This is a genomic window from Serratia sp. SA088, from assembly GCF_049065515.1.
In the GTDB taxonomy this organism is placed as follows: domain Bacteria; phylum Pseudomonadota; class Gammaproteobacteria; order Enterobacterales; family Enterobacteriaceae; genus Serratia; species Serratia nematodiphila.
In genome coordinates this window covers 225698-282582 of sequence record NZ_JBAKGW010000003.1, presented here as the reverse complement: position 1 = coordinate 282582, position 56885 = coordinate 225698, and the positions used below count along the sequence as shown (strand labels likewise).

Below are 56885 nucleotides of genomic sequence, written 5' to 3'. Positions count from 1 at the left end.
CGCCACACCTCGGCGGTGTTGCGCAGGTCGTCGGCCTGCAGCGCAGTTTCTACCGGTGCGGTATACACCAGCTCATAACCGGGAATCGCAAAACGCGCCGCAGCGCTCTGGCTCAACATCAACAAACAACCGCCCCACAATGCCGTATAAAGGCGGCCGAACGGCCGCCGTGTTGGATGGCCATTAGGCATAGCGCGGCGCCCCGCTGTCAACCCATTGTTCACCGCTGCCGCTCTCCGGGCGGCTGGCCGGTTGACCGGCGCGGATCAGCAGCACCTTCAGCAGCTCGTTGATGCGCTCCATGCGGCTCTGCAGGAAGTTGTTGGCCACCAGGCACAGCAGCGCGATGGCGATGCCGAGGCCAGTGGCGTACAGCGCGGTGCCCATCCCGGCCGACACCAGGCTCGGCTCGGAGACGCCCGAGGCGGCCAGCGCCTTGAAGGTTTCGATGATCCCCATCACCGTGCCCAGCAGCCCCAGCAACGGCGCGGCGGTGACCACGGTTTCCAGCAGCCACAGGCCGCGCGCCATCGGCGGCTTGCTCAGCAGATACTGGGCGTCGATCAGATCGCCGATCGCCTCGCGATCGCCGGCGCGGTGTTTCTGCGCCAGCACCGGCGCGATCACCGCCATCGGCAGGCTGTTGCGCTGGGTCAGCTCGTCCGGCAGATCGGACGCGCGGCGCACGTCCGGCGTCAGCGCCTGCTCCAGCCGGCGCGCCTGGCGCTGGGTATAGGCGAAGTACAGCGTGCGTTCGATGATGATCACCAGCGCGATCGCCAGCGCGGCGTACATCACGTAGAAAATAATGTCGTGCAACAGATTGGCGTCCATACAGGGCTCCTCTTCCCCGCCGCCCGGCAGGCAGCGGGGCATTCAGTTAAAAGGTGGCTTCCAGCGAGACGCTGAAGGTGCGTTCTTCGCCGACGTTGTAATACGGGGTGCTGGCCTTCACGCCGCCGTAGGGCGCCGCGTTGAAGGTGGTGGTGCGCACCGAGGTCAGGTATTCCTTGTCAAACAGGTTGCTGATGCCAAAACGCAGCGCGGCGCTTTTGACGATTTTCTTGTCCACCGGCAGATGCACCCCCGCCGCCAGATCGAACACCGTGCGCCCGCCGATCTTCTCGTCGTTGGTCAGATCGCCATAGAACGCGCTGACGTACTTGCCGCTGACGCTGCCGTAGTACAGGCCGTCGTCATAACCCAACGTCATGTTCAGCAGGTTTTTCGGCACGTTCGGCACCTCTTTGCCGGAGGTCGGCAGCGGCTGCCCGCCGTTGCTGACGATGTCGTTCTTCTGCTTCGATTGGGTATAGGTATAGGAAGTGTAGTAATTGAAGTTATGCGGCAGTTGGCCGCTCCACTCCAGCTCCAGCCCTTTGTTCTCCACGTTGCCGATGTTCATCATCTCGTAGTCGCCGGCCGCGTTGGTGGTGGAGATCTGGCGATCGCTGTAGCGCATGTAGAACAGCGTGGCGCTCAGCAGCATGTCCTCTTGCTGGAAACGCCAGCCCAGTTCGTGGTTCCAGCTCAGCTCCGGCTTGGTGCTGAGCGAATCGCCGACGTTGTACAGCACGTAGTTGGGCGGCGTGCGCATGTTGCGCGTCAGGTTGTAAAACACCTGGTTTTCCTGGTTCACCTTATAGCTGGCGCTGAAGTTCGGCAGGAATTCGTGATAGGTGGCTTTGCGCTTCTCCGGCACGTTGTACAGGCTGCCGCGGTTGTCCCCTTTACGCTCCACGTACTGATAGGCCAGGCCGCCGACGAAGGTCCAGTCCGGCGTGGCGAACCAGGTGTCCTGCAGCCACACTTTCTGCGCCGGGGTGATGGTGTACTGGTTGCGCCCCTGCACGGTGTTGCCGTTGGCGTCCTTCACCTGATCGGAACCGCCGGGTTTCCCCCAAATCTGTGACGGGTTGCCGTCGCCCTTGATGCTGATGAACGGCTGGGTCTGCAGCTGGCGCGCGCGTTCATACCAGTAACCGATATCCAGACTGTGCTGATCGTTGATGTCCCACTTCAGCTTGGTGGTGATGCCCGGCCGCCAGGTCTGCGTCCACGACGGGCGGTAGTAGGTGTTGGATTTCAGGTTGCTGAGATCGTACTGCCCGGCTCTGTCCGACGTGCTGGACAATACCGACGCCGTCTGGCCGTTGAAGCTGCCGCCGTTGCCCCAGTAGTAATACGGCTGCAGGGTCAGCGACAGGTTGTCGCGCAGCTGCAGTTTCTGGGTGAACGACAGCGTAAAGTTCTCGAACGGGTTGCGTTCAATCTTGTAATACTTGTTCAACTGCCCTTTGCTGTTGTACTCCGGCGAGGTGACATAATCGGTGTCACGGCCGTCGTTTTGGAACTGCGCCTTGCTCAGGGTGTTGTAGTTGGTGTTGTTCTGGCGGTTGTACTTCATCACCAGATTGCTGCTGTTGCCGTTGCCGTCTTCATACAGCGAGTTCATCTCGAACTTGTCGGAGTACAGCCGCCCCTCGCCGCGCCATTTCTTCGCCTCGGTGTGCGAATAGGAGAGCCAGTTGCTGAAGCCGTTGTACTCGCCGGTCTCCAGGCGGGCGAAGGTTTTGCTCAGGCTGTTGCTGCCCAGCGTCTGCTTGACGAAACCGCCGAAGTCTTTCGCCGGGCGGCGCGTCACCAGGCCGATGTTGCCGCCGCTGGAGCCGATGTGCGGGCCGTCCGCTTCGGAAGACCCCTGGGTGACGAACACCTCCTCCAGGTTTTCCGCGTCGCCCAGCAGGTTCGGGTAGACCGCGTAGTTGCCGGAGTCGTTGATCGGGATGCCGTCCATCGACAGGCCGATCTGATCCGAGTTCATGCCGCGCATGGTGTAGTCCACGCCGCTCAGGCCGCTGGCGTCGTTGCTGTTGACGTTCAGGCCCGGCGTGTATTTCAGTTTATCGATGGCGTTGGCCGCCGACGGCATTTTGTTCATCGCCTCTTTGGTGACGGTGGAGCGCGCCTTGGCGCTGTCATCCTGCACCATCATGCCGCCGCCGAGCGACTGCCCCTTGACGCTGATGGTGCCGACATCGGTGGCGTCGGCCGCCAGCGCGGCACCCGGCAGCATCGCCGACATCACCGCCAGATAGATCCCAGAACGATTAAACGATTTCATTGTGTGCATCCCATAAAAATCAAACGATTAACCCTTGCGCTAAGGCGCCTGATAATTGAACGTCGCGGTAAATCTTTTGGTTGTTTGCCCGGCGAACGCCTCGCTCGGGAACGGCTTTACTGAACTGATGCTTTGCAGGCTGCTCATCGCCGCGCGATTCAGCAGCATGCTGGCGGCCTTGCTGGCGATGCCGGAAGAGAGCACCCGCCCGCTGCGATCGACCTCCAGCCACACCTCGACGTTGCCCTGCGGGCGCTCAAGCGAGGCCTGCCGCCCGCTCGGGTAGCGCTTGCGCTGTTCCAGCTCACGGCGCAAGGCCAGCAGGTAGCCGTTTTCTATCGCCTGCGCGTTCACCTTCGGCGCCGCGGGGGCGGCCGGTGCGGGCTGCGCCGCCGGTTTGCTGACCAGCGCGCGCGGTGCGGCGGGCGCCGGCGTCGGTTTAGGTTTCTCTACCGGTTTGGCTTTCTCTTTCACCGGTTTGGGTTTGGGCTTCGGCTGTGGCTTCGGCACCGGCTTGGCTTCCACGATCGGTTCCGGCGCCGGCACCACCGGTTCGGGGATCGGCTCCGGCTCCGACTCGGGCGGCGGCGGTTCGGGCTGAGGCTCCGGCGGCGTTTCCGGTTGGGGTTCCGGCGCCGGTTCAGGTTCCACCAGCGCCAGTTCAATGGCGGTTTCGTCGTAGCGCGGCTGGATCTTCAGCGCCGCCTGTTGGCTGGCGAACAGCAGGCAACCGGCGACAATCAGCGCCGGCAACCAGCTGAAAAGATGACGTGAGCGATAGAGCAGATACATGTCACAGCTTCCGTGTCGCGATGGAGACGGAGAAGAAGCCGCCCTGGCGCAGGTTGTCCATGACCGCCACCAGCCGCTCGACCGCCACGCCTTTATCGCTGTTGACGATGATGGTGGTGGTCTGGTTGGCCTGCTGCTGTTGCTTCAGCGTGTTGACCAACGCGTCGAGCGCGATCGGCTGGCCATCCAGTTGCAGCTGTTCGTCGGCCCCCAGCGTGATGATCGCTTTCTTCTGCGGTTTCAGCTGTTGCGCGCTGCCGGCGGACGGCAACTGCGTTTTCAGCCCGAGCGCCGGAATGACGTTCAGGCTGATCAAGACGAAAAACACCAATAAAAACATCATCACGTCGATCATCGGGATCAATTCGATGTGCGCTTTGTTCTTTTTCGGTTCGTTCCAGTTACGCATGACACTCCCTCCAAAAGCGAAGCAGCCAATATAGGAGGGGTTTGTTTACCTTTTGTTACGCTTGTGTGATCTTATTTTCACAGCGGAGATTTTTTGCGAGAATTTTTTCAATGGTTGACGACAACAAGGGCTATATAACCCATTAATTAGCGATAGTTTTTATTGGAATAATTGCAATGTGGGCCTAACGCCGTGCGGATGACGAGACAATAAATGTGAAAATAGTGACAAGCTGCGCCAACCGGTGGCGGCTTTGCCTCTCACCTCCCAGCGACATCTGCTATTTTTCCCAAGAAAATTCCCAATCCCCCTCTTTAAAACACTCGCCAAAAATAAATGCGACTATATTTAACCAAATAACATCCTTCATTGAATCGAATATTGCCAATCAAATGGCAGCCGTTATATTTTTAAAGCGAAATAGCGCTACGGCATTATTTTAGAATTTAATTAAACCCACTAAGTCACCCTTTTATTTATAAGGATTGTATATGAAAGTACTTAGTCAATATGAAGAACAGTACGTTAGCGGTGGCGATCTGAACGCGGCCTGGGATGGGCTGTTGGACGGCGCCATGACCGGCGCGCTGATTGCAGGTAAATCCGCAGGCGCAGGCGGCTTTATTGCCGGTGCGGTCGGCCAATTGGTCGGCACCATCATCGGCGGCGTTGCAGGCGGTGTGGGGCTGGGTCTTTATGGCCTGACGCATACGCAGCAGGAAGTGGCCGACTACGCGAAACATTTCCGCGAGACTATCGGCTCCACCTCGACCTCGGTCGGCGGCAGCCTGTAAACATGAATGAATGAATAAATAGTCACCCTTGCGGTGGCTATTTATTTTATTACAGCACCGTCCCTAATGTCGCGCGCTGCGCTCTTTATGGTTATGGCATCCCTGTATTTTTTCAAACCTGATGTTATCGCACCGGTATTCAATTGAGAAACCATCCACGGGCTGAAAGCGAATGGCGTTAATTTTACCGCCGCCATTAAGTTATTGAGATCGATCCACGCATAATCCGCCACTTCATCCGGATTAGCGCAGAGAGCGCCTTTACAATACGCGGCAAATACCGGGCAAACCTCATTCTCCATAATGCCGGACACGTCGGTCGCCTGATAACTGAAGGCGTCGCTCAGCAGCGTTATCTGCTCGACTTCCGTGCCCAATTCAACCTGAGCGCGACGTATAACGGCCTGCGCCAGCGCCTCTTGCGGCAGGGGATGCCCACAAAAAGAATTGGTCCAGCCCCCCGGCCAGGCGGTTTTGCTCAACGCGCGCCGGGTGACCAGCACTGCACCCTCGACAGTAAACAGGTAGCATGAAAAAGCCAGATGCAGCGGCGTATGCCGCGTGTGGACCTGATCTTTGGGCATCGTCCCGCAGGGCTGCCAGGCGGCGTCAAGCAAAACGACGTCTTCATTTCTCATCATTGTTATTTCCATGAAAAGGCGGGCCTTTCCCCGCCTGCGGTTTCATTTCCTCAGAAGAGGGGGAATGGTCGGCACTTCCGGCGCATTATCGATATCCTGCTGAGTCATGCGAAACTCGGGCGGATAATGCTCCCGTTCCGTTCTGCGAGCAGGCTCGGTATTACGCCAGGTATAAAGGCAGTGTTGACACTGGTATACCGTCCACACGCCCTTGACCGGTGAATACGCCATGACGTCTATCTGTTTATCGGCACAACGAGGACAAATCATAGGAACTCCTTAATGACGGTTAGCCAGCATGGCGGTTAATTTATCCACCCACAGGGCGGTTTCGGGTAAATCCTTGACCGGCTGGCTGTAGTGGCCGCGCGTATCCGGAGCCACCGGCGTGGTCGCGTCAATGATGAGTTTGTCCGTGATCCCCGCCGGGCTGGAGCCGGGATCCAACTCCAGCACCGACATATTCGGCAATTGCACCAAATCGCCGGCCGGATTGACCTTGGCGGACAGCGCCCACATAACCTGCGGCAGGTTGAAGGGATCGACATCCTCATCGACCATGATCACCATTTTCACATAGCCCAGCCCATGCGGCGTGGTCATCGCCCGCATCCCCACCGCGCGCGCGAAACCGCCGTAACGCTTTTTAGTGGAAATGATGACGAGCAACCCGTGGGTATACATCGCATTAACCGCCTGCACTTCCGGAAACTCGGCTTTCAACTGCTGATACAGCGGCACACAGGTGGCCGGCCCCATCAGGTAGTCGATTTCTGTCCAGGGCATGCCCAGATACAGGGATTCGAAAATCGGCCGCGAGCGGTAAGAAACCTTATCGATGCGCACCACCGTCATGTTGCGGCCGCCGGAATAGTGCCCCGTAAATTCGCCGAACGGGCCTTCAATCTCGCGCTTGCGGCCTTCAATCACTCCTTCAATGATGACTTCGGAACCCCAGGGCACATCAAAGCCGGTCAAGGGGGCCGTCGCTATCGGGTACGGGCTTTCACGCAGGGCGCCGGCCATTTCATACTCCGACTGATCGTATTTGAGCGGCGTCGCCCCCATCAGCGTAATGATCGGGTCATTACCCAACGTAATGGCGATAGGCAGATCCTCGCCGCGCTCTTCTGCTTTATGCAGATGCAGCGCGATGTCGTGCATCGGCACGGGCTGCAGGCCCAGCTTACGCTTGCCCTTCACCTCCATGCGATAAATGCCGACGTTTTGCTTGCCGAAGTGGGTCGGATCTTCAGGATCGCGGGAAACCACGCAGGCTTTATCCAGGTAGAATCCACCGTCGCCGTCGTTTAAGCGAAACAGCGGCAGGATCTCAAACAGATTAATCTCCTCACCGTTGACCTCATTCTCGGCCCAGGGCGGATTATCGCGACGTTCCGCAGAGACGGGGAAATGATCCCAGCGGCGAATATACTCATCGATTTGCTGCTTCACCGGCGTGGCCGGCGGGAGCCCCAGGGCTATGGCGTGATTCTGCCATGACCCGATGGTGTTCATGACCACATGCGCGTGTTCAAAGCCTTTAATGTTCCTGAATGCAATGGCGGGGGCGCCCTCACCCATTCTGCCTGTGGCGTTGGCTGCCGCGGCGATATCCGGTTCCGCCTGAACCTCCTCGGTAATATCGAGTAATTGTCCGGCCTCATCCAGCGCCGCTAAATAACTTCGCAGATCGTCATAAGCCATATTTAACCTTCCTCGGTGTCAGTGGTTTTTTTGCTATTTTCTTTTAGTCCTGCCCAGCGCTTTGCCCGGCGATGATCAAAACCAAATTGATCCAGCACGCGTGCGACAATATGATCGGTAACGTCATCAATATGAGTGGGGTGGTTATAATAAGCGGGCATGGGGGGAACCAATGACACCCCCAATTTCGAGAGCGCGAGCATATTTTCCAAGTGAATAGTGCTCAACGGCGTTTCTCTGGGAACCAACACCAACTTCCGCCCTTCTTTGATAATCACATCCGCCGCTCTGCCAATAAGCCCTTCTGCATAACCGGCTCGAATACCCGCTAACGTTTTCATACTGCAGGGAATAATGATCATGCCGTCCGTATGAAAAGAACCTGAAGAGATCGTGGCGGCCTGATCGGCAGAACCGTGCGTCACGTCGGCCATCGCCATCACGTCATGCACGGTGAAATTTGTTTCGAGTTCAATGGTCGTTTTGGCCCACTTACTCAAGATCAAATGCGTCTCTATGCCCTCCATGTCTTTTAGCGCCTGAAGCAGCGCCGTACCCAGCGGCGCCCCGGTCGCGCCCGTCATCGCGATCACTAATTTCATGCAACATCCCACAAAGTTCGTATGCGAACGATTTATCAAATCTAGTCCTGAGATAGCGATAAAACAAGTGGGCAATATGTAACCGTTCGTAAACGAACAACTTTCCGGGCAGGTATCCCTTATCGGCTTATTTTGTTATATTGATATTATTGTTAGCTTTTTTCCTTTCAGGGAATAATGTATGAACAGAACGCTGGCCAATACTTTTTTCCACCTCATTCGCGAACTGCTTCAGGATCATAGTGCTCAATGGCAAAAATCGCTTCCTGAACTCAGCAAACAACAATATTCCATTCTGGCCACCGTTTCAGAAACGCCGGGCATTGAACAAATCGAATTAATGGAAGCGGCGATCAGCAGTAAAGCCGCGCTGGCCGAATTGCTAGGCCGCATGGAAGGAAAAGGTCTATTAAAACGGGAAGCCGGCGAGCATGATAAGCGCCGCCGATTTATTTACCTGACGCCTGCTGGGCAGGCGCTGTTCGAAGCCAGCCGCCCCATCGCCGACGCGATTGATAATATGTATCTCGAACGAGTCAATAAAGACCAACATGAGTCGGCGCTTTTCGTTTTAAAGACGATGATAGGGAAGCAATAAAGTCACCGCGCCAACAGCGGAAGCTGAAAGCATAAAAAAAGACGCCCGCAGGCGTCTTTTTTATCGCGTTAACTGAAGCTCTGGGCAATCAGTTCACTTTCACCGGCATGCCGGAACGGGCCTTGATCGCCGCGTCCACTTCGCTCTGGTTGACGCCGGCGTCCATCAGCACTTTGCCGACCGGCGCAGAGATGGTCAACGGCACCGGATCCTTGGATTGCAGCTGCTCTTCGTTGGCCGACAGCGGGTTGTGCACTTCCACGTAGCGCGAGCCGTCCGGTTCGACGGTGGCCTTCATCGGTTCGTTGATGAACTGCACGCGGGTGCCGACCGGCACGTTCTGGAACAGGTACTTGATGTCGTCGGCGCGCAGACGCACGCAGCCGTGGCTCACGCGCAGGCCGATGCCGAAGTTGGCGTTGGTGCCGTGAATGGCATACAGACGGCCGACATACAGCGCATACAGCCCCATCGGGTTATCCGGGCCGGCCGGGAACACCGCAGGCAGGATCTCGCCGTCTGCCGCGTATTCGGCGCGCATCTTGGCGGTCGGCGTCCAGGTTGGGCCGTCTTTCTTGCGCTGCACGGTGGTGGTCCAGTTCAGCGGGGTGTCTTTACCCAGCTGGCCGATGCCGATCGGCAGCACCACCACGGTGTTGGAACCTTTCGGGTAGTAGTACAGACGCATTTCGGCGCTGTTGATGATGATGCCTTCACGCGGCGCGTCCGGCAGGATCAGCTGTTGCGGGATGGTCAGGGTGCTGCCGGCCTTCGGCAGGAACGGATCCACGCCCGGGTTGGCCTCCAGCATGTTGCTCAGCCCCATCTGATACTGGGCGGCGAAGCTTTCCAGCGGCAGTTTGCTGTCTTCCGGTACGGTAATTTGGATATTTTCGCCCACCAAACGGCTGTCTTTTGGCGGCAGCGGGTAGACGACGGCGAAGGCAGCCTGGCTGAATGCAACCAGTGCCGTAAACAGGGTTAATAACGCGCGAATGCTCATTTTCATCTTCGTGTTGGTCAAGGCCACTGGCGATTATGGGTATTGGTTTCTACGGCCACTTTGCCCCGTTGAATTTCAGCCGGCAGCCAACGGCGCTGCGGCCTGAAAAACCAGGGGGATTTGACCGGATGCGCATTATATGTGCACATCAATCAAAGTGTGAACCATTACCGATGTAATATCGCAATTTTTTGTAACCTGACGCGCCACGAAGGCGATTTTTTGCGAGAACCGCCGCCTAGCTGGCGGCGGCCAACGCCTCCTCCCGCCGTATCGGAATCAGATATTCACAGCGGATCGCCGCGCCGCCGAGCGGGCAACTGCCCTCCTGCGCCGGGTAGAAACGCTCGATATCCTGCCCTGGCCGGCGAATGGCGTTCATCTGCGGCATGGCGGTGTCATACAGCCGGACAATAAAGTTTTGTAACCCTTCCGCCTGTCCCTGGTAGGTGAAACGGGCATACTCGCCCTGCTCGATAGTCACCCGTTCTCCCGGCGCCCCTTCGTCCGGCAGAGCGGCGGTGTAGGCCATGCGCGGGCTGCCCCGGCGGCGCCGGTCAACTTCCAGACTGGTGAGACCGTATACCACCTCCGGCAGCGCCTGCGGCTGCAGCAACTGCCGCCAGGCGTGGCGGCGCAGCTCGCACTTGGAGGCCGCCAGCTGCCCCAGCGTGCAGTGGCGGCGTTGAGTGTGCCCCACCAGCTGCATCGCGGGCAGCGTCACGATATCGGCCTGCGGCAATGGCGCTTCGGTCAGGCGCAGCGGCGGCTGCAGCCCATAGCTCGACCAATCCTGGCTGCGACGATAGCTGGCCGGCGGCAGACCGAACTGCTTGCGGAAGCAACGGGTGAAGGTCTGCTGCGAATCGAACTGGTAAGTATCGGCGATGCAGGCCACGCTGGTGCCGGTCAGGCGCAGTTCACGCGCGGCGGCGGTCAGCCTTCTGCGGCGCGCGTAGGTGCCGAGAATATGGCCGGTATGCTGCTTGAACATCCGCTGCAAATGCCATTTGGAGTAGCCGGACTTGGCGGCGATGTCGTCCAGCGTCAGCGGCTGATCCAGGCTCTGCTCGATCCAGGCCAGCAGTTGTTCAATCACCTGTTGCTGGTGCATGGTGTTCCCCTTATTTTAACAATAACGTCTGCGCCAATACCCGGCCTGCGGCTTCATCGGCGGCCACCAGTACCGGATAGCCCCAGAATTTGGCGCCGTATTCGGCGAATTCTTCCGCCGCCGCGCGTTTGGCGTCGTCCGGCTCCAGCATGATCATGCCTTTCACCCACCGCTTCAGCGCCTCGCGGTTATCACGTTTCCACAGCGCCACCTGGGTGCGAGCATCGCGGTCATGTTCTTGTTCTTCATCGCCGACGCTGCGGTCGGTGAGCAGAACAAAAGGCTCGGCGCGCGCCAGCAGCGCGCTGAATTCGGCCAGCTCGGCCTGGGTATCGCGCCCGTTTCGGCGCATCCACACCAGCGGAAAGTCGGCGGTATCCAATGACATAATCAGTTTCCTCGCGAAAGGGTTTAGAACTGGCGCTTACTTTATCGGCACCAGCGCTAGACCGCATTGCGCAATCAGGACATAATACTTTTCAATTCCGCCAAATTGAGAACTATTCTCATGAAAGTACAGATCCCCCGCCACTGTCTGGATATCGATCAGGTGCCGCGCCCGCTGTTTGCCCTGCAAGGTTCGACTCTCGAGCAGGATTGGGAAGTCGAGCCGCACCGCCACCGGAAGGCGCAACTGATCTACACCGTGCGCGGCATGATCCGCTGCGAAGTGGAAAACGGGCTGTGGCTGGTGCCGCCGCAGTGCGCGCTGTGGATGCCGGGCAACGTGTTGCACAACGCCCAGGGCGCCGGCTCCACCGAGGCCTACTGCCTGTTCGTCGATCAACATGCCGCCGTCGGCCTGCCGCAAAGCTGCTGCACGCTGTCGGTCTCGCCGCTGCTGCGCGAGCTGCTGCTGCAGGCCAGCACCTTTGAGCCGCTTTACGACGAACAGGGCGCCGAGGGGCGTCTGACGGCGGTATTGCTGGATCAGTTGGCGGCCGCGCCGATCGAGAATCTGCATCTGCCGGTGTCCGACGACGCGCGCATCCGGCAGTTGACCGAAGGCATGCTGAGCAGCCCGGCGGACAAATCCACCCTCGGGCAGTGGGCGCAGCGCATCGGCATGAGCGAACGCTCCCTCAGCCGCACCTTGCAACAGCAGATGGGCATGAGCTTCGGCCACTGGCGGCGCCAGCTGCACGTGATGCTGGCGCTGCAGCGCTTGACGCAGGGCGAGAGCGTACAGACGGTGGCGCTGGATTTGGGCTACGAGAGCGCCAGCGGCTTCGTCACCATGTTCAGAAAGGCGGTGGGCAAACCGCCGGCGCGCTACCTGGCGGAGCGCAACGCCTCTGGAGAGACCCTGGGCGGCGCAATTACCATGTGAAAAAGCCGGCGCAGGCGCCGGCTTGGAGCAGGTGAAAATCAGAAGTCGTAGAACACCGTTATCCAGGTGGAATCCGGCTCGTTGTCGCTGCTGTTGGCCAGCGTGCGCTCCACATACACCGACAGACCGTAACCGATGGTGGTGCCCGCGCCAAGATAGACGTGGTTGGCGTGATACGCCTCGTCTCCCTTCAGCCGCAGCGAGTCCGCCGCCACATAAGGCTGGACGGATTTGAGAAACGGCTTGTCGATATTGAAGGTGTAACCGACGAAGCCTTCCAGCCCGTAGCCGTCACCGGCGAAGAAGTGCGACAGCGTGCGCTGGCGGGTGCTCGGCACATAATCTTTGTAGTAGCTGGCGGTGCCGACGATATACCAGTTGTTCGGCTGCCAGGTTAACGCGGTGCCGGACAACTGCTGGTGATAATCCTGTTCGTGGTACAGATTGTCTTTGATCTTCGCATCGGTATAACTGTAGGCGGCGCTGAAGGTGAAGTCTTTCGTCACCTTATAATCGAAGCCCAGCCCGCCACCGCCCTTGCGGCGGTAAATCAGGTTATCCGCGGTGTGCAGATCGTCTTCCGGCAATAAGTAGTTGGCGTACAGCGTGACCGGCCCGAAATCATTGGTGTATTTGATGCTGTTTTTCGGTTTATTGCCGCCGTCATAGTCGCCGGAAATACCGATGCCGGTGCCGCCCGCATGGCCATCGTTATCCCAGACGTCGCTTTTGATGCCGACCACCGAATAATAGATGCCGTATTGATGGCCATAGGTCAGGGTGCCGTAACGATCGTCTTTGAAGCCGGCGTACAGCTGGCGCTGATAGTCGCGCTTGCCGTCTTCGTTATAGTGCCCGTCCCAGCTGAGCGCGTGCGCCAGATCGACGCCCCACTCGTAATAGCCGATGATCGAGGTGTCCTGCGTCAGCGCATAATCGCCGCTGAAGCGAAAACGCGTGCCGCCGTCGTGGCCGTTTTTGTCATAGCCCGGCTCCGGGCCGTTATTGAAGATCCACTCGGGGCGAATGCTGCCGCCCACCTTTAAACTGAGCGGCGCCAGCAACACATTGCTCTGCGGGTTTTTATCCAGAATGGTGATCTCGGCCTGCGCGCCGGCGGAAATCGCCGACAGCAAGACGCCGCCAATGAATATTGGCGTTGTATTTTTTCTCATTATTACCCCTGCCCGAAAAAATTATTGTTATAAACGCGGTGGTCTTAAGCCACGCAGAAATAATTAACCGATGTGAACAGCGCACGCAAGATATAAAAATTCACGCCATAACCTGCCATTATTTTAGGTTGGATTTAATTTCAGCAAAAACGTGTTCACCTGTAACACGGAGAAAAACAATGTAATAACCGCAGCACGAAATAAACCAATCCGCACGTTTCACCCAAAATAACTCTTCGTGATTATCTGGGAATAATGATAGCAAATAACAAAAAAATATTATTGCCGCAGGTAAACCGTCACGCGATGGAATTAATTAAAGGCGGGAAATAACGACGGAGCGCATTGCGCGCTCCGGGGAAAATCTCACTACTGCGCCAGCCAGCCGCCGTCCATGTTCCAGGCGGCGCCACGCACCTGCGCCGCCGCATCGCTGCATAGGAACAGCGCCAGCTCACCGAGCTGCTCTGGCGTGACGAACGCTTGCGAAGGCTGCTTCTCCGCCAACAGCTCATCGCGCGCCCGCTGCGGATCGGTACCGGCGGCGATGCGTTTGTCGATCTGCTGCTGCACCAGCGGCGTCAGCACCCAGCCGGGGCAGATGGCGTTGCAGGTGACGGGCGTGCGGGCGGTTTCCAGCGCCAGCGTCTTGGTCAGCCCCACCACGCCGTGCTTGGCCGCCACATAGGCCGACTTGTCTTTCGACGCCACCAGCCCGTGCACCGACGCCACGTTGATGATGCGTCCCCAGTTGCGCTCGCGCATACCCGGCAGCGCCAACCGGCAGGTGTGGAACACCGCCGACAGGTTAATGGCGAGGATGGCGTTCCATTTCTCCACCGGGAACTGATCCAGCGGCGCCACGTGCTGAATGCCGGCGTTGTTCACCAGAATGTCCACGCCGCCGAACTCACGCTCGGCATAGTGCATCATGTCCGCTATCTGGGCCGCATCGCCGAGATCGGCGCCGTGATACCCCGGCGCGGCGCCCAGCCGGGCAACCTGCGCTTTCGCCGCTTCCACATCGCCAAAGCCGTTGAGGATCACGCGCACGCCGGCGGCGGCCAGCACGGACGCTATCCCGAGGCCGATGCCGCTGGTCGAGCCGGTCACCAGCGCGGTCTTGCCTTGTACACTCATGGTATCGCTCCTTTAAACAATGCCGGTCAGGTAGAACACGCCGATCACGAACAGCACCGCGGCGCTCTTGATCAGGGTGATGGCGAAGATGCCGCCATAGGCCTGCCGGTGGCTGAGGCCGGTGATCGCCAGCAGGGTGATCACCGCGCCGTTGTGCGGCAAGGTATCCATGCCGCCGCTGGCCATCGAGGCCACCCGGTGCAGCACTTCCAGCGGGATATGCGCGGCGTGGGCGGCGGCCACGAAGTTATCGGCCATCGCCGCCAGCGCGATGCTCATGCCGCCGGAGGCCGAGCCGGTGATGCCGGCCAGCAGGGTGACGCTGATCGCTTCGTTCAGCAGCGGATTGGGGATCGCCGACAGCGCCTGCGACAGCACCAAAAAGCCCGGCAGCGCGGCGATCACCGCGCCGAAGCCGTATTCGGAGGCGGTGTTCATCGCCGCCAGAATTGCGCCGCCGACCGCCGTCTTGCTGCCTTCCGCCAGCCGGCCGCGAATATTGCCAAAGCCGAACGCCACCACCAGTAGAATACCCGACACCAGCGCCGCTTCCACCGCCCAGATGGCGGTGATCTTCGCCACGTCGGTGGTGATGGGCTTGGCCAGCCCCGGCAGCGTCAGATCGTGGCTTGCGCCGTACCACTGCGGGATCCAATGGGTGAAGCCAAGGTTGAATACCCCGACCAGAATCAACGGCAGGATGGCGATCAGCGGATTAGGCAGGTTGATATCGTCCGGGGTTTCCGGTTCGTTCAGCAGCTCGGTGCCGTACCCTTCGCCTTTCAGCTGCGCCTTGCGCCGCTGGCGTTCAAGATACAGCAGGCCGACCGCGATGATGAACAGCGAGCCGATCAGCCCCAGCCAGGGCGCGGCCCAGGCGTTGGTGCCGAAGAAGCTGGTCGGGATGATGTTTTGGATCTGCGGCGTGCCGGGCAAGGCGTCCATGGTGAAGGAGAAGGCGCCGAGCGCCACGGTGGCCGGGATCAGCCGCTTGGGGATGCCGCTCTGGCGGAACAGCTCGGCGGCGAACGGATAAACCGCGAACGCCACCACGAACAACGACACCCCGCCGTAGGTCAGCAGCGCGCACACCAGCACGATCACCGGAATGGCGTGGCGCCGGCCGAGAATGCGGATCGCCGCCGCGACGATCGAACGGGAAAAACCGGACAGTTCGATCAGCTTGCCGAATACCGCCCCCAGCAGGAACACCGGGAAATAAAGCTTCACGAAGCCGACCATCTTCTCCATAAACAACCCGGTGAAGGTCGGCGCCACCGCGCCGGGGTCGGTCAACAGCACCGCGCCCAGCGCGGCGATCGGAGCGAACAAAATCACGCTGTAGCCGCGGTAGGCGGCCAGCATCAGTAATCCCAGTGCTGCCAGGGCAATCAAAACGCTCATCGGACACCTCGCTATCGTTGTTATTGTCAGGTACGGAGTGCGAAATTAAGGTTTCAGCGCAAAGCGCAGCTGATGCGCCCGGCGCCGATGAATGCGTTCCCTGCGCTCTTCATCCCACAGATAAAATCCCCGGCCGCTGCGTTGGCCGCTATCGCCGCGCTGCAGCCGCTGTTCAACCAGCGCCATCATCTCGTCGCCGGTCGCCAGTTCCGGGAACAGGTGGCGGGCGATGTCCGCCACCGTCGCCAGCCCGGTCATGTCGGCGGCTTCGAGCGGGCCGACCATGGCGTAGCGCCGCCCCAGCGAGGCGCGCATCACCTGATCCACCACCTCGGCGCTGGCGATGCCGCTGTGGACGATGTGCAGCGCCTCGCGCAGCACCGCAAACTGCAGCCGGTTGCCGACAAACCCCGGCGCGGCGCGCTCCAGCAGCACCGCCTCAAGATCCATCTCGCCGAGCAGCGCCTGCACCGCCGCCAGATGACGCGGTTCGGTGGCGCTGCCGGGCACGATCTCCACCAGCGGGATCAGGTGCGGCGGGTGCCAGAAATGGGCGATCAGCAGGCGCTGCGGATGGGTCATGCGCGCCGCCAGCTCGTCCGGCGGCAGGCCGCTGGTATTGCTGGCGATCACCGCGTCGTCGGCGATCAGCCCTTCCAACTGCTCATACAGCGCATGCTTCAGCTCGAGCCGTTCCGGGATCGCCTCAATAAGCAGCCGGGCGCGCGCCACCGCGTTCAGATCGCCGGTCACGCGCAGCCGCACCAGCGCCGCGTCGCGCTCATCGTTATCAAACTGCCCGACGTCGCTCAGCTCGGCCAGAATGCCGCTCGCCACCGCCGGCGCTTCCGCCAGGCGCTGCGGATCCGGGTCATACAGCAGCACCTCATGGCCGTGGCGAATAAAGTGGGTGGCGATGCCCACCCCCATCAGCCCGGCGCCCAGTACCGCATAGTCAGATGACTGCATGGTGCCCTCCTCGGTTGTTTACGGGCGCTCTACCGCCAGCGCCACCCCCTGCCCGCCGCCGATGCACAGCATCGCCAGCCCCTTGTTCACCCCGCGGCGCTGCATTTCGAACAGCAGCGACACCAAAATGCGACAGCCGGACGCGCCGATCGGATGCCCCAGCGCGATCGCTCCGCCGTTGACGTTGACCCGTTCCGCCTCCCAGCCCAGTTCTTTACCCACCGCCAGCGCCTGCGCGGCGAAGGCTTCGTTGGCTTCGATCAGATCGACCTCCTCCAACCGCCAACCGGCTTTTTCCAGGCAGCGGCGCGCGGCCGGCGCCGGGCCGATGCCCATGATCGCCGGTTCGACGCCCGACGAGGCGTAACCGGCGATGCGCGCCAGCACCGGCAAACGCAGCGCGGCGGCTTTTTCCGCGCTCATCAGCAGCACCACGGCGGCGCCGTCGTTGAGTGACGAGGCGTTGCCGGCGGTCACCGTGCCCTCTTTGCGAAACGCCGGGCGCAGCCGCGCCAGCGCCTCCAGGCTGGTGTCGCGCGGCTGTTCGTCGCGCTCTACCCGTAGCGCTTCGCCCTTGGGCTGCGGCACCGTCACCGGCGTGATCTCCTGCGCGAAACGCCCGGCCTGCTGCGCCGCCTGCGCCTTCTGCTGCGAGCGCAGCGCGAACCTGTCTTGTTCTTCTCTGCTGATGGCGTATTTCTCCGCCAGGTTCTCGGCGGTGATGCCCATGTGATAGTCGTTGAACGCGTCCCACAGGCCATCGTGGATCACGCTGTCCACCATCTGCGCGTGACCGAGGCGCAGGCCGGCGCGCGCGCCGGCCATCAGGTAAGGCGACTGGCTCATGCTTTCCTGGCCGCCGGCGATCACCGCGTCGGCGTCACCGCTGCGGATCGCCTGCACCGCCAGATGCACCGCCTTCAAACCGGAGCCGCACACCTTGTTGATGGTCAGCGCCGGCGTTGTAACGGGCAGCCCGGCGTTGAGCGCGGTCTGGCGCGCCGGATTCTGCCCGCAGCCGGCGGTCAGCACCTGGCCGAGGATCACTTCATCGATCTGCTGCGGCGCCACGCCGCTTTGCGCCAGCAGCCCCTGCACCGCCGCCGTGCCCAGTTCCACCGCCGTCAGCGGCGCCAGCGCGCCGTGAAAACTGCCGACCGGCGTGCGCGTCGCCGCCACGATCACCACTTCACGTTGTTGCACATTCACCTCCCGTCTCAGAAACGCATTTCCGGCACTTGATCCGGCACGATCAGCCGGCCGGCGGTTTTGGCGACAATCTCCGCCACGCTGACGCCCGGCGCGCGTTCGCGCAGCACGAAGGCGCCGTCTTCAATTTCCAGGTAGGCCAGATCGGTCAATACCTTGCGGATGCAGCGGGCGCCGGTCAGCGGCAGCGTGCAGCGCGGCAGCAGCTTGGACTCGCCGCCCTTCGCGGCGTGGGTCATCACCACGATGATGTTCTCCGCCCCCGCCACCAGATCCATCGCGCCGCCCATGCCCTTGACCATCTTGCCGGGGATCATCCACGAGGCGATGTTGCCCTCGACGTCCACTTCAAACGCCCCCAGCACGGTCAGATCGACATGGCCGCCGCGGATCATGGCGAACGACTGCGCCGAATCGAAAATAGACGCGCCGAGGCGCGCGGTGACCGTCTGCTTGCCGGCGTTGATCATGTCGGCGTCCAGCTGTTGCTCGGTCGGGAACTCGCCCATCCCCAGCAGGCCGTTTTCCGACTGCAGCATCACGTCCATGCCCGCCGGCACGTAGTTGGCCACCAGCGTCGGGATGCCGATGCCCAGGTTGACGTAGTAACCGTCTCTCAGCTCTTGCGCCACGCGCTGCGCCATTTGTTCACGGGTAAGCATGCGAATTCTCCTTATGCCCGCAGGGTGCGTTGTTCGATACGCTTCTCGAAGGTGCCCTGGATCAGCCGATCGACGTAGATGCCGGGGGTGTGGATCGCCGCCGGATCCAGTTCGCCCGGCGCCACGATCTCTTCCACTTCCACCACCGTGATACGCCCGGCGGTCGCCATCAGCGGATTGAAGTTCTGCGCAGTGTGGCGGTAGATGACGTTGCCGAAGTGATCGGCCTTCCAGCCTTTAACGATGGCGAAATCGCCGGTGATGGCGGTTTCCATGATGTAGGGGCGGCCGTTGAACTCGCGCACCTCTTTGCCTTCGGCGATCGGCGTGCCGTAACCGGTGGCGGTGAAGAACGCCGGGATGCCGGCGCCGCCGGCGCGGATCTTCTCCGCCAGCGTGCCCTGCGGCGTGAGATCCACTTCCAGCTCGCCGCTGAGCGCCTGCTGCTCGAACAGCGCGTTTTCGCCGACGTACGATCCCACCACCTTGCGGATCTGATGGGTTTCCAGCAGCCGCCCGAGGCCGAACCCGTCGACGCCGCAGTTGTTGGAGACCACCGTCAACCCGCGCACGCCGCGCCGGCGGATCTCTTCGATCAGGTTTTCCGGGATGCCGCACAGGCCGAAGCCGCCCGCCAGCACCGTCATGTTGTCCGTCAGGCCTGCCAGCGCTTCCTGGTAGCTGCCGACGCGTTTGTCGAGCCCTGCCATATCGTTGCCCCTGCATGTTGCGGCGCAGGGCGAAATGCCCTGGCTTGCGTGAGGGCATCTTCAGGTCACAAAAATGATTTGTTAATTTTGTTTTTATGCCGCATTCATTTAGAATTTTTATTAATCAACCGTTAACCGACAATTAACAAAGAGTTAACGCCAGCCAAAATGAAAATGAGCATCAAACAGTTACGCGCGTTTTTAGCGGTAGCTCACACTCTGAACTTCGCCCAAGCCAGCGAGCGGCTGAATATTTCTCAGCCGGCGCTCAGCCTGGCGATTCGTGGGCTGGAAGACGCGCTGGGCGGGCCGCTGCTGCTGCGCACCACCCGCCGGGTGACGCTGACGCCGGAGGGGGAAACCTTCTTCCCGATGGCGCGCCAGCTGCTGGCGGATTGGGACAACGCGGAAGAGGCGATGCGCCAGCGCTTCACCCTGCAGATGGGCAAGGTGGCGATCGCCGCCATGCCGTCGTTCGCCGGCAACCCGCTGCCGCCGATCCTCAAGGCGTTTCGCGATCGTTACGCCGGCATCAACGTGGCGGTGCACGACGTCATCAACGAGCAGGTGTTTGAAATGATCCGCGAAGGCCGGGTGGAGATGGGCATCGCCTTCGAGCCGGAGCCGAGCGACACCCTGCACTTCACCCCGCTGTGCCGCGATCGCTTTATGGCGGTGGTGCCGAAGGATTCGGCGCTGGCGCGCAGGGCGCAGGTGAGCTGGAAGGAGCTGCTGACGCTGGATTTCATCACCCTGCAGCGGCCATCGGCGGTGCGGCTGCTGCTGGAGCAGGAGCTGGCCCGCAGCGGCCGCACGCTGGAGGTGGCGTTTGAAAGCCACCAGTTGGTAACGGTCGGGCGCATGGTGGCCAACGGCCTCGGCGCCAGCGCGGTACCGGCGCTGTGCGAGCAACAGATGGATGAGCTGGGAGCGGTCTGCGTGCCGCTGATCGGCCCGAGCATCGAACGGCGCGTGGGCCTGATCCGCCTGGCGCAGCACCAACTCTCTTCCGCCGCGCAGGCGCTGGCGACGGTGATCGAACGGGAGATGGCGGGAAGTGGCGGGTAAGGTCGCACCGGTATTTTCAGATGATTCTCCGATCGAGAGCGTGAGCCAGAACCTGTTACCACCCTGTAGAAAATGTTAAGTTTCCTAAAAATAAGGAGGCTTTTCGACATGGAACAGAAGTCCAGCAGCATCGCACCGGGCTATTGCATCGCCCAACAAACCGGCTCGCTCGCCTTCCACGCCAACTACCTGTTCGGTGGCAGGCCATCGGAAGCGGCACGTTTTTTTATGCAGCTCAATGCCGATACGCCGCTGGTTCAACCGGGGCAAATGCTGATCGTCGCCGATCCGCGCAATCATAATCAATCTACGCAGATCGCCGCCCTGATGCAGGCCAAGAGCCGCACCAGCAAAGCGGTGAAAGCCGGTGACAGCGATTTCTCCACCTTCTTGCACCGCAATTACGCCGCTATCGCCGCCTTCACCAGCTATGGGGAAACGGTCGTCGGGCTGGCTTCGGATGCCGGAGAACGCTACTTCAGCCAGATCAAAAATATCCTGGTCGAGATTGAAAAAACCTACCAAAATCAGTTCCGCACGAGTGGCGCATTGATTGGCACCCAGTTTCAGGTGGAACGAGCGCGGCTGTTCGGTACATTAAAACCGTTACTGAATCGCCTTACTCGTGCTCAACTCAATATGAAAGAGTATGCGCAAATCAAACACGCGCTGGGGCTCTCCAGTAAATCGCTGGTGCATGAGTGGAGCACCGCCGGCGTCGGTGCCATCAAGGGTTATTCGAACTACGTCGACAGCGCCAGCCGTGCGGCCAAGTTTATGAAAGCCGGCGGCTGGATCGGCATCGGATTGAGTGGGCTGAATACCACCAACGACGTCTACAACGCCTGCACCACCGGCCGCGAACAGGAGTGCGCCAAGATCGCGGTGAAGGGATACAGTCATTTTGCGGCGAGTACTGCGGCAGGGATTTGGGCAGGGAATGCAGGTGCAGGTCTTGCGATTGCAGCTTGTTCAATTGTGTTGGGTGCAGCAACAGCAGGAACAGGTGTGATCGTTTGTGGTATCGCTGGAGCCGCTATAGGAGGCGCCGCAGGATCCACACTGGGTGGCATGGGTTCCGATTATTTGACGACGTTAGTGGTAGGTGAATGATGAAATTTATCGTCATATCGTGTTTGATATTGCTGGTTTTAAGCGCCTTCATCCAGTTCATTGGTTACCGTCGCCATAAAAAAGAGTTTGATGCTTTCTATAAGCGTTACGCCGGCAGCGGACATTTTATTCCGCCCTACGTCGCCTTTGCCGATAGCCTCGGCATGCTTGGAACCTCATTGAAAGCACAGTGGTTTCTTTGGATCCTGAAAAGGAAAAAAATAAAAATAAGGGATCAGGTTTGGCTCGATGCGAAAACCTACGATTTCGTGCAAAAAACCGCCTCTCCTGAGCTACAAAAGTGGCTGGCGATGGATTTTATACTTTTGCTCGTAGAGGCCATGATTACCACCGTGGGCTGTATTTTTATTTATCTCATCAAAATCAACGTATAAAAATGATCAATTATATTGAGCCTTACATAAAAGAGATAAAACTCTTAGTGGTATTACTATTCTTTCTTTTCCTTCTTATCGCTATTATCCAATTTATTTACTATCGACTTCATAAAAAAGAGTTTGATCTCTTTTATCAACACTATGTGGTGAGTAAACACCCTGTTCCACTTTTTGTCGTGATAGCGGACAACCTTAACTTCATCGGTGTTTCACTAAAAGCCCAGTGGTTTCGTTGGATTTTGAACAACCGGAAATTAAAACTGACTCGCAACGTTTGGCTAAGCCCCAAAACCTACGATTTCGTTCGAGCAGCTTCATCACCAAGGTTAAAAAATTGGATCCGTAATGATTTCAGACTATTAATGTTACAAGGAGCACTCTTAATCATCATGTGTCTCCTGAACTATCTCCTGAAGTCGGTCTAATCCTTCTCCACCGCCTGCACCGCCGCCTTCTGCGTGGCGCGCTGATATAAGCACAGCTCCCTGCCCGGCTGGTTTTTCATAAACGGCTGCGGGTAGCGCCCGCCGATAAACAGCGCCGAATAGCCGACGTCGTCACCGTAGTGAATAATCTCCCCTTCCACCCTGGCGTTTTTTAGCCCGCTGGCCTTAAGGCAGGCGGCGCGCATCGCCCGTTCGCTCTCGGCCCACGCCTGTGGGGAAGACGCGGTGGCGTTGAACGTGGCCAGCGCGGCGATAAGCAGCCCTATTCTCTTCATCGTTATCACTCCTTCCACGACCCATCTCGCCAGTATAGACCGTGCCGGCGCGGCCAACCCGCCGCGCTCTTTACGGCATTTTTATTCCGCGCCCCGTTAACGTTACGGCGTTTTTACAGACAGTTTTTGCCGCCACAGATACCCTTTTCACATCGCCGCTATGGCCTCACAAGAGAGTTGTCTCATGCGTTTATCCCTGCCTCTGGCCGTGACCGGTCTTCGTTCTGGAGCGCGCCATGCATTCTAATATTATCGGGTTCAATCCTCTGCTGGCGGAGCTGCCCGCATCGCCGACGCGCACCTTCCGCAAAGAGCTGGAACACTACCTGCAGCGCTATCCGGATACCGAACAGCTGGATATTTATCTGCACGATCTGAACGGCCAGCTGCGCGGCAAGCGGCTACCGATCGCCGAAGCCTTTGGCCTGGAAAAAGGCTGCTACTTCCCGCTGTCGATCTACGCCCTGGATCTGCACGGCCGAGTGATTGAAGAAAGCGGGCTGGGGCAACGGGCGGGCGAGCCGGACCGGCTGTGCCTGCCGGTGCCCGGTACGCTGCGCCCCTGCGCGCGCGATCCCGAGCGCCATGCCCAGCTGCTGCTGACGATGCAAAACGCCGACGGCGACGCCTGCGAGCTGGAGCCGCGTGTGGTGCTGCAACGGGTGCTGAAGCGCCTGCACGAGCGCAACTGCTTCCCGGTGGTGGCGGCCGAACTGGAGTTCTACCTGCAGGATCCGCAGCGCCCCGCCGAGGCGGAAGCCTGCCCGACGCAGAGCTTCGCGGTGGATGCGCCCGAGCGCCACCATGCGCTGCTGAGCGACATCGAACGGCACGCGCGGCTGCAAAGCCTGCCGCTGACCGGCGTGGTGGCCGAAGCCGCTTCCGGCCAGTACGAGCTGAACCTGCATCACAGCCGGCGCGTGCTGGAAGCCTGCGACCAGATCATGGCGCTGAAACGCCTGACGCGGCAGATTGCCGAGCAGCATCACCAGCACGCCTGCTTTATGGCCAAACCCTGCGCCCACGCCGCCGGCAGCGGGCTGCATTTTCACATCAGCCTGCAGAACGAGCACGGCGAGAACCTGCTGACCGGCGCGCCGGGCGAACTGAGCGACAACATGCAACAGGCGATGGCGGGCATGCTGGCGCTGATGCCGGCGTCGATGGCGATCCTGGCGCCCAACATCAACGCGTTTCGCCGCTTCCGCCCCGGCATGCACGTGCCGCTGCGCGCCTCCTGGGGCCACAACAATCGCACGGTGGCGCTGCGCCTGCCCTGCGCCGACAGCGCCAACCAGCGCATCGAGTACCGCCTGGCCGGCGCCGACGCCAACCCCTATCTGGCGCTGGCGGTGATGCTCGGCGGCCTGCTGCACGGGCTGGAACACCCGCTGCCGCTGCCGCCCGCCGCCAACGGCTGCGAAAGCGACAACGCCGCCCCCTTGCCGCTCGGCCAGCAGGAGGCGCTGGCGCTGTTCCGCCACAGCGATCCGCTGCGCGAACTGCTCGGCCCGGCGTTCTGCACCCTGTGGCACACCTGCAAAAGCGCCGAACTGCGCCGCTTCGAGGAACAGGTCACCGCCGCCGAACTCGGCTGGATGCTGTAACCATCCACTGATTCGTTAACCTAAGGATAATCATGAACATGCAACCGCAATTGGCCCCCGTACAGCCGCTGCTCTGCTGGCGCAAAGGCGTTTTTCATATCAGCACCGATCGGCAGTTATTGGATATCGAGGCGATCCAGCGTTTCCTCAGCCTGCCGGATCGGACGGCGGCGGAGCGCCTGGCGCGCCACGGCCTGTGCTTTGGCCTGTACCGCAAACGCCACCAGCTCGGCTTCGCCCGTATGGTGACCGATTACGCCACCTTCGCCTCGGTGAGCGAACTGTTCGTCAGCGCCGAATACCGCGGCGTCGGGCTGGGAAGCTGGCTGACGCGCTGCTGCCTGGCGCATCCGGCATTGCGCGGCCTGCGCGTCACACTGCCCGTGCTGCAAGCGCCCTGGCGCGCCGACTGCGCGGCGCACGCCCCGCGCGCCCTGCACTGATAAGGAGAATCCGATGTCTCGTTTGGTGCTGATTTCCAACAAACAGTGCGACGGCAAGGATCTGGCCTGCGCCGGCCGGACGTTGGCGGCCGACGCCGAACCGGGGTTGTGGCTCGGCTGGAACGGCGACGTGCAGAATTTCGCGCAGCGCCCGATCAGTTGCCGCCAACGCGCCGGTTACGATCAGGTGACCTTCCCGCTGTCGATCGAGGAGTTTCGCCGCCACTATCAGGGCTACTACCACGACGGCCTGTGGCCGGTGTTCCACAACCAGCCGGAGAAGGCGCACTTCACGCCGGAAAACTACCGCGCTTACCGGCAGCTGAACTGCCGTTTCGCCGATATCGCCTGCGAGCACCTGTGCCCGGGCGACATCGTCTGTATCGACGACTACCAGCTGCTGCCCTGCGCCCAGGCGTTGAAGGAGCAGGGGCTGCTGAATGCCTGCGCGTTCTTCTTCCACCTGCCGTTCCCGTCGGCGGCGCTGCTGCGGCGCATCCCGGAACATCGCCAGCTGATCGCTTCGCTGCTGTTCTACGATCTGATCGGCTTTACCACCACGGACGATCGCAACGCCTTTCTCAGCTGCCTGTCAGGCGAGTTCCCGCTGGAGATGCTGCCCGACGACCAGATCCAGGCCAACGGGCATATTTTCGCCACCGGCATTTTCCCCGCCGGCATCAACGCCAGGCAGGTTTACTGAACTCAGGCCGCCGCCCGCTGGCGCTCCAGTTCGCGCACCAGCGGGATCACCTCGCGGCCGAAGAACGCCACCTCTTCCTGGAAGTGCAGGAACGCCAACAGCATCAGATCCACCCCGGCGTCTTTCAGCGCGATGATGCGCTCGGCGATCTGCTGCGGCGTGCCGATCAGGTTGGTTTTAAAGCCGTCGTTGTACTGCACCAGATCCTCAAACGAGGATTTGGCCCAGTTGCCCTCGCCCTCCGGCGAAGCCGCCCCGGCGTTCTTCACCTCATGGCCGAATCCTTGCACCGCCTCCAGGTTGGCGTGATCGATAATCTCCTGCAGCACCGCCTGCGCTTCCTGCTCGGTATCGCGGGCAATGACGAAGCCGTTCACCCCCACCTTGACCCGGTGCTGGTTGGCCCTGGCCTTGGTCTGCAAATCGTCCACCTGCTGGCGAATGCCCTCCACGCTGTTGCCGTTGGTGAAGTACCAGTCCGAGACTCGCGCCGCCATGTCGCGCGCCGCCCGCGAGCTGCCGCCCTGGAAGATCTCCGGCAGCGGATCCAGCGGCTTGGGCTTCAGCGAGTAGTCGCGATAGCGATAAAAATCGCCGGCGAAGCTGAAGCTGGGCTCGGCCCAGATGCCGCGCAAACAGCGGATAAACTCTTCCGAGCGCAGGTAGCGCTCCTCATGATCCAGCCACGGCTCACCGATGGCCTTGAACTCGCCGCGGAACCAGCCGCTGACGATATTGACCGCGATGCGCGCCTCCGAAAGGTGGCTGATGGTGGCGATCTGCTTGGCCGCCAGCGTGGGGTTCCACGGCCCCGGCAGCAGCGCGGCGATCACCTTCAGCTTCTCGGTGGAATCCAGCAGCGCCTGCGAAAACGACACCGACTCGTGCTGGTTGTCAGCGCCGTAACCGGCGGTGAAACGGATCTGGGTGAGCGCGTAGTCGAAACCGGCGCGCTCGGCAATCTGCGCCAGCTTGCGGTTGTAGCCGATGTCCCAACCGGTGCGCTGCGGGATATTGCTGATCACCAGACCGCCGGAGACGTTCGGCACCCAGTAGGCGAACTGAATAGGCTGCTGCGAGTGGTTTGCTGCTGACATGCTTCTCTCCCTCTGCTCGTTGGCGCCGTGATGCGGCACGCATATAACCATTATTGATTTAAAAATATTGAAAACCTTGTTTTGGTTATAAATCCGATAGCAGAATGCGTGCCAACCGCCGTGTTAAGGCATCTGGCTGATAAACCTAGGGTTTAAAGCCGGCGGGTTAAAGCGGGTGCTGCATTGGCAACAGCGGCTGGCGGGCGGCTGTTGGTTATGCAGCAAACCGCTCACCCCGCCAATCCAACCGTTCACCCGGCGGATCTGACCGCTGAGCGAAATACGCCTGTCTTCCCCCCTTACCCCCGGCGATGATGAGCTGTTCCTAAACCCGCCTTACCTCGGGAAAGACGCTACGGCTCGCCGCGCCACTCTGACATCTCTTACAAGCGGATGAGTTCATTCATATTTTGCAGACTGGAATTAAGGATACCTCATGAAACGAGAGGGGATTTTAAAGCACATTCCGTGGATGCTGCTGGGGATACTCGGCGCAGCCTGCCTCGGCGTGGTGGCGCTGCGCCGCGGCGAACACATCAGCGCGCTGTGGATCGTCGTCGCTTCGGTGGCGGTGTATCTGGTGGCCTACCGCTACTACAGCCTGTACATCGCCACCAGGGTGATGAAGCTGGACGCCGGCCGCGCCACCCCGGCGGTGGTCAACAACGACGGCCTCAACTACGTGCCAACCAACAAGAACGTGCTGTTCGGCCACCACTTCGCCGCCATCGCCGGCGCCGGGCCGCTGGTGGGGCCGGTGCTGGCCGCGCAGGTCGGCTACCTGCCCGGCACGCTGTGGCTGCTGGGCGGCGTGGTGCTGGCGGGGGCGGTGCAGGACTTTATGGTGCTGTTCATCTCCTCGCGCCGCAACGGCGCCTCGCTCGGTGAGATCATCAAAAAAGAGATGGGGCCGATACCGGGCACCATCGCGCTGTTCGGCTGCTTCCTGATCATGATCATCATCCTGGCGGTGCTGGCGCTGATCGTGGTGAAAGCGTTGGCGGAAAGCCCGTGGGGGGTGTTCACCGTCTGCTCCACCGTGCCGATCGCGCTGTTTATGGGCATCTACATGCGCTACCTGCGCCCCGGCCGCGTGGGTGAAGTGTCAGTCATCGGCATCGTGCTGCTGGTGGCCGCCATCTGGTTCGGCGGCGTGGTGGCGCACGACCCGTACTGGGGCCCGGCGCTGACCTTTAAAGACACCACCATCACCTTCACGCTGATCGGCTACGCCTTTGTCTCCGCCCTGCTGCCGGTGTGGCTGATCCTGGCGCCGCGCGACTACCTGGCCACCTTCCTGAAAATCGGCGTGATCGTCGGGCTGGCGATCGGCATCGTGATCCTCAACCCTGAGCTGAAAATGCCGGCGGTGACCCAGTTCGTCGACGGCACCGGCCCGGTGTGGAAAGGCACCCTGTTCCCATTCCTGTTCATCACCATCGCCTGCGGCGCGGTCTCCGGCTTCCATGCGCTGATCGCCTCCGGCACCACGCCGAAGCTGCTGGCCAATGAGACCGACGCGCGCTTTATCGGCTACGGCGCGATGCTGATGGAGTCCTTCGTCGCCATCATGGCGCTGGTGGCGGCTTCCATCATCGAGCCGGGCCTGTACTTCGCCATGAACACCCCGCCGGCGGCGCTGGGCATCACCATGCCGGATCTGCACCGCCTGGGCACCGAAGACGCGCCAATGATCATGGCTTCGCTGAAGGACGTGACCGTGCACGCGGCGGCGGCGGTCAGCTCCTGGGGCTTCGTCATCAGCCCGGAACAGATCCTGCAGACCGCCACCGACATCGGCGAACCTTCGGTGCTGAACCGCGCCGGCGGCGCGCCAACGCTGGCGGTGGGCATCGCCCACGTGTTCCACCAGATCATTCCGGGCGCCAACATGGGCTTCTGGTATCACTTCGGCATTCTGTTCGAGGCGCTGTTCATCCTGACCGCGCTGGACGCCGGCACCCGCTCCGGCCGCTTTATGCTGCAGGATCTGCTGGGCAACTTCGTGCCGTTCCTGAAGAAAACCGACTCGCTGGTGGCTGGCATCATCGGCACCGCCGGCTGCGTCGGGCTGTGGGGCTACCTGCTGTATCAGGGCGTGGTGGATCCGCTCGGCGGCGTGAAGAGCCTGTGGCCGCTGTTCGGCATCTCCAACCAGATGCTGGCCGCCGTGGCGCTGGTGCTGGGCACCGTGGTGCTGATTAAAATGAAGCGCACCCAATACATCTGGGTGACCGTGCTGCCGGCGGTGTGGCTGCTGATCTGCACCACCTACGCGCTGGGCCTGAAGCTGTTCAGCGACAACCCACAGCTGGAAGGCTTCTTCTTCCTGGCCGGCGAATACAAACGCAAGATCGCCGAGGGCGGCGCCGAGCTGAGCGCCCAGCAGATCGCCAACATGAACCACATCGTGGTGAACAACTACACCAACGCCGGGCTGAGCATTCTGTTCCTGCTGGTGGTGTACAGCATCATCTTCTACGGCGTGAAAACCGCGATGGCGGCGCACAAGAATCCGAAACGCACCGACCAGGAAACGCCTTACGTGCCGGTGCCGCAGGCCGCGCCCGCCGACGGCGTAACTGAGGGGGAGGTCAAAGTTTCGACCCAGCATTGATGTGATTTAACGGATACCCTGCATAATAAACGTTAAGTAGTACCCAAAGCCGCACGGCCTGCGTATCGCAAGATGCCAGCCGTGCGGCGCGATGCAATCGAGATACCCGGGGCGACCCGGAGGTGGGGCATCCCTGCGGGAACCCCATCCCCCGGCTTCCCCTAATATCAGGCTAAAGCAAGCGCTGTAGTGATGCAGGGTAAAGTTGGAGAAGGCTTATGTTCGGAAACCTCGGCCAGGCGGGGAAGTACCTCGGGCAGGCGGCGCGCATGTTGGTGGGCGTGCCTGACTACGATACCTACGTCCAGCACATGAAAGACAACCACCCGGACAAGCCGGTGATGACCTATAAAGAATTTTTCCGCGAGCGCCAGCAAGCGCGCTACGGCGGCGACGGCAAAGGCGGCATGCGCTGCTGTTAACCCGCAGTCACAAGGATCCGTATGAAACCCATTGCAGTCACCATCCTGACCGGCTTTTTGGGCGCCGGCAAAACCACCCTGCTGCGCCACATCCTGAACGCCGAACACGGCTATAAAATTGCGGTCATCGAGAACGAGTTCGGCGAAGTGCCGATCGACGATGCGCTGATCGGCGATCGCGCCAGCCGCATCACCACCCTGAGCAACGGCTGCATCTGCTGCAGCAAGTCCAACGAACTGGCGGACGCGCTGCTGGATCTGCTGGACGGCGTCGACAGCGGCCAGCTGACGTTCGATCGGCTGATCATCGAATGCACCGGCATGGCCGATCCCGGCCCGATTACTCAGACCTTTTTCTCGCACGAGATCCTGTGCGAGCGCTTCCTGCTGGACGGCATCATCACCCTGGTGGACGCGGCGCACGCCGAGCAGCAACTGAGCCAGTTCAGCATCGCCCAGGCGCAGGTGGGCTACGCCGACCGCATCCTGTTGACCAAAACCGACGTGGCGCCGGACTGCGAGGCGCTGATCCAACGGCTGCAGCGGATGAACGCCCGCGCGCCGCTCTACCAGGTGACGCACGGCGATATCGATCTGAGTGTGCTGTTCGACATCGAAGGCTTTACGCTGAACGACAAACTCAACCTGACGCCTGCCACCCCGCTGTTCCACCGCATCCCGCAGCCGCAGAGCGACATCCGCTCAATTGTCGTGACGCTGGAACGCCCGCTGCCGCTGATGCAAATCTCCGAGGTGATGGAAGGCCTGCTGCTGGAATACGCCGACAACCTGCTGCGCTACAAAGGCATTCTGTCCATCGAAGACGAGCCGCGCCGCCTGCTGTTCCAGGGCGTACAGCGGCTGTATAACGCCGACTGGGATCGGGAATGGCTGCCGGAGGAAGAGCGCAAGAGCACCTTGGTATTTATTGGTGTGGATCTGCCGGAGGAGGAGATTCGGGGCAGGATTGGGGGGGGTGGGGTAAGATAAACCATTCCCCAGGCCAACACGCCCCATATCCAGCAAACTCAAGGATGAACGATGGCAAACAACGTGATGATAGTAGGATTAAAGGCGCTTAACCTGTGCGCGAGCGCCTATATCGTCATCAAACTGAGCACGGTGTTAGCCATCGGCATCATGTTTCTTATTGTCTCTTACGCCGGCGTGGAGGACGTTGGGCTGTCCAATCTCCTCGCCGGGGCGCTCATCATCCTGCCGCTGTTGATCGTCGTCGGTGGCACACTTATCGTCTGCGCCGTCGCCGCCTATCTCAACCTAAAGGCACCCTATCGTAAAAAAGCGCTGTTCTTTAGCCTGCTGTTGGGCAGCATCTCTGCGGTTGGCCTGCTGCTGCCCTACACACGCGAGTTCGCGCTATCCACGGCACTTGCCAGCGCCCTGGCATTGGGCAGCGCGCTGGGGATTTTTGCTTTGTCGAAGAGGCGGGTTCAAGCGTTGTAGCACCTGAAAAAGACGGGTAGCGATTATTCCTTTCCCCAATACGGCCCCGCCGCCACCGACTCGCGCTCGATCAGGCTGGCCGGGAAGCTGGGGCGCTTACTCAGCTCGCCGCCGTCCAGCATCGACAGCAGGCGGTTGATGGTCTCCTGGATCATCTCGGTGACCGGCATCTTCATGCTCGACAGCGACGGCACGGTATAGGGCGCCAGCGGGATGTCGTCGAAGCCGATGACCGATACCGCCTCCGGCACCGCCACGCCACGCTCCGCCAGCCGCTTCATCGCGCCGATGGCCATTTCGTCGTTGCCGGCGACGATGGCGCTGAACGGTTGCCCGCCGGCCAGCAGCGCATCGACCGCCGCCACGCCGCTTTGCGCGTGCCATTTCCCTTCGACGATCAGCGCCTCGTTAACCGCAATGCCCTGCTGCGCCAGCGCGGATTTATAGCCGGAAAGCCGCTCCAGCCCGGTGGGGGAATCGAGCGAGCCGGTGATAAAGGCGATGTCGCGATGCCCGCGCGCGATCAGGTGCGCCACCGCCGCCGCGCCGGCGGCGTGCTGATCGCTGAAGATGCAGTAGCTGTCGTTCCGCCGCAGCCGCCGGTTGATCACCAGAATCGGCTGGCGGTGTTGGGAGACGATCTCGTCCATTTCCGCGATCGACAGAAAACGCGGGTAGATGATCACCCCGTCGCAGCGCAGATCCAGCAAAAACTGAATGGCGGCCCGCTCCTCTTCGGCGGTGTGCTTGCCGTCCGCCAGGATCAGTTGGCGGCCGTTCGCCTCCATGATGCGCGCCGACTGCGCCATCAGTTCGCTGAAATAGTTGCCGCTGTAGAGGGTGTTGGTGACCACCAGGCCGAGGGTTTGGGTGGTGTTGGTCGCCAGGCTGCGCGCCAGCAGGTTGGGCCGATAGCCGGTTTCCGCGATGGCTTTTTCCACCAACGCGCGTTTCTCCTCGCTGACATAGCCGCTGCCGGACAAAACGCGCGACACCGTCGCCTTTGAAACGCCGGCCTTTTTCGCCACCTCGAGTATCGTTGCCATCTGTGCGCCGCCAAAATCCATGGGTTCAGCGCAGTCTACCCAAGACGCCCGGCGTTTGGAACGTTTTCACGCCCCTGCACATCGGTATGCGCTTACCCCTAACGATCCAGATCACGAAAACGCAACGCCAAAAATCGTAGTTCTTGCCAACCACAAAACATAAATACATGATTTTGTGAAACCGGTTTCTTATGGGCGTTTCATACGGATGGAACGACGGATCGCCCAGGCAGTAAATATTCGCCTTTAGGCTATCCGAATTGCTATCTGAGAGACGACACGCCATGCCGAAGAACTACGCAGAGATCTCGCACGCCATCGTGGCCGCCCTGGGCGGCGCGGGCAATATCGAGGCCGTGACCCACTGCATGACCCGCCTGAGATTCGTGGTGAAAGACAAAACGCGGATCGACACACCGGCGCTGAAGGCCATCGACGGCGTGCTGGGCGTGGTGCACAGCGGCGAGCAGTGCCAGGTGATCATCGGCAACGAGGTGGCCAAGGCCTATCAGGCGGTGCTGGCGCTCGGCATGCCGGGCGCGGCGGCCCCTGCCGCCCCGGTAAAACGCAAGCTCACCCTGAAGGGCATCGGTGCCGGCATTCTCGACGCGCTGGTGGGCACCATGTCGCCTCTGATCCCCGCCATCATCGGCGGCTCGATGGTGAAGCTGCTGGCGATGATCCTGGATATGGCCGGGGTATTCGAGAAAGGCTCCTCGACCCTCGTCATCCTCAACGTGATCGGCGACGGCGCGTTCTTCTTCCTGCCGGTGATGGTCGCCGCCTCGGCGGCGCTGAAGTTCAAAACCAACATGTCATTGGCGATCGCCATCGCCGGGGTGCTGGTGCATCCCAACTTTATCGATCTGATGGCCAAGGCGGCGCAGGGCCAGGCGGTGGAATTCGCCTTCATCCCGGTGACGGCGGTGAAATACACCTACACGGTGATCCCGGCGCTGGTGATGACCTGGATCCTGTCGCACATCGAACGCGGGGTGGATCGCATCACCCCGGCGGTGACCAAGAACTTCCTCAAGCCGATGCTGATCGTGCTGATCGCCGCGCCGATCGCCATTCTGCTTATCGGGCCGCTCGGCATCTGGATCGGCAGCGGCATCTCTGCGCTGGTGTACACCGTGCACGGCTACCTGGGCTGGCTTTCCGTGGCCATTATGGGGGCGATTTGGCCGCTGCTGGTGATCACCGGCATGCACCGGGTATTTACCCCGACCATCATCCAGACCATCGCCGAGACCGGCAAAGAGGGCATGGTGATGCCTTCGGAGATCGGCGCCAACCTGTCGCTCGGCGGCGCTTCGCTGGCGGTGGCGCTGAAAACCAAGAACCGCGAGCTGCGCCAGACCGCGCTGGCCGCCGCCGCTTCCGCCATCGTGGCGGGGATTTCCGAACCGGCGCTGTACGGCGTGGCGGTGCGCCTGAAACGGCCGCTGATCGCCAGCCTGATCAGCGGCTTCGTCTGCGGCGCGGTCGCCGGCATCGGCGGGCTGGCCAGCCATTCGATGGCCTCGCCCGGGCTGTTCACCAGCGTGCAGTTCTTCGATCCGGCCAACCCGATGAGCATCGTGTGGGTGGTAGCGGTGATGGCGCTCTCGGTGGTGCTGTCGTTCGCGCTCACGCTGATGCTGGGCTTCGAGGATCTGCCGGAAAACGCCGCCGCGCCCGGCCAAACCGCACCGGCGGCGAACGCCGCCAGCGCAACGCAATGAGACACCAGAGGATTGCATGTCCGATTCAACATTCCCTAAAGGATTTTTATGGGGCGGCGCTTTGGCCGCCAACCAGGCGGAAGGCGGCTATCGCGAGGGCGGCAAAGGGCTGACCACCGTCGATATGCTCCCGCACGGCACCAACCGCATGGCGGTCAAACTCGGGCTGGAGAAGCGCTTTAGCCTGCGCGACGACGAGTTTTATCCCAGCCACGACGCCATCGATTTCTACCACCGCTACCGCGACGACATCGCGCTGATGGCGGAGATGGGCTTTACCGTGTTCCGCACCTCCATCGCCTGGAGCCGGATTTACCCCAACGGCGACGAGCTGACGCCCAACCCCGAAGGCATCGCCTTCTACCGCAGCCTGTTCGAAGAGTGCCGCCAATACGGCATCGAGCCGCTGGTGACCCTGTGCCATTTCGACGTGCCGATGCACCTGGTGACCGAATACGGTTCCTGGCGCAGCCGCAAGATGGTGGAATTTTTCACCCGCTACGCCCGCACCTGCTTCGAGGCCTTCGACGGGCTGGTGAAATACTGGCTAACCTTCAACGAGATCAACATCCTGCTGCACAGCCCGTTCTCCGGCGCCGGGCTGGTGTTTGAAGCGGACGAAAACCCCGAACAGGTGAAATACCAGGCCGCGCACCACGAACTGGTGGCCAGCGCGCTGGCGACGCGCATCGCTCACGAAGTGAACCCCGCCAACCAGGTGGGCTGCATGCTGGCCGGCGGCAACTTCTACCCGTGGTCCAGCAAGCCGGAAGACGTGTGGGCCGCGCTGGAGAAAGACCGCGAGAACCTGTTCTTTATCGACGTGCAGGCGCGCGGCGTTTACCCCTCCTACGCCGCCCGCGTCTTCCGTGAGAAAGGCGTCAGCATCGTCATGGAACCAGAAGACGCCGACATCCTGAAGCACACCGTCGACTTCGTCTCCTTCAGCTACTACGCCTCGCGCTGCGCCTCCGCCGACATGAACGACAACAACAGCAGCGCCGCCAACGTGGTGAAATCGCTGGCGAACCCGCACCTGCCGCGCAGCGACTGGGGCTGGGGCATCGACCCGCTGGGGCTGCGCATCACCATGAACATGATGTACGACCGCTACCAAAAGCCGCTGTTCCTGGTGGAAAACGGCCTGGGCGCGCACGACGAGTTCAATGCAGCAGGCGAGATTGAGGACGACTACCGCATCAGCTACCTGCGCGAACACATCCGCGCCATGGCCGACGCCATCGCCGACGGCGTGCCGGTGCTGGGTTACACCACCTGGGGCTGCATCGACCTGGTGGCCGCCTCGACCGGCGAAATGAGCAAGCGCTACGGCTTTGTCTACGTCGACCGCGACGACCAGGGCAACGGCACCCTCGCCCGCACCCGCAAGAAATCGTTCTGGTGGTATAAGAAAGTGATCGCCAGCAATGGGGGGGATTTGGGGTAGGTTGGGGCGGTGGGGTTAGCGTGGGATGCGGAGGGCTTCCAACCTAAGTTGATTGCCTTCCTGCAGCACAACGAATTCGGCGACGAATTCACGCGCAGAGGGAAACTCGCCCGCCTGCTGTTTCTTGATGGAGACCAGCTTCACGGAGAAATGGTACTGCTGCCCCGACGTAAATACGTAGCCCTCATCAGGGACACACTGGTTGGAGGCGATATCCCGTAGCGGCTCGAAGAATTTGAACGTGCGGTTCTGCGCCTCATCCAATCGGTAAATCGAGATACCCGCGAGCTTTTCGTCTCCCTGCGGCTGAACGGTGAGGCATACTTTGCCCTCACGCAGGCTGGCGGTAGCGGGGTAGTCTACGGGGATACGATCGCCTACCGACGGACAGCCGGCGAGCAGGAAGGGAATGCGATAATGAAGAGCCTCAAACGCTGGGATTTCATTTGGTATGCATTAATGACTTCGCAAGGGCTTTATGCACCTGCTGCAAAAATGCGATAACTGTCGTGCCCCATAGTTCGGGACTAAAGGTAAAGCCGAAACGTTGGCTAAATAATGACTCCACATTATCCTGCGCCAGTAACTCATCGATCTCATTGACCAAAGCCTCGCGCTGCTGATGAGTCGCCAGACGAATGTACTCTGCGATCAGCGCAGTAATATCGCCCTCTGCATTTATCAAGTCATAATCTTGACCAAAATAAACGACGATCAGGTTATCAAGTTCGCTGGTTTTCATCGGCTTATCTCGCAGGGAAAGCGCTAAGGATAAAGTAAGGTTTGTCATTATAGCGGGTAAATTCAATCACAACGCCAACCCGGTGACATTGATAGACGTCAGTACTGCCGCGTAATACCCCATAACCCACTGATTCTGTGAAATTGTGATACACGCTCAAACGGCTGCCGGGAGACGCGTACTTCATCCAATTCACAATATCTGCGCGATTCGCCTTTACCGTGACAGAAACATATTTTTCGGCCTCTTTTACCGATCTGAAGGTGCTTGCTGCGATCAGTTTCGGGCGCCTGGCTAGCCTGGCAATAAGCGCTTCCGGAGTTATGTTTATATGCCGAGCCAATGTGTGCCCGCCCGGATATTTACCGCTAACGGACTCATGCTCAACCAGCTTTACCCGCCCCATACGCACGGATGCGACTCTGGCGGCGCCAACCGCTCCGGCAAAGACTAAAGGCACGGCAATATCGACCGTTAAACCAACGTTATAGGCCGTTTCCCGATCGGCACCCAATGTTTGCGCCAATAAAACGGCAGACTGATAAGTATCGGTAGTTGTTGGATGCCCGGTAATCATCTGATTGGAAGCGGCCTTGATGCTGTCCAGGCTATGCGTTCCCACCACCACGCACCCGACCTTGGTGATAAACGTCGGATCCGGCGCATAGCACAACACCCCAGCCCCCATCAGCTCAACGACACCGCCGGCAAGCCCCAAACCACCAAGCAGACGGTTACTGAGCGTTTCACCTTCAGTGACGCTTTCATCAGACAGCACCGCCGCAAGCTGCACTGGCGACAAGGCAATACGCAACTCATCTTCATTCGCCATGTTCGTTCATCCGTGAATGAGCAAAGCCGTATGATTAACATAAGCTCTAGAAAGGATAAATACTGGAACGGTTAACGCCAAATTGACCTGCACCTTATCTGCAAGATTCGGACAGTGCTGAAGCACTGTTATTTCAATAAAGTGCCTCGTTATTGGATGTTTTCGATAGCAAAGTGATTATTGAATCTTTTCACTTTGAAGTGGGCGATAAAGGCCCTGCCGGAGACATCCTGCAGATTTCTGCGCTTCTCAATCGGTACGAAATTTAGCCTCATGCTGTAGATATAATTTTCCTGAAACGGGTAATCTTCTTGGGTAACGCAAATGCCCTTTTTCAGATCCCGATTCGCCACCTCAATCAATTTCTCATCCGTATCACCACTGATATAGAGCGTATCTAGCCTTTCGTTTTCCTTTGGTGACGGATAGATACAGATGTCACCATTCGCTTTAGCATGGACGGTGACAGGGATGTCCGGCGCATAGCGCTGATCGAGACGATCGCCAGTACAGGCACTTAACAATATCGATCCTGCAATGGCCAGCAAGAAATTAGCTTTCATCATATTCCATTATTTATAAATCTTAATGAGGAAATATTATCCATGAATGGATGACTGATAGTTCAACGCGAAGATGATATGCCGAATTGCGAGGTACATTCCAATCCTAAAAGTAAATAAACTGTAATTCCATACAGCTTATTTTTTCCTTTTACTGATAACGCTATAGTTTTTCCGCTGCGGCAAAATCCGCAGCCGGAGTTAGCGTTCCGAATCTGACATACTACCGCTGTATTATGTAATAATGCAGCAGCTTTAGTTCATTCCAAATAATGGTGGCTCAGGCGGGGGCTTCGCAAGAAGCGCCGGTTCGTATGTCCCGGTGACGCTAACCCCGTCTGGGCTACCACCCGAGTTTAGCGTCTCTGGTGATAGTCATTAACTAATGACATACGGAGATGCACCCATGATAAAGGTTCCCACTACAGAATCCGTTGCAAGCACCCTTACCCTCTATCGCCAACTGTTTAACCACCTCGATCTCAGCGCTTTCAATCCCTCAGAGCTCTTAGACCTCGCCGCACTCTCTGCCGAACAGGCGGAAGGTCTGTGCCACGGCCTGATGCTATTCGGCCATTTACTGCAAAAGCACCCACAGTTGGATACCGAAGGCTGGGAGCAGCTGAATCGCTACCTCAACGCCACGGCGCATCTAGTTCCTGCGTTGTGTAACCTTTATGGGCGGGCGTTGCGGGAGATGGAAGCCTGCAGCTAACGTAAGCGACAATCAGGGCGATGCTAATCGCCCTCCCCACCCACGATTTCCAATAGATCTGACTGACATATCACAACAAAAGCATTCATCAAGGTAGGCATTTCCTCCCCTACCTGGCATAGTTAACACATTCGGTAAATCGATGAGTTAACTGCTGGGTATTGATATATGGCTGCTGCAAAACTTTGGACTAGAGAAGAATTACTGATCGCTTTCACTCTGTATAGCCAAATACCGTTTGGCAAACTTCATTCGAGAAATCCCGAAATAATCCACTATGCAAAATTGATTGGACGCACGCCATCAGCACTAGCCATGAAGCTGGTTAACCTCGCTAGCTTGGATCCATACATTATCGAATCTGGCCGAAGTGGTTTGAAAGGAGCCTCCAATGCCGATCGCGAGCTGTGGAAAGAAATGAGTCAGGATATGGATTTATTCAATCAGCAATGCCAAACAGCAATGGAACACTTGGAGAAACCAGCCGCGCCTGAGTTTGATGAAGAGCCAAAAGATTTCAGTGGCAGAGATAAGATCTCTACAGTCAAAACACGTGTAGACCAAAACCTGTTCCGCAAGAATGTATTGGAAGCGTACGAATATCGCTGCTGTATCACCGGATTAGAAGAACCTGCATTGCTCGTAGCTAGCCATATCCTCCCCTGGAGTCATTCGATCGAACAGCGCCTTAACCCGAGTAACGGATTGTGCCTGTCCAGCCTACATGATAAGGCTTTTGACCGTGGGTTAATCACTTTCGATGACAAACTGAGGCTGGTCTTATCAAATAAAATCAAACAGTTGAAAAGTAGCATCGTTGTGGAAAATTTCGAGAAATATGAAGGAAAAATAATTCGAACACCTATAAGTCACTCTCCAGATAAAAAACATATTTTTTATCATAGAGAAAAAATATTTATTAAAAGTTAAATCAAATCATTACCAATGAAAATATAATATTGCCAAACCAACCCTGTCAAACAGATAACCCCGCCGTTTCCATAACTGCATCCAAAAATCAACTATTAATATCACATTACTTGTTTTTTAATTGACCTCATCGCTGCCAATCCTGATGGCATTATATAAATCAGCACTAACAAAAAATTCTACAAACCTGCCTCCAACCATTAATAGCCCACCTGATTTCGATAATATCTATGAACCAGTTCTCATTCAAGCATTCATCGAAAAACAGAACATTAAAATGCTCGAAAAATCCATTTTAAGTGAATTTAATCGGCCGAATTAAACGCAGCTTCATCCCATGCTCTAAGACTCATTTATCCAGAGCGAGAGCGGTAATTTTCGAGTTCTGAACGTTTATTATCATCGCCCCGGATAACTACGAAGCAGCACAATGCTATCCAGAATTTGTAACATTAACGCACCTGAAATCCCAAAAGCAGTGGTGATCGTCAGGAACTCCTTCAGGAAATTATCGAGACATATTAGGCTCCTAATCCGGTGGCCGCTGGCGAGTACACCCATGACAAATTTCATCAACGAGTCAACGTTCGGAGCTTCCGAGTGCAGAAGCGGCAGCCACTCATTTACCAGCCCTTTAAGACGTCGCCTGTGTTTTACCACCAAGCCATTAGCGGTATATCTGTTTGTGACTGAAGTGAAGCGGCAATTACCAGATGCACCGATAATCAAAACGTCGGCGTTCAAGTACCAGTTCAGTGATGCATGCAGATAGCAAATACCGTAGCAGAACACTGAGTCTCATAGTGACGAGTTGACAGCAACAAACCAGCCAGACTACAGACACGACATTACGGCAGCCCCTTTACCTCACACATGACTTCTACGACTTCCCACTTCTTATCTGTTGTTATCTGTTGCCAAAACTTTCGCCCCAGAGCCACCTGAAGTACCTCCTTATCCAGCATGGCTTTGGCAAGCAGCTTCTTGAGCCTGGTGTTCTCTTCCTCAAGCGACTTCAGGCTCTTAACCTCGGGAACCTTTATACCGTCATACTTCTTGCGCCAGGTGTAAAGCGTGACATCGGAAATGGCGTGCTTATGTTAAAGCTCACGGGTAGAGGCTCCTGCTTCCGCTGCGCGGGACTACTGATGAGCTGTTCATCGGAAAAAACGCTTCCTCACGGGGATGCCCCATGTGGTTTATGAAGGCATTACTAAGCAGGTCAGAACAAGCCATTCAGGGCGCAATATAGTAAACATCCGCGCTCCCTATAATTTCGTGCTTAATGGTCGTTCTCATCTATCCATACAACCGCTATGATGAGAAGAATTGTTCCGATATCGTTTTGAGAGCTGCTGTGTAGTTAGTCACAACGCCAATTGGTTCCAAAGATTATTACGCCAATAACTTATTGAATTATAAGAGTGATAGAGGGAAGAGATGGCATTACTAGAATACATCAGCAATGAAAACTTATTCAGCGAAGTTGAAAATTTGTTAACAAAAGCAAAAAAGAAAAAAGAAACCGCTGAGAAAACTTTTAATAATAATGTGATAGACCCGTTTGGGGCTCTTTTTGAAGCTCCGGGATTCTCATCCCATGAAGAGTGGCGAAATTCCGAACTTGCACGGCAACAACAGAAGACAATTCAGAACCATGTGGGTACCTTTCACCAAAAAATCCTCGGCCATGTGGATGGATGGCGGGACATGGGGATTGGTGGAATCGTTGACCTTCTCCATGAAGAGAGAAAAATCATCGCTGAAGTGAAGAATAAATATTCAACAGTTACTGGTGGTGACTTAGCTGATAAGTACAAAGGGCTAGATGAGCTGGTATCACCAAAACATAGCCGGTTTAAGGATTATTGCGCTTACTTTGTAAATATAATTCCTCGTAAACCGGTCAGATCCGACATGCCTTTCACTCCATCCAATAAAGGCAGTGGTACATTGTGCCCTTCAAACCCTAATATCCGAATTATTGATGGGGCAAGTTTCTATGGGCTAGTTACTGGTAGACCTGATGCGCTTAAAGAACTGTATACAGCTCTCCCGCACGCAATTGAGTATGTTTTGAATGAGCGTCTTGAGCAGGAAGGCTTCTCCATCCCTGATAAAGATAGCTTTATTCAGTATTTTAGTCTCGCTTATGGTTAATAACCATGATCAATGTTTGACAAAGTCTATGTAAACCCATACAGTAGTAACCATGACTAATGTTGACGTGGTTACTAAGTATGTTAAAGGAAGAGTTTTCACTTTCGGAAGTTGCAGACATCCTAGGTGTGTCAAAAGAAACTTTAAGACGTTGGGACACTTCAGGAAAATTAGTTTCTCATCGAAACGATGAGAATAACTATCGTTTTTATAGAATAGATCAACTCAAACATTTTGAACAGGCTCAATTTCTATTTAAAAGCCAATGGTCTGATGAGACTAAATTTTGCAATAACACTTATACTGTATTGGAATTATTTGCTGGTGCAGGAGGTATGGCTTTAGGTTTGGAAAAGTCAGGTTTAAAGTCTGTTTTGCTAAATGAAATAGATTCTCATGCATGTAAAACACTAAGAAGAAACAGACCTGAATGGAACGTTATTGAAGGTGATGTCAGCAAAGTAGACTTCACTCCTTATAGAAACACCGTCGATGTACTGGCAGGTGGTTTCCCGTGCCAGGCATTCTCGTATGCGGGAAAAAAACTTGGTTTCGAAGACACCCGAGGAACTCTCTTCTTCGAATTCGCTAGAGCAGTTAAGGAAACAAACCCAAAAATTCTTTTAGCCGAGAACGTGCGAGGATTACTAAATCATGATGAAGGTCGAACTTTAGAAACAATAAAAAACATTATTGCCGATTTGGGCTACACGTTATTTGAACCTAGAGTACTTAAGGCTATTTTTTATAAAGTACCGCAAAAACGTGAGCGTTTGATTATAATCGCTGTTAGGAATGATCTTGCTGATGGCATCGATTATGAATGGCCATCATCTTACAATAAAGTATTAACTCTTAAAGATGCCCTAAAAAAGGGAGAGCTGTACGATAGCGACGTGCCAGAATCAGAGGGGCAGAAATATCCTAAAAGAAAATCAGAGATCTTAAGCATGGTTCCGCCAGGTGGTTACTGGAGAGACCTTCCAGAAGACATCCAAAAAGAATACATGCTCAAAAGTTTTTACTTAGGTGGCGGTAAAACAGGTATGGCACGACGCTTGTCCTGGGATGAACCAAGCCTAACGTTAACCTGTGCCCCTGCACAGAAACAAACAGAGCGTTGCCATCCGGAAGAAACAAGGCCATTAACAGTGCGTGAATATGCAAGAATACAGACATTCCCCGATGATTGGGTATTTGAGGGGCCAATTTCTGCAAAATATAAGCAGATAGGAAACGCTGTCCCTGTCAATCTCTCATTTGCTGTTGGAAAATCTGTTGTGAATCTTTTAGAAAAAATAAACAAAAGATAATCATATAGGGTAGGTTTGACTTCCTACCCTTCCATTCTTACAACATGTGAGTAAATTATATTTACTCCTAAATAATCTTTCCAATAAACCATTAGCATCTCTCCTCAGTAGTATAAGTATTCCTAGGCTCTCCAGCCCATGCGAGCCCGATTTTAAAGTATCCAGTCTAATATAAAAAAACCGATTTATTTTCGCGCAATTTTTGAGGTTTCACTTTTTCGGTCATTAGCCGGTACTCCTCCAGTATCGGGTTCTTCAAGAACTCATGAGGTCGCTCGCTATTGTATTCGGCCCATCAACATTCTATGACCTCCCAAACTTCATTCAGGGTTCCGAACAGTTAAAATCTATAATTTCTGTCCGGTACGTTCTGTTAAAGCGTTCTATAAAGTCATTCTACGTTGGCTTTCCGGTTTGATAAATTCCAGTATGACGCCATACCATTCAGCCTACTGCGCCAGCGTGAACGTGACCAGTTCCGGGTCGTTGTCTATTCGTAGTTTCAGCGAAAAATCCTGGTTTGCCACAATTCTGTCCCGCACTCTGACCACCCACGCTGCCGAAATATTCAGTTCGATTTCTATTACGAGAACCTCGCAGTTGAAAGTCGTCCATCATATTGAAGGTTCGGAAGCGCCTAACGCGGATCAGCGAATCAGCGAATCAGCGAATCAGCGAATCAGCGAATCATACATAAAATCGATGAACCAGCTCTAGTTCAGAGATTACGTTGTGATCAGCAGAGCCAGATTTCGCACCGGCAAACGTTGCTTTCCCTTCCGGCGAAAATTCAGTTTCAGCAGGCAATAACTACAGTGAACACGTTTATAGTGCCAAGTATGCCCTACCAGTACAGCAACCGGAGTAGCGTCTTAAAACCATAGCACTCAGCCAACTCAGCCAACACTTGGAGCACCGGTTCATCGCGCCAAAATAGACCGTCCTGGTCAGCGATGACGCCTTGCAGGATTGGCGGATGCTCATGGTAAATCGTACAGTCAGATAACCGACTAGCTTACACATTATCGTTAGTTTTAAAACTTTCCCGATAACGTCTTTAAGTGCCCGGCATTCAAGGCTGAGTTCAGTAAACATCTGTTTAAGGTGACGGTAGGTATTTCATTCTTTATATCGGAGGCTTCTATACCGCTAAACTTCTCTTTCCAGTTGTAATTGCTGGCTTCATAGTAGCATTCTTAACGATACATGCGGCCTCGATGGACTTCAAAACGGCAATATCCTGATGCTCAGTGAGTCGGGATTGATGCAAGATAATCTCCTCAGTCCTCAGAGAAAATAATAGCCTGTCGGAGGATACAAAAAGTGAATGGCTCACTTTGTCGTGATGCCTTACATACATAAAGACTTAGAGAACAATAGTATAACTAAAAGCCAATTCACTCATAAAAAATACGGCTCATTTAAAAACCCTTCCATTTAACTTTCGACAACTTGACATTACCATTATAACAATTTCAATCTGAACATTAATAAACCATAAATTCAGAGTGTAAATTCTGATTTTTAAAATAAAATATGCTTAGTGATATAATATTTAGGTGGATAAAATTAAGTTATACTTTATAAACAATAAATAGTATAATATTCGCGTATGCTTTTCATAAAAAATTAGTTATGTGAATGGAGCTCCTATGTTAGATAAAGAAAAAAGAGAAGAAATTCTTGATAAATCAAAGCATTGGTTTATTGAAAAAATAGCAAAAAGTCACATTAGAAACACTATAAAGTTAACAGACCCAAAAGAATTTAATATAAACCCATTTTTGAATATTTATTTATCAAACTTCCTAACTGGAAATTCATCTCCAGAAAGCATAGCTAAAGCACTTATTTATCCCCGTGTATTAGGAACATCAATTACAACATCATTTGGGCAGCATATTCAAAGTTTCACTAGTGAAGTTCTAGATGGTTTTGGTAGTACAACTAGCGGCATTGATATTGAGTTTATAGACCAAGTAGATGGGTTGAAAAAATACTGTCAGATAAAGTCAGGTCCTAACACAATAAATAAGGATGATGTTGAGACAATTGCAGGGCATTTTAGAGGTGTAATAAACCTTGGAAGAACAAATAATCTGAAACTAGGATTTGAAAATATGATTGTTGGTGTGATATACGGTGAAGAATCAGAGCTTAGTGCTCATTATAAAAGAATAACCAACCAATATCACTTCCCCGTAATTGTAGGTAAGGACTTTTGGCACCGATTAACTGGTGATGAGAGTTTTTATAAAGACTTGGCAGAAGCAATCGATGATGCAGTAAAAGATTCTGACTATAGCACAGAACTTGATACTGTAATAAAGGCCTTAGCTAAATCAGAAAAGATAATGAATATAAAATGAAATACAACTGTCTCTTAATTAATAAGAGACAGTTTTTATAATCTAACCACACTAGCAACCCGAAACATATGAACTGTATTTACATAATCTTTATGCTACTTATCTAAATAATCTAAATCCATTAAACCTCATAAAAAACAACCATGAATTTTATATCAAGAATTAAAAACACAATTATCTAAGCCACTTTAGGTCTGTCATCACCAGAGAGCTAGCTGTCAAAAAAAGCAGCTATTTCCAATTTCGTCGATAGTAACGTCAAAGACTAAGCACACACATTTTCAGAAAAAATAATAAATTTATTATCGACTGTCCGCCTAGAATCTAAGCCGTGGACTGCTATAAGTATATATCAACAAAGCCATAACTCCTTGACGACCAATTCGCATCATTCCTAACAGCCCGATTAAAACGAGTCTGGCTTCAATACTATATATTCACCTTTTTCCATCCCCAAAAAAATCCAGCTCCACATGAGATAAGAAACACCTTAACAATTACTATATTACTTTGCCGATGATAAAAAAACCGCCTATGCAAAAAACATCTCACTTTCTCAAAAACCAGTAGTTTTCGAACAGATTAGTGGATGTATATATAATCAATGCCACTATATTTCCAGATGGCTATCTTTGAAATAAATCCATCACTTATTATTTAATCATTATCAAAAATAGAAAAATTCTTAATCTACAATCTTGCGTTGCACTAGATATAAATTACCTTCCAAAGATAGCCCGAGAGAAAAAACCTAGGCAATAAAAAGATGCTGAGCTTCAGGATTCTGGCTCGCATAATCTCTCCCATAGAGTGACCTGCGAAAATACAACTCCCCATCCGGGCTCATCGCCGTGTACTGATTCTGCAGCCCAAACGGCAGGTAGCTGTCGCAATGGGCCAACACGCTCTGATAGAAAATGGTGCTGCCAAACACCGAACGCGCCAGATTGACTTCGCCCGGCGTTAACACCCGCGTGATCCCTTCCTGTTGTGGCTCCATCCTAGAACTCCTTGATCCGAAAGGGTTCAATGAAACGCCATTTTAGCCTTTAACGTCAATCAGATAGGCCTTAGGAAAGCATCAGGAAGATCCGGTTTTCACTGAAATGGGAATACGTCAATACAGAGTAAAGTGGGTAGGTAATTGCGGCAGGCAGAATCCAGGCACAAAAAAACCACCTTTCGGTGGCTTCTTGTTCGCGCGGTACTTAATGGTGCGAAGGCCGGACTCAAATCACCAATCAATGCACTGAAAAATATAATATTATTAAAAACAAAGTAAAATTATGCCCCCTTTTGTGCCCCCAGTATAAATTTCGTGAAACGCTGGAGGATTAGACTATCGCTCTGAAAACAGCATAAAATTCGACCATACAAAGAACTCGGTTAGGTTCCGTGTCACGAACCCAAACCAAAAATCTTGTTACGCATAAATTTACCGTCGCCATTTTCTGATCGCAGCATTCATTTCTTGGACTCACAGCCACAAAAAAAGATTTATAGAAAAACTGTTCACCCTATACACCTTTTAAATTTATCTTTTTATTTCAATGCATTGATTGGTGTATAGCTACCTTCTCGGTGTACACCTCTGTTCACCTACAGGGTGAACAGCCTGAACCGCAGGCACAAAAAAACCGGCCTGAGCCGGTTTGGGGAGCGCTTGTCGTTATGATTTTGGCCGTTCAGCGGCCGATAGGATGCCCTGGTGTTGCTGCGTGTATTAAGCTCCCTGCCACTATAGGCGGCGTAGCGATTGAGCGTCCAATGGGTTCGGCAGATCAATCATGGCCTATTGATCGGCCTGGCCGATCGATGTGTAATTGCATCTGATTTGACTACCCGTTTGCATTTTACTTGGCAATTGTTTGCAAATTACTTGACCATCACCAACAAGATCTGACCGTACACATTCGATGGTGAAAGAGGTTCGTCTGTATCTTTGCAGTCTGCCAGGAGCGGAAGTTAACCGTTTTAGAAATCATGCCAATTAGCATAAAATCTCTCAACTGATGGGACCTGGGGCAGCAGAAATAAATGACTACAAGGCAGTATGCGCAAAAATCAATCTTCGATCTGGAGGCAATTTTCGAGCGGTCACGCAACAACGCTAGTGAACTTGAAGTGCTGTTGAACGAGCTGACCTTCCGCAACACTGCCAAGGCCCGAACGTTGACGACTAAAATCGAGCAAGCCCGAACTGCACTTAGCGGTCGCTGCGTGGTCTCAATGTCGGGTTCCAGTCCATCAGCGCGTCATCCTGGCTCGGCGTCCACGCAATCCTCCCAAGTTTCGTCCCGGGATGCGCCAGCAACGGTAGTGCAACAGCGACCAAAGGCTAATCCAGCTCCTATCGTGCAACAGCAATTCGGCGAAGACCAGAGCGACCTAGGTCCACTCCCCTCTTTCTCTCCAACAGGTAAGTCGAATGATGCGCGCGCGATACTGGCAACATGGACAGCCCTCGAAGCACTATCGCCTCAAGGTTATAAGCGCCCAGAGGATATGGCAACCGGCGACCGCTCCAGGGTTGCTCTATTGGAGCGAGGAGTTCCATGGGGACCAAATGCCCGCAGTAAGCCCAGTTATAAGCTTTATTTCGAGGTCGTCCTCGGCGCCATCGCTCTCGACAAGGCGACGGACGAGCTGGTCAAGGTTTTTGGCGAGGATGAGGAGCGTTCACGCCCGGACGCTAAGAAAGCGGCCATCGGCTCGATCCTGATCGACAAGGAAGGTTATGTGCTTGAAGACAAAGGCGTCGCCGTTTCCAGTTTTGCCTGGGCACTCAAGCCGGCTCTCGATCTGAAGCTTGGGAGCTTAGGGAATTGGCCGAATGTTGAGCCGCGCATTATCGAGCATCTGGATCGAATGGTTCGCCGCCACAACGAGGATGGAGAACCCATACCGATCGATTTGGATGTCGTTCTTAACGCTTATAAATGGCTTGTGTCTCAGTTCGGTGTACCCGAGCATTTGGTTGAGCCACCCACATTCGCGATTAAGGTGTTTCATCATTTCAAGGCCAAGGTGCCGCCAGAACCTTCGTTACTGAATTCCTTCTATCTTGAAGATCTCGGTGAAGCAACCAAATTGCTCGAGATGGGCAAAGCCGGAACCGGTTTGCGCCGCTACATGGGAATTGGCAGGCCTGACCAGAAAATCGACGTGCTATCGCCCATTTCCGCAGTGGAGCCGTTCGTCGCACCGTCGCTCATGCCGCAAGCTCGTTGGCCTTCGAAAGGCGGCCATCCATTAGTGCTGCTTCAACAGGCTGCCGTGAATGCGGCGCGCGCTGAGCTGATTGATGCCCCAGGTATCATCGGCGTCAATGGACCACCGGGTACCGGAAAGACCACTCTTCTACGGGATATCGTCGTTGGGTGCATTCTTGATCGGGCCACGGCGATGTCCGGCTTCAACAAACCGCAGGATGCCTTTTCCACAACAGGCGAGAAGCTGGCATTCGGTTCCAATTCCTTCCTGCACTTCTACAAGTTACATGCATCCTTGAAAGGTCATGAGATCGTCGTAGCCTCCTCCAATAACAAAGCGGTCGAAAACGTCAGTAAAGAGCTTCCTCTCAAGGAAGCCAATGGTCGCCATGAACAGATTGCCTACTTCCGGTCCATCAGCGACCTGATTGCGAACCCCAAACGTGCCGGCTATTTCGAAGCCGAGGCCGAGGCCGACATCCCCTCCGACCCTGTCGAAACCTGGGGATTGATCGCCGCTGCTCTCGGCAAGAGCAGCAACCGAGGCGCGTTCCAGCAAGGTTTCTGGTGGAATGAAGATGGTGGTTTCCTTACCTACCTGAAAGCAGCTCGCGGCATAAACGTCATGCGTGAGATCAAGGACGAACAAACTGGCGAAATCATCGATCGCGTGATGCCCAGCGTGGTCGTCAATGAGCGGCCCAGCACCAACGAAGCGGACGCTTTAGCGGCCTGGCGGAAAGCGCGAACCGTTTTCCTTAAACTCAAGGAGACGGTAGACGCCGAAATCGCCAGCATCGAAGAAATGCGACGGGATATCCAGGCGCTCAAGGGAGCGACCACCGAACTTCAAAGGGTGGAACAGCGTCGTCCGAGTCTGAATGAAGCCGTCGAAGAGGCACACCAGACTGCTGAATCCTGCCAACGGGAGCATGAGAAGGCAAAATCGCAGATCGAGCAGGATAAGATCATGCTCGACATCCATCTTGCTGGCCGTCCAGGTTTCTTCTCCCGTTTGTTCGCGACTGCGGCCTGGAAGTCATGGAGATCGACACTGCATAAGCTCTCGGCGACCTTGCAGCAATCAGTCTTACGGGCGCAGGAGACAGACGGTGCCCTGGAGCTTGCAAGGACTGAGTGGAGCAATACTGAGTCCCAGTTACAGCAACTCGACCAGGAAATTTCCAGCAAATGTCAGGCTGTCTCGAAATTGAAGGCAACCGAGGCAGAGGCACGAAACCGTATGGGAGACAGGGTCGTTGATGAGAGATTCTTCGAACGCGAGCACGAGGCTATCCACCTGACTGCGCCATGGCTTCCCGATGAGGTTCATCGCCTGCGGGAGGATCTTTTCGCCGCTGCCCTGACTGTGCATAAAACGTTCATCGATGCTTCGGCCAGCCGCTTGCAACACAATCTTGGGCTATTGATGTCGGGCATGGTGGCTGGTGCCTTCCAGTCTTCCGCTCACCGTGAACTTCTCCCCGACCTTTGGTCGAGCCTTTTCATGGTTGTGCCGACCGTGTCCACGACATTCGCCTCTGTTCGGACGATGTTCAGGGATCTGCCACCAGAGAGCATTGGCTGGCTTCTGGTAGATGAAGCGGGTCAGGCCGTTCCTCAGGCAGCAGTTGGAGCTATCATGCGGGCAAAGCGCTCCATCGTGGTAGGTGACCCGTTGCAAATCCCACCTGTAGTTTCACTTCCTGAAAAGCTGAACGCCGAAATCTGCAAGTTCTTTGACATTGACCAAGTCGAATGGTCTGCCCCTGCAGCATCTACGCAGACCCTTGCTGATCAGGCATCGCGCTTCAAATCCACCTTCGTCATGGACATAGGTGATCGAGAAGTCGGGCTGCCACTGCTCGTTCACAGGCGTTGCCAGAACCCAATGTTCGACGTTTCTAACTCCATCGCCTATGCCGGGCAGATGGTCCATGCTGTCGGGCCTAAAAGCCCAGGATCTATCGGCTCGGCTTTGGGGAGATCTCGCTGGGTGGATATCAATGGCGATGCTGAGACGAAATGGTGCCCCGATGAGGGCGAAGCGGTTGTACGAATGCTTAAAGAGCTGGCAGCATCGGGCATTACAAATCCGGACGTATTTATCATTACACCATTCAAGATCGTAGAGCAAAACATGCGTCGGCGTCTCGACAGAGAGACCGATCTGCTGCGGGCGTTCGGCGCAAAGTTGGATGAGTGGTGCCGTGATCGTGTAGGCACGATCCACACGTTCCAAGGCCGAGAGGCGGACACGGTCATCCTGTTGCTGGGTGCGCCGAAAGCTAGCCAGCAAAGGGCGCGTCAGTGGGCGGCAAGCCCGCCAAACATAATCAATGTAGCCGTCTCACGCGCCAAGCAAAACCTGTATGTGGTCGGCTCGGCTGCTGCATGGGCAGGGGCGGGAACTAGCCTACAGGTTTTACAGCGGCAATTGACGCAATAAGCCTGACAATCTCCGGGTGGCCCTCATTGCTGAGGGCGCATCGCTAATAATTTACAACCTACTTCAGTGTCGGACCGGTTGCTACATCTCAAAAACTGACATTGCTCACATAATAGTCTAGTAGTCATTACCCACCGCCCATCCTAGCTTGATAATTCTCACAGCACCCGTTTTATCCACACTGAGGAATAACCTCTGACAAGGCTAAGGAGTACGATTATGGGGCTTAAACCTGGTCCAAAACCAATTGCAAAATCAACAGGAAATCCCGATCAACGCAGACGTGATAATAAGGATACACCCGGCAATACCCCAGGACTGAAACCAAGCAAATCAACTGGGAAGTAATCGTTCAGGGTATACTCTTATCTCGTCAAATCTGTCAGATTTAGCCCGTTTAGTGCCAGGAGCGGACATTAAGTGACCAGATTCAGTAGAACACTACAATTGGACGTAAAGTAGTTGATCTTAGCGATAAGTTAAAAGTGTAGTGTTTGTTTCAGTGATTCTACTTGCAATTCTTTCCCCGCAACATCTGCCAGCTTTATGAGGTGGTATTAATGCATAGCATACTGCTACCACGACGTCATCTTAAGCAGAGCATTGTTCTCCCCACTCCCACCCACAATTTACATCAAACGACAACGCAAATTTAATCGTGATCATTGCATCAAAGTAATAGCGATAAGATCCGCCGTAAAATGGCTAAAAATCATAATCCCTTGCTTCTATTTGACTTATGGCTTCATGTCTAAGAGTTGGAAACTGATTTGCTATCTTTCTGTTTATAAGACAAAACATAGCATCGTGAATATCTGACCCCCCAACATATAACCAACTGATAACATAATTTACAGCATTATGTCTTATGGTATTAACTGTTATCCTGTCCTTGGTTTTTTTATCAAGTTTAGTTAGATTGCCGAGTTTTTCATTATTATTGTTAATCCACCATTGAGTAACTGACTTCCAGAAGGCTAGGTCAGATGAAACAAAATGTATTTCAGTCATATTTTTCTTCGCGTGCTCCTCAGGTGTTAAATTGTTCCCTGAATCATATTGAAGGTTGTTCTCCATAACATTGAAATTTATCCAGTGATCAACACGAACACCTTTCTTTGAAAAAAGCATCCCTAACATAAACCACTTTGTTGCAGAAACTTTTTCCGCCTTCAATAAAAAAAGTTCGCTCACTCTCACCCCTTGAACAGTCAGAAAATGAAGGTTTTTCATGAATGCACTAGCATCCGATTTAGTGTAGTTATAATAAGAAATTAGGTTTTCTTCGTTAATTTTTACGAAATCATCATTGATGATTACACATCGCGAAACTTTTTTATGGTTTTCCTGAGAGCTTCCAGTTATGGTTTCTTTCATTCTTTCGAAGATTACAGGTAGTTTATTTTCTTCACTTATTCCTTTTGATATCAATTTAATGATATTATATAAATTAACATCTCCGGTGTCTCCTTTTCTTTCCATTTCCATATCAATAACCTCTCTAAAAGAGAGATTGGCGGGGAATGAATACTCTAAGTTAACAGTAGTGTTACTATCTACTATACATTGGCAATGCAAAATTGGTCTTAAAAGCAAAGCTAGGACAGGTTCTGACAATGACATGCCACGTTCCAACATGAAATTAGCAATATCACCAGTAGAATCTTCATCTTTTGATTCTTTATCGCTATCGTTTCTAATTAAACTAATTATCTTAGGGTGTGATAAGTTACTCTGGTTCATTTTTTTCCTGATTTTTATTAATTTTTTTTCTTGAAAGGTTTGTTATATTTGTTTTTTAATCACTTATTCTTAAATTTAGTATAGCGTAAAAGTTGACGATTCTCATTCCACTCCCCGTATTGAGTGGCACTTTTTGTAGGTGAAAAATAGTTGATTTCCTGTATTTCCCTCAAGCAGTTTGACTTGTTTTTTTAAGTGCCTCATTCGTAAGACCGCCGCACCTTTAAATAGTATTTAAAGATCATGGGAGAAACTATTCATAAAATTTTCAAGTATTTTAGATGCGTACCTTGGATTAGGTTGATGTTGCACTCCAATTATTTTAAATATATATGAATCTATCCAAGAAAAGCTTTCTGAAATCAAGTCGGTAATATTGCTTTTAGATGGGTAGGTGGAATTATCAAACTTGCCCTCATGTATTAATTTATTTCTTAGTTTCACAGCATCAAAAGTTAATTTTTGGATTCCTGCTCGATCTGCGGCGCCAGCTAAGTAATCATAAAAACCGATCCGGGATTTTCTTTGCTTTGCATGCAATTGGGCAAATTTTCTTCCAGATGTTTTTTCAGTATCCCCAATGATTTGTAATATAGTTGTGAGAAGGATATATTGATTTTCTAAAGACCACGCAGCAATAGAATCAAGATAATAATGAATTATAAGTAACATTTTTTCCGTGCTAAAAACGTTATTGTTGTTACAGAAGGACTCAACAAAATCTATATAATAACTTAAAGTGTTCAAGCAAGACTTAGGTGAGTGAATTGAATGATCTCTTGGGAATTTATCTCCTGGTTGAATTAAACTAACTTTGGAGAAAGGCGTTGAGCTGGTTGGTCGAACAGATGTTCCATTAATAAAGGAAAATGCAAGGCATGCCTTCAATAGATTATCCATGATTTTATCGAAATAGCTATCTTCAATTAATCCAGACACCCTCAATTGGTTACTTGGGATATTTGTCAACATAGAATATGTATTGGCACACGCACCATTCTCAATCTCATTAATAACATTATTGAAATTAGAATGTTGCATTTTTTCTAAATCCCAGAGGATGCCGTTAGTAGTAATGGAGAATTTATTTGGCATGCCAGGTGGAAGTAAATTAGTTAAGTAAAACCCTTGCATGTAATAATCCTTTTTTAAGATCGATATAAATTATGATTTTTTTATAAACACTACCACTTGTCAACAAAATTGTGGGGGTTGATTTTGAGTCCACATTCGCCACTCGTAGCATGACCTCGAAAGCATTTGACTTTAGTAGTGGTACATAAACCTAACCATTGTTAATGGAAAGTCAATATTTTTCAACTGGTTATATTGAAATAAATGTCTTTAATAATGCCATTGTACACTTTTCGACTTCTTACGTACAGAGCACCTCTCTGAAGGAAATTCAATAATTGATTTCGGTGGCAAGAAAGTCTCTCCTGCTAAAAGAGGTTGAATAATCTTCACCTAAATAAAGCTGTCTCCATTTCAACGTCCGCTCCTCGCTCACAGCGGACCTTCAGCTCCGTTAACTCGTCCGCTTCGTGCCAGAAGCGGAGGTTGGAGTGCCAGAGACTCACTAAAAGTTGATGGTTCGTTTTGCAGAGATACTTACAATAGCTCTCTCATTTATCAAATTCAGCCAAACTTTGCCTTAAACATCTTCCAACGCTGAGATAGATACGGCCAAGATTCCTCATGACCTGCTCCCCGTTGATTAACACACCGCGATGTTAGTAATGTCTTCATAAGCCACATGAGGACATCCCTATGAAGAAGCGTTTACCAACTCTGCCGTTTTGCTAAGTCGGGCTGAAATCACGGGCTGTCGGGACGCCTATAAGGTATATGAGCAGAATAGGAATTAATCATCTCGGCGGCGTCAGTCCGGAGGCCTTGAACAGGCCTCGTCGTGAGGACAGAATTTGTCTGCTGTCGTGGGTCAGTCCATAAGTCCACCGTTAGTCAAGTCACGTGGGAGCGAACACAAACCCATTGAGCTCAATGTCTTCCTTCAACAATTGGTTAAGTAACCCGACGTTAATGAGTCTGGAAAGGTTAATCATACCAATGAGATCCGCGTCTTCATAAAAAGACTGTATCTGGGCAATCATCCCCTCAGGTTCCAGGAAACGCTCGCCCCCAACCATTGCATTACAGGCCTCATGTACTAGATAAAAATCATCGTAGGATAAGCTCCGGTACAGCATGCCGAGGGTGAAACCTGAAGATTCACCATGGAAAAAAGGCACTTTTTTACGTCTGGCAAAGGATTCTCCGACAGTAGGTTGGAGCCCTCGCCTCACAATCTCTTTATCTAATAGCAGAGTCTTCCGTAGAGAGTCAGGAATACTCATTGATAGCTTTATCAGTGAGTTAGATAAAAACGGGACGCGATTTTCAATAGAAAAAAGAGAAGATATCCGATCCTCGTTATGCAAGTTATAGTCATGAAGATCGCGGAGTTTTACTTTTTGATAAAATGACCAGTAGTCTTCGCTTCCAAGAAGGCTTTTGGCTGAAACAAAGGCTGAGTCAAAGAGTTTGTAGTCACTCAGTTCCTGCCAAGCTTTTAGGTTCATACATCCGGGAGATTCCAGGTCGTATTTTTCTTTCAAATAACGCAGAGACTCTTCGACGCTCTGCCAAGGTTCATTCTCGTCAAATACAAACGATTGAGTATAGCCGCCAAACAGCTCATCGCTACCGTTACCCGATAGCACCACGCATACATCCGGAGTATGTTGTTTAATGTAAGAATAAATACATGCCTTATAGATCTGTTCTGCGCCAAAATAGGGGCTTTCACTTGCCCACAGCAATGTTTTCCAATCTTTTGTGGAGACCGTTATTTGCGAGTCGACATAAACCTTATGCAACGGAACACCAAACTTTTCTGCTGCAGCAATGGCTCCGCTGGCATCTCCTGACTCTTCAGTGCCGGGCGACATAAGTGTATATGCAACCACATTGGCATCCTTTAGGGCGGCCAGTACTCCAATAGAGTCGATCCCCCCGCTGAGCAAGATTCCTGTGCGGCCAGAAGGCGAAAGTTGCTGGCGGCAACTGGCGTCAAAAGCTTTCGAGAATTCGGAAATAAAAAACTCTGGTGTCGTCAGCGATACGATGCTCTCCGGCATGTGGGAATTGTAGCGGATAATTTCAATATGCCCGGTTGACGTATTGTATTTCAGCATGCTTCCTGGAGGAACTGTTTTTACTTGTGAGAATACGTTACGGTATTTTAAGGAATCATAACCGACATCGCCACGCAACCATGGATCATTTAGCATTTCAGCACAATCAATTATTTCCTCATGAATAAACGGCAATATTCCCTTCGCCTCTGAGGAAAAGAAAAAGTCCCCCTTGTCATCCACACTGTAAAACAAAGGTTTAATTCCGAGCGGATCTCTTATTAGAGATATTTCATTTCTCACCTTGTCATAAATAACAATAGAAAACATTCCTTCTAACTGCTCGGCAAATTGGTTACCATAGTAGTGATAAAGTGCAGGGATTATCGCACAGTCAGAATCATTTTGATAAAAAAAATCCGGGTGACGAGTTATTAACTCCTGATAATTATATATTTCAGCATTCGCAAATGAAATAACACCACCACTTTCATCTGCTAAAGGTTGTGAACCATTATTTCTTGAAACAATAGATAATCGATTGAAAATGGCAGAAAAGCCGTCACAATTATACTGAGTAGTTTCATCAGGACCTCTAAATTTATATTTTCTCGCCGATACCCATAACTCCCGTTCATATCTGGATGGAAATTTTGAATAGTACCCTATAATTCCACACATATTCTATTATCCTTTGGCGAAGGTTGCTACTTCCTTACCATCACTATGTTCGATAGTAAGGTGGATGCCAAATATCGCGGCATGATGATGAGCTAGATAGGATACATAGCTATAATAAACATCGATATCGACGTCATACAAGTAAAAAGCATCAGGTATATGGTTCTTATCTATCATATATAAACATGAAATCACTGAAATAGAATGTGTGGTTTCCACCATTTCTACGTCACTGTAGAGAAGACTACGTCCCTCGGAAAAATGCTTGGCATATTCTGAAATGCTCGGTGCCTGCCCATTAAATAAGAAAATATCATAACCTCTCTCCTTTGCCTGTTCCGTAATCCATAGTGAAAGTTGTTCTGGCGTCATGGAGAATCTTCTGGCAATCGCGATAAGCATTACGGTATATGAAATGATAGCTTCACTGCGTGGGTCAAAATCAGATATAGATGTTTTTTCTGTCATGAAAGATAACCCATGTATTTTCTGAAAGCATAATTAAGAGCTTGGTAATTATCAAAAACCTCACCATAACTGCTATGATAATTATCAGCAGTGAGTTTCTTTATAGTACGAACAACAGTCTCCCTAATTTCCTCTGGATTATATACATCACCACTGGATATATATTCACGCAAGTCGGTCTCTTTGATCATTTCTTTTTTGAGTGCATCAAGAATCACTTCGACCTTTGTAGGAACCGAATATGTGATATTCACCGCTAGGGTATCCATATCAGAGCAGGTAGCATGCCACCATCCACGGGGAACAAATAAAACA

The 56885-nt window shown here is 54.4% G+C and carries 52 protein-coding genes and 3 pseudogenes (2 of these 55 running past the window's edge); 21 read left to right on the top strand and 34 right to left on the bottom strand.

Annotated features, from left to right (window positions below; genetic code table 11):
• The 5 genes in view from ACOWVD_RS10100 to ACOWVD_RS10080 are tightly spaced (at most 46 nt apart) and all read right to left on the bottom strand, a layout consistent with a single transcriptional unit that may run on beyond the window.
• Nucleotides 1-191: the beginning of a phospholipase D-like domain-containing protein gene (locus ACOWVD_RS10100; RefSeq protein ID WP_421105622.1), read on the bottom strand. 1060 nt of this gene lie to the left of the window's left edge; the window shows 191 of its 1251 coding nt (coding positions 1-191); it begins with the start codon at nt 189-191; the stop codon falls past the left edge of the window.
• The gene (locus ACOWVD_RS10095) at nt 184-834 is read right to left on the bottom strand and encodes a MotA/TolQ/ExbB proton channel family protein (protein ID WP_421080000.1); all 651 of its coding nucleotides are present in this window, start codon (nt 832-834) and stop codon (nt 184-186) included. The genes ACOWVD_RS10100 and ACOWVD_RS10095 overlap by 8 nt, the downstream gene beginning before the upstream one ends.
• Nucleotides 835-880: 46 nt before the next feature.
• Nucleotides 881-3124 (bottom strand): TonB-dependent receptor family protein, encoded by a 2244-nt coding sequence (locus ACOWVD_RS10090; protein WP_273874847.1) that lies wholly within the window; start codon nt 3122-3124, stop codon nt 881-883.
• A 39-nt stretch (nt 3125-3163) separates the two neighbouring features.
• Nucleotides 3164-3916 (bottom strand): energy transducer TonB family protein, encoded by a 753-nt coding sequence (locus ACOWVD_RS10085; RefSeq protein WP_421105621.1) that lies wholly within the window; start codon nt 3914-3916, stop codon nt 3164-3166.
• A 1-nt stretch (nt 3917) separates the two neighbouring features.
• Nucleotides 3918-4325 (bottom strand): ExbD/TolR family protein, encoded by a 408-nt coding sequence (locus tag ACOWVD_RS10080; protein WP_004933244.1) that lies wholly within the window; start codon nt 4323-4325, stop codon nt 3918-3920.
• Between the two features lie 491 nt (nt 4326-4816).
• On the opposite strand from ACOWVD_RS10080, the gene ACOWVD_RS10075 reads away from it, so the two are divergent.
• Nucleotides 4817-5119 carry a hypothetical protein gene (locus tag ACOWVD_RS10075; protein WP_004933246.1) on the top strand — a complete coding sequence of 101 codons (303 nt, stop codon included), beginning with the start codon at nt 4817-4819 and terminating at the stop codon, nt 5117-5119.
• Nucleotides 5120-5160: 41 nt separating this feature from the next.
• Here the strand turns inward: ACOWVD_RS10075 and idi are convergent, their stop codons facing one another.
• Genes idi through ACOWVD_RS10055 form a run of 4 tightly spaced genes read right to left on the bottom strand, consistent with a single transcriptional unit; the run spans nt 5161 to nt 8069 of the window.
• The gene (gene idi / locus ACOWVD_RS10070; RefSeq protein ID WP_151254762.1) at nt 5161-5760 is read right to left on the bottom strand and encodes an isopentenyl-diphosphate Delta-isomerase; all 600 of its coding nucleotides are present in this window, start codon (nt 5758-5760) and stop codon (nt 5161-5163) included.
• A 42-nt stretch (nt 5761-5802) separates the two neighbouring features.
• Nucleotides 5803-6030 carry a non-oxidative hydroxyarylic acid decarboxylases subunit D gene (locus tag ACOWVD_RS10065; protein ID WP_099981760.1) on the bottom strand — a complete coding sequence of 76 codons (228 nt, stop codon included), beginning with the start codon at nt 6028-6030 and terminating at the stop codon, nt 5803-5805.
• A 9-nt stretch (nt 6031-6039) separates the two neighbouring features.
• Nucleotides 6040-7467 carry a non-oxidative hydroxyarylic acid decarboxylases subunit C gene (locus ACOWVD_RS10060; RefSeq protein ID WP_015376505.1) on the bottom strand — a complete coding sequence of 476 codons (1428 nt, stop codon included), beginning with the start codon at nt 7465-7467 and terminating at the stop codon, nt 6040-6042.
• A gap of 2 nt (nt 7468-7469) precedes the next feature.
• Entirely contained in the window at nt 7470-8069 is a 600-nt protein-coding gene (locus ACOWVD_RS10055) for a non-oxidative hydroxyarylic acid decarboxylases subunit B (protein WP_049239738.1), read from the bottom strand.
• A 181-nt stretch (nt 8070-8250) separates the two neighbouring features.
• On the opposite strand from ACOWVD_RS10055, the gene ACOWVD_RS10050 reads away from it, so the two are divergent.
• Entirely contained in the window at nt 8251-8667 is a 417-nt protein-coding gene (locus ACOWVD_RS10050; RefSeq protein ID WP_004933256.1) for a MarR family winged helix-turn-helix transcriptional regulator, read from the top strand.
• A gap of 91 nt (nt 8668-8758) precedes the next feature.
• On the opposite strand, the pseudogene ACOWVD_RS10045 reads toward ACOWVD_RS10050, so the two are convergent.
• From ACOWVD_RS10045 to ACOWVD_RS10035, 3 genes and pseudogenes are all read right to left on the bottom strand, one after another.
• Nucleotides 8759-9676 (bottom strand): annotated as a pseudogene (locus tag ACOWVD_RS10045) (L,D-transpeptidase family protein); the annotation flags it as partial.
• Between the two features lie 232 nt (nt 9677-9908).
• On the bottom strand, nt 9909-10784 hold the full coding sequence (locus ACOWVD_RS10040; protein WP_015376503.1) for a helix-turn-helix domain-containing protein: 876 nt from the start codon (nt 10782-10784) through the stop codon (nt 9909-9911).
• Between the two features lie 10 nt (nt 10785-10794).
• Nucleotides 10795-11172 carry a hypothetical protein gene (locus tag ACOWVD_RS10035; RefSeq protein WP_049239737.1) on the bottom strand — a complete coding sequence of 126 codons (378 nt, stop codon included), beginning with the start codon at nt 11170-11172 and terminating at the stop codon, nt 10795-10797.
• 120 nt (nt 11173-11292) lie between these two features.
• Here ACOWVD_RS10035 and ACOWVD_RS10030 point away from each other — a divergent pair, with 120 nt between their 5' ends.
• Entirely contained in the window at nt 11293-12114 is an 822-nt protein-coding gene (locus ACOWVD_RS10030; RefSeq protein ID WP_021504183.1) for an AraC family transcriptional regulator, read from the top strand.
• Nucleotides 12115-12152: 38 nt separating this feature from the next.
• Here the strand turns inward: ACOWVD_RS10030 and ACOWVD_RS10025 are convergent, their stop codons facing one another.
• The 7 genes from ACOWVD_RS10025 to ACOWVD_RS09995 form a co-directional block, all read right to left on the bottom strand.
• Nucleotides 12153-13289: a porin gene (locus ACOWVD_RS10025; RefSeq protein WP_004933268.1), complete on the bottom strand. Its 1137-nt coding sequence runs from the start codon at nt 13287-13289 to the stop codon at nt 12153-12155.
• A gap of 369 nt (nt 13290-13658) precedes the next feature.
• Nucleotides 13659-14429, bottom strand: coding sequence for a 3-hydroxybutyrate dehydrogenase (locus ACOWVD_RS10020; protein WP_049239736.1), 771 nt, complete (start codon nt 14427-14429; stop codon nt 13659-13661).
• A gap of 12 nt (nt 14430-14441) precedes the next feature.
• Nucleotides 14442-15833, bottom strand: a complete 1392-nt coding sequence (locus ACOWVD_RS10015; RefSeq protein WP_049239735.1) for a GntP family permease — start codon at nt 15831-15833, stop codon at nt 14442-14444.
• A gap of 45 nt (nt 15834-15878) precedes the next feature.
• Nucleotides 15879-16802: a 3-hydroxyacyl-CoA dehydrogenase family protein gene (locus ACOWVD_RS10010; RefSeq protein WP_164095940.1), complete on the bottom strand. Its 924-nt coding sequence runs from the start codon at nt 16800-16802 to the stop codon at nt 15879-15881.
• Nucleotides 16803-16820: 18 nt separating this feature from the next.
• Nucleotides 16821-18005: an acetyl-CoA C-acetyltransferase gene (locus ACOWVD_RS10005; RefSeq protein WP_164095941.1), complete on the bottom strand. Its 1185-nt coding sequence runs from the start codon at nt 18003-18005 to the stop codon at nt 16821-16823.
• A 14-nt stretch (nt 18006-18019) separates the two neighbouring features.
• Nucleotides 18020-18673 carry a CoA transferase subunit B gene (locus tag ACOWVD_RS10000; RefSeq protein ID WP_049239732.1) on the bottom strand — a complete coding sequence of 218 codons (654 nt, stop codon included), beginning with the start codon at nt 18671-18673 and terminating at the stop codon, nt 18020-18022.
• Between the two features lie 11 nt (nt 18674-18684).
• The gene (locus ACOWVD_RS09995) at nt 18685-19383 is read right to left on the bottom strand and encodes a CoA transferase subunit A (RefSeq protein ID WP_004933280.1); all 699 of its coding nucleotides are present in this window, start codon (nt 19381-19383) and stop codon (nt 18685-18687) included.
• Between the two features lie 168 nt (nt 19384-19551).
• Between ACOWVD_RS09995 and ACOWVD_RS09990 the strand changes: the two genes are divergently transcribed.
• From ACOWVD_RS09990 to ACOWVD_RS09980, 3 genes are all read left to right on the top strand, one after another.
• Nucleotides 19552-20451, top strand: coding sequence for a LysR family transcriptional regulator (locus ACOWVD_RS09990; RefSeq protein WP_421105620.1), 900 nt, complete (start codon nt 19552-19554; stop codon nt 20449-20451).
• A gap of 108 nt (nt 20452-20559) precedes the next feature.
• Nucleotides 20560-21564 (top strand): hypothetical protein, encoded by a 1005-nt coding sequence (locus ACOWVD_RS09985; protein ID WP_421105619.1) that lies wholly within the window; start codon nt 20560-20562, stop codon nt 21562-21564.
• Nucleotides 21561-21959 (top strand): hypothetical protein, encoded by a 399-nt coding sequence (locus ACOWVD_RS09980; RefSeq protein WP_420286370.1) that lies wholly within the window; start codon nt 21561-21563, stop codon nt 21957-21959. The genes ACOWVD_RS09985 and ACOWVD_RS09980 overlap by 4 nt, the downstream gene beginning before the upstream one ends.
• 424 nt (nt 21960-22383) lie before the next feature.
• Here the strand turns inward: ACOWVD_RS09980 and ACOWVD_RS09975 are convergent, their stop codons facing one another.
• Nucleotides 22384-22683 carry a hypothetical protein gene (locus tag ACOWVD_RS09975; RefSeq protein WP_049239729.1) on the bottom strand — a complete coding sequence of 100 codons (300 nt, stop codon included), beginning with the start codon at nt 22681-22683 and terminating at the stop codon, nt 22384-22386.
• Between the two features lie 236 nt (nt 22684-22919).
• On the opposite strand from ACOWVD_RS09975, the gene ACOWVD_RS09970 reads away from it, so the two are divergent.
• From ACOWVD_RS09970 to ACOWVD_RS09960, 3 genes are read left to right on the top strand one after another with little or no spacing between them, the layout of a single operon-like run.
• A complete protein-coding gene (locus ACOWVD_RS09970) occupies nt 22920-24290 on the top strand; it encodes a glutamine synthetase family protein (RefSeq protein ID WP_033641727.1) in 1371 nt (456 codons plus the stop codon).
• A 32-nt stretch (nt 24291-24322) separates the two neighbouring features.
• Nucleotides 24323-24733, top strand: a complete 411-nt coding sequence (locus ACOWVD_RS09965) for a GNAT family N-acetyltransferase (protein ID WP_049239727.1) — start codon at nt 24323-24325, stop codon at nt 24731-24733.
• 13 nt (nt 24734-24746) lie between these two features.
• Nucleotides 24747-25436, top strand: a complete 690-nt coding sequence (locus tag ACOWVD_RS09960) for a trehalose-6-phosphate synthase (RefSeq protein WP_016929237.1) — start codon at nt 24747-24749, stop codon at nt 25434-25436.
• A gap of 2 nt (nt 25437-25438) precedes the next feature.
• On the opposite strand, the gene sfnG is transcribed toward ACOWVD_RS09960, so the two are convergent.
• Nucleotides 25439-26533, bottom strand: coding sequence for a dimethylsulfone monooxygenase SfnG (gene sfnG / locus ACOWVD_RS09955; RefSeq protein WP_421105618.1), 1095 nt, complete (start codon nt 26531-26533; stop codon nt 25439-25441).
• Between the two features lie 436 nt (nt 26534-26969).
• Here sfnG and ACOWVD_RS09950 point away from each other — a divergent pair, with 436 nt between their 5' ends.
• The 4 genes from ACOWVD_RS09950 to ACOWVD_RS09935 all read left to right on the top strand — a co-directional run bounded on the left by ACOWVD_RS09950 (nt 26970) and on the right by ACOWVD_RS09935 (nt 31036).
• Complete coding sequence (locus ACOWVD_RS09950; protein ID WP_197763707.1) at nt 26970-29150, top strand: carbon starvation CstA family protein; 2181 nt, start codon at nt 26970-26972, stop codon at nt 29148-29150.
• Between the two features lie 218 nt (nt 29151-29368).
• Nucleotides 29369-29572, top strand: a complete 204-nt coding sequence (locus ACOWVD_RS09945; protein ID WP_004953088.1) for a YbdD/YjiX family protein — start codon at nt 29369-29371, stop codon at nt 29570-29572.
• Between the two features lie 21 nt (nt 29573-29593).
• Nucleotides 29594-30562 carry a GTPase gene (yjiA, locus tag ACOWVD_RS09940; protein ID WP_197843015.1) on the top strand — a complete coding sequence of 323 codons (969 nt, stop codon included), beginning with the start codon at nt 29594-29596 and terminating at the stop codon, nt 30560-30562.
• 51 nt (nt 30563-30613) lie between these two features.
• Nucleotides 30614-31036, top strand: coding sequence for a hypothetical protein (locus tag ACOWVD_RS09935; RefSeq protein WP_197763705.1), 423 nt, complete (start codon nt 30614-30616; stop codon nt 31034-31036).
• A 23-nt stretch (nt 31037-31059) separates the two neighbouring features.
• Here ACOWVD_RS09935 and ACOWVD_RS09930 read toward each other — a convergent pair whose 3' ends face one another.
• Entirely contained in the window at nt 31060-32082 is a 1023-nt protein-coding gene (locus ACOWVD_RS09930; RefSeq protein ID WP_421105617.1) for a LacI family DNA-binding transcriptional regulator, read from the bottom strand.
• Nucleotides 32083-32366: 284 nt separating this feature from the next.
• Between ACOWVD_RS09930 and ascF the strand changes: the two genes are divergently transcribed.
• Both ascF and ACOWVD_RS09920 read left to right on the top strand, forming a co-directional pair.
• On the top strand, nt 32367-33809 hold the full coding sequence (ascF, locus tag ACOWVD_RS09925; RefSeq protein ID WP_421105616.1) for a PTS cellobiose/arbutin/salicin transporter subunit IIBC: 1443 nt from the start codon (nt 32367-32369) through the stop codon (nt 33807-33809).
• 16 nt (nt 33810-33825) lie between these two features.
• Complete coding sequence (locus tag ACOWVD_RS09920; RefSeq protein ID WP_421105615.1) at nt 33826-35256, top strand: 6-phospho-beta-glucosidase; 1431 nt, start codon at nt 33826-33828, stop codon at nt 35254-35256.
• Between the two features lie 15 nt (nt 35257-35271).
• Here the strand turns inward: ACOWVD_RS09920 and ACOWVD_RS09915 are convergent, their stop codons facing one another.
• The 4 genes from ACOWVD_RS09915 to ACOWVD_RS09900 form a co-directional block, all read right to left on the bottom strand.
• Nucleotides 35272-35658 (bottom strand): putative T6SS immunity periplasmic lipoprotein, encoded by a 387-nt coding sequence (locus tag ACOWVD_RS09915; protein ID WP_421105632.1) that lies wholly within the window; start codon nt 35656-35658, stop codon nt 35272-35274.
• Between the two features lie 40 nt (nt 35659-35698).
• The gene (locus ACOWVD_RS09910; protein ID WP_346419429.1) at nt 35699-35998 is read right to left on the bottom strand and encodes a contact-dependent growth inhibition system immunity protein; all 300 of its coding nucleotides are present in this window, start codon (nt 35996-35998) and stop codon (nt 35699-35701) included.
• Between the two features lie 4 nt (nt 35999-36002).
• Nucleotides 36003-36830, bottom strand: coding sequence for an RNase A-like domain-containing protein (locus tag ACOWVD_RS09905; RefSeq protein WP_350984701.1), 828 nt, complete (start codon nt 36828-36830; stop codon nt 36003-36005).
• A gap of 149 nt (nt 36831-36979) precedes the next feature.
• On the bottom strand, nt 36980-37393 hold the full coding sequence (locus ACOWVD_RS09900; protein WP_421105614.1) for a putative T6SS immunity periplasmic lipoprotein: 414 nt from the start codon (nt 37391-37393) through the stop codon (nt 36980-36982).
• Nucleotides 37394-37799: 406 nt separating this feature from the next.
• Between ACOWVD_RS09900 and ACOWVD_RS09895 the strand changes: the two genes are divergently transcribed.
• Nucleotides 37800-38108 (top strand): hypothetical protein, encoded by a 309-nt coding sequence (locus ACOWVD_RS09895; protein WP_197843019.1) that lies wholly within the window; start codon nt 37800-37802, stop codon nt 38106-38108.
• 168 nt (nt 38109-38276) lie between these two features.
• Complete coding sequence (locus tag ACOWVD_RS09890) at nt 38277-39038, top strand: HNH endonuclease (RefSeq protein WP_197843020.1); 762 nt, start codon at nt 38277-38279, stop codon at nt 39036-39038.
• A gap of 187 nt (nt 39039-39225) precedes the next feature.
• On the opposite strand, the pseudogene ACOWVD_RS09885 reads toward ACOWVD_RS09890, so the two are convergent.
• Nucleotides 39226-40188, bottom strand: a pseudogene (locus tag ACOWVD_RS09885) (transposase); the annotation flags it as partial.
• Between the two features lie 290 nt (nt 40189-40478).
• Here ACOWVD_RS09885 and ACOWVD_RS09880 point away from each other — a divergent pair.
• Nucleotides 40479-41198: an Eco47II family restriction endonuclease gene (locus ACOWVD_RS09880; RefSeq protein WP_421105613.1), complete on the top strand. Its 720-nt coding sequence runs from the start codon at nt 40479-40481 to the stop codon at nt 41196-41198.
• An 80-nt stretch (nt 41199-41278) separates the two neighbouring features.
• Nucleotides 41279-42511 carry a DNA (cytosine-5-)-methyltransferase gene (gene dcm / locus ACOWVD_RS09875; protein WP_075205149.1) on the top strand — a complete coding sequence of 411 codons (1233 nt, stop codon included), beginning with the start codon at nt 41279-41281 and terminating at the stop codon, nt 42509-42511.
• 166 nt (nt 42512-42677) lie between these two features.
• On the opposite strand, the pseudogene ACOWVD_RS09870 reads toward dcm, so the two are convergent.
• Nucleotides 42678-43781, bottom strand: a pseudogene (locus ACOWVD_RS09870) (integrase core domain-containing protein).
• Between the two features lie 382 nt (nt 43782-44163).
• Here ACOWVD_RS09870 and ACOWVD_RS09865 point away from each other — a divergent pair.
• Entirely contained in the window at nt 44164-44880 is a 717-nt protein-coding gene (locus tag ACOWVD_RS09865; RefSeq protein WP_197843022.1) for a PmeII family type II restriction endonuclease, read from the top strand.
• Between the two features lie 751 nt (nt 44881-45631).
• Here ACOWVD_RS09865 and ACOWVD_RS09860 read toward each other — a convergent pair.
• On the bottom strand, nt 45632-45880 hold the full coding sequence (locus ACOWVD_RS09860) for a hypothetical protein (protein ID WP_421105612.1): 249 nt from the start codon (nt 45878-45880) through the stop codon (nt 45632-45634).
• Between the two features lie 1037 nt (nt 45881-46917).
• Between ACOWVD_RS09860 and ACOWVD_RS09855 the strand changes: the two genes are divergently transcribed.
• The gene (locus ACOWVD_RS09855; protein ID WP_342168130.1) at nt 46918-50541 is read left to right on the top strand and encodes a DEAD/DEAH box helicase; all 3624 of its coding nucleotides are present in this window, start codon (nt 46918-46920) and stop codon (nt 50539-50541) included.
• A 705-nt stretch (nt 50542-51246) separates the two neighbouring features.
• Here the strand turns inward: ACOWVD_RS09855 and ACOWVD_RS09850 are convergent.
• The 5 genes from ACOWVD_RS09850 to ACOWVD_RS09830 all read right to left on the bottom strand — a co-directional run.
• Entirely contained in the window at nt 51247-52284 is a 1038-nt protein-coding gene (locus ACOWVD_RS09850; RefSeq protein WP_421105611.1) for a hypothetical protein, read from the bottom strand.
• A gap of 234 nt (nt 52285-52518) precedes the next feature.
• Complete coding sequence (locus ACOWVD_RS09845; protein WP_421105610.1) at nt 52519-53418, bottom strand: hypothetical protein; 900 nt, start codon at nt 53416-53418, stop codon at nt 52519-52521.
• An 836-nt stretch (nt 53419-54254) separates the two neighbouring features.
• Nucleotides 54255-56102, bottom strand: a complete 1848-nt coding sequence (locus tag ACOWVD_RS09840; protein WP_421105609.1) for an asparagine synthetase B family protein — start codon at nt 56100-56102, stop codon at nt 54255-54257.
• Nucleotides 56103-56108: 6 nt separating this feature from the next.
• Nucleotides 56109-56570 carry a hypothetical protein gene (locus tag ACOWVD_RS09835; protein WP_154871241.1) on the bottom strand — a complete coding sequence of 154 codons (462 nt, stop codon included), beginning with the start codon at nt 56568-56570 and terminating at the stop codon, nt 56109-56111.
• On the bottom strand, nt 56567-56885 hold the 3' end of the coding sequence (locus tag ACOWVD_RS09830; protein WP_421105608.1) for a JmjC domain-containing protein. Its footprint extends 641 nt past the window's final position; the window shows 319 of its 960 coding nt (coding positions 642-960); the start codon falls outside the window, past its right edge — the gene reads right to left on this strand; its stop codon occupies nt 56567-56569. The genes ACOWVD_RS09835 and ACOWVD_RS09830 overlap by 4 nt, the downstream gene beginning before the upstream one ends.

Coding starts and splice junctions, on each gene's coding strand:
- ACOWVD_RS10090 (WP_273874847.1), bottom strand. CDS start 3,124: ATGAAATCGTTTAATCGTTCTGGGATCTATCTGGCGGTGATGTCGGCG.
- ACOWVD_RS10075 (WP_004933246.1), top strand. CDS start 4,817: ATGAAAGTACTTAGTCAATATGAAGAACAGTACGTTAGCGGTGGCGAT.
- ACOWVD_RS09930 (WP_421105617.1), bottom strand. CDS start 32,082: ATGGCAACGATACTCGAGGTGGCGAAAAAGGCCGGCGTTTCAAAGGCG.
- ACOWVD_RS10080 (WP_004933244.1), bottom strand. CDS start 4,325: ATGCGTAACTGGAACGAACCGAAAAAGAACAAAGCGCACATCGAATTG.
- yjiA (WP_197843015.1), top strand. CDS start 29,594: ATGAAACCCATTGCAGTCACCATCCTGACCGGCTTTTTGGGCGCCGGC.
- ACOWVD_RS09845 (WP_421105610.1), bottom strand. CDS start 53,418: ATGCAAGGGTTTTACTTAACTAATTTACTTCCACCTGGCATGCCAAAT.
- ACOWVD_RS10025 (WP_004933268.1), bottom strand. CDS start 13,289: ATGAGAAAAAATACAACGCCAATATTCATTGGCGGCGTCTTGCTGTCG.
- ACOWVD_RS10095 (WP_421080000.1), bottom strand. CDS start 834: ATGGACGCCAATCTGTTGCACGACATTATTTTCTACGTGATGTACGCC.
- ACOWVD_RS09880 (WP_421105613.1), top strand. CDS start 40,479: ATGGCATTACTAGAATACATCAGCAATGAAAACTTATTCAGCGAAGTT.
- ACOWVD_RS10050 (WP_004933256.1), top strand. CDS start 8,251: ATGAACAGAACGCTGGCCAATACTTTTTTCCACCTCATTCGCGAACTG.
- ACOWVD_RS10030 (WP_021504183.1), top strand. CDS start 11,293: ATGAAAGTACAGATCCCCCGCCACTGTCTGGATATCGATCAGGTGCCG.
- ACOWVD_RS09890 (WP_197843020.1), top strand. CDS start 38,277: ATGGCTGCTGCAAAACTTTGGACTAGAGAAGAATTACTGATCGCTTTC.
- ACOWVD_RS09945 (WP_004953088.1), top strand. CDS start 29,369: ATGTTCGGAAACCTCGGCCAGGCGGGGAAGTACCTCGGGCAGGCGGCG.
- ACOWVD_RS10055 (WP_049239738.1), bottom strand. CDS start 8,069: ATGAAATTAGTGATCGCGATGACGGGCGCGACCGGGGCGCCGCTGGGT.
- ACOWVD_RS09895 (WP_197843019.1), top strand. CDS start 37,800: ATGATAAAGGTTCCCACTACAGAATCCGTTGCAAGCACCCTTACCCTC.
- ACOWVD_RS10000 (WP_049239732.1), bottom strand. CDS start 18,673: ATGCTTACCCGTGAACAAATGGCGCAGCGCGTGGCGCAAGAGCTGAGA.
- ACOWVD_RS09865 (WP_197843022.1), top strand. CDS start 44,164: ATGTTAGATAAAGAAAAAAGAGAAGAAATTCTTGATAAATCAAAGCAT.
- idi (WP_151254762.1), bottom strand. CDS start 5,760: ATGATGAGAAATGAAGACGTCGTTTTGCTTGACGCCGCCTGGCAGCCC.
- ACOWVD_RS09965 (WP_049239727.1), top strand. CDS start 24,323: ATGAACATGCAACCGCAATTGGCCCCCGTACAGCCGCTGCTCTGCTGG.
- ACOWVD_RS09950 (WP_197763707.1), top strand. CDS start 26,970: ATGAAACGAGAGGGGATTTTAAAGCACATTCCGTGGATGCTGCTGGGG.
- ACOWVD_RS09905 (WP_350984701.1), bottom strand. CDS start 36,830: ATGGCGAATGAAGATGAGTTGCGTATTGCCTTGTCGCCAGTGCAGCTT.
- ACOWVD_RS09975 (WP_049239729.1), bottom strand. CDS start 22,683: ATGAAGAGAATAGGGCTGCTTATCGCCGCGCTGGCCACGTTCAACGCC.
- ACOWVD_RS09910 (WP_346419429.1), bottom strand. CDS start 35,998: ATGAAAACCAGCGAACTTGATAACCTGATCGTCGTTTATTTTGGTCAA.
- ACOWVD_RS09920 (WP_421105615.1), top strand. CDS start 33,826: ATGTCCGATTCAACATTCCCTAAAGGATTTTTATGGGGCGGCGCTTTG.
- ACOWVD_RS10015 (WP_049239735.1), bottom strand. CDS start 15,833: ATGAGCGTTTTGATTGCCCTGGCAGCACTGGGATTACTGATGCTGGCC.
- ACOWVD_RS09960 (WP_016929237.1), top strand. CDS start 24,747: ATGTCTCGTTTGGTGCTGATTTCCAACAAACAGTGCGACGGCAAGGAT.
- ACOWVD_RS09995 (WP_004933280.1), bottom strand. CDS start 19,383: ATGGCAGGGCTCGACAAACGCGTCGGCAGCTACCAGGAAGCGCTGGCA.
- ACOWVD_RS10040 (WP_015376503.1), bottom strand. CDS start 10,784: ATGCACCAGCAACAGGTGATTGAACAACTGCTGGCCTGGATCGAGCAG.
- ACOWVD_RS09855 (WP_342168130.1), top strand. CDS start 46,918: ATGACTACAAGGCAGTATGCGCAAAAATCAATCTTCGATCTGGAGGCA.
- ACOWVD_RS09850 (WP_421105611.1), bottom strand. CDS start 52,284: ATGAACCAGAGTAACTTATCACACCCTAAGATAATTAGTTTAATTAGA.
- ACOWVD_RS09840 (WP_421105609.1), bottom strand. CDS start 56,102: ATGTGTGGAATTATAGGGTACTATTCAAAATTTCCATCCAGATATGAA.
- ACOWVD_RS09985 (WP_421105619.1), top strand. CDS start 20,560: ATGGAACAGAAGTCCAGCAGCATCGCACCGGGCTATTGCATCGCCCAA.
- ACOWVD_RS09835 (WP_154871241.1), bottom strand. CDS start 56,570: ATGACAGAAAAAACATCTATATCTGATTTTGACCCACGCAGTGAAGCT.
- ACOWVD_RS09935 (WP_197763705.1), top strand. CDS start 30,614: ATGGCAAACAACGTGATGATAGTAGGATTAAAGGCGCTTAACCTGTGC.
- ACOWVD_RS10010 (WP_164095940.1), bottom strand. CDS start 16,802: ATGCAGTCATCTGACTATGCGGTACTGGGCGCCGGGCTGATGGGGGTG.
- ACOWVD_RS10065 (WP_099981760.1), bottom strand. CDS start 6,030: ATGATTTGTCCTCGTTGTGCCGATAAACAGATAGACGTCATGGCGTAT.
- ACOWVD_RS10035 (WP_049239737.1), bottom strand. CDS start 11,172: ATGTCATTGGATACCGCCGACTTTCCGCTGGTGTGGATGCGCCGAAAC.
- ACOWVD_RS09860 (WP_421105612.1), bottom strand. CDS start 45,880: ATGGAGCCACAACAGGAAGGGATCACGCGGGTGTTAACGCCGGGCGAA.
- ACOWVD_RS10020 (WP_049239736.1), bottom strand. CDS start 14,429: ATGAGTGTACAAGGCAAGACCGCGCTGGTGACCGGCTCGACCAGCGGC.
- ACOWVD_RS09980 (WP_420286370.1), top strand. CDS start 21,561: ATGATGAAATTTATCGTCATATCGTGTTTGATATTGCTGGTTTTAAGC.
- ACOWVD_RS09900 (WP_421105614.1), bottom strand. CDS start 37,393: ATGAAAGCTAATTTCTTGCTGGCCATTGCAGGATCGATATTGTTAAGT.
- ACOWVD_RS10060 (WP_015376505.1), bottom strand. CDS start 7,467: ATGGCTTATGACGATCTGCGAAGTTATTTAGCGGCGCTGGATGAGGCC.
- ACOWVD_RS10085 (WP_421105621.1), bottom strand. CDS start 3,916: ATGTATCTGCTCTATCGCTCACGTCATCTTTTCAGCTGGTTGCCGGCG.
- ACOWVD_RS09970 (WP_033641727.1), top strand. CDS start 22,920: ATGCATTCTAATATTATCGGGTTCAATCCTCTGCTGGCGGAGCTGCCC.
- dcm (WP_075205149.1), top strand. CDS start 41,279: ATGTTAAAGGAAGAGTTTTCACTTTCGGAAGTTGCAGACATCCTAGGT.
- ascF (WP_421105616.1), top strand. CDS start 32,367: ATGCCGAAGAACTACGCAGAGATCTCGCACGCCATCGTGGCCGCCCTG.
- ACOWVD_RS09990 (WP_421105620.1), top strand. CDS start 19,552: ATGAAAATGAGCATCAAACAGTTACGCGCGTTTTTAGCGGTAGCTCAC.
- sfnG (WP_421105618.1), bottom strand. CDS start 26,533: ATGTCAGCAGCAAACCACTCGCAGCAGCCTATTCAGTTCGCCTACTGG.